Below are 57671 nucleotides of genomic sequence, written 5' to 3' on the forward strand. Positions count from 1 at the left end.
AAGAGCATTTTGAACTGTATTTGAAGGAATGTGAATGGCGTTTTAACCACAGTGAAATAAAAGTTCAATTTTCCATTTTAAAACAATTAGTAAAGCAGAATTTATTCTAGTTATCTAGTACAGCCCCAAAAAGTAATGAAAAGATAAGATTATCTTATGGAAACTATTCCTCTTTATATTTACCAGCAAGCAAGGCTCAGCCGGGATCCAAGATTCGATGGGAAGTTTTTCATTGCGGTAAAATCTACGGGCATTTTTTGTCGAACTATATGTCCAGTAAAACTGCCTCTAGAAAAAAATGTAAAATATTTTAATACTAGAGAAGAAGCGATTGAAGAAGGATTTCGTCCTTGCTTACGTTGTAAACCTGAATATTCACCAAAATACAATGATATTTCTAAACAATCAATAATAGTTAATAATATTATCTCAAAGATTCAAGCAGGAGAATTAATAACATCGCCTATCACTAAAATTGCAGCTAAGGTTTTTACCTCTCCGCGAAACCTAAATAAAATGTTTGTTAAATATTGTGGTATGTCATTAAAAAAATTCCAGAATATTAATAAAGCGATCTTTGCGCAAAAGCTACTGACCCAATCTAATCTATCAATTATTGAGATTTCTAATTTATGTGGTTATAGCTATATAACGGGATTATACGAGTTATTGTATAAACATACAAAAATTTCTCCAGGAAAAATAAAATCTATGAATGAAAAAAAGAAAGTAAACTTTCTTACAAAAGATAAGGAAGTGCACATCAGAATTCCATATTTTATGAATTATGATTGGAGCTATTTTTTATCATTTCAATCTAAAAGATTGATTGCTTCAGTAGAATCTATTGATGGAAATATGTATAGCAGAAATATCATATTTAATGGAATATATGGAAGATTTAGAATTTTTCCTGAGAATAAATCATTTAATATCTTCCTTTCAAATAACTTACTTCCCGTTTTACCAGAAATTCTAAGACATATTTCTGAGATGTTTGACTTAAATAGCAATATAGCTTTGATAGAAAGTAGTTTATCTTCTGCTTACCCAGAACTAACTATAAAACCTGGACTTCACATTCCAGGAGTATTTTGTCCGTTTGAGGCAGGTGTTAGAGCTATATGTGGACAACAAGTGTCAGTCGCAGCTGCAACTAACCTACTTAATCAATTTGTTACGATATTTTCAAGACTTGATAAGTATGGTAACACTTATTTCCCTTTACCATCAGATATTAAAAAAGACTTATTAAACAAACTTAATACAATGAGTTCAAAAAAGCAACATTTTATTCATTTTCTCAATGGTGTTTAAATCATAATATTGAAGAAGATATTGATGATTTAATATCAGTTAAGGGAATTGGAAAATGGACTATTAACTATATAAAGCTAAGAGCATTTAATCATTCTGATATATGGATGGGTAGCGATCTAGGGATTAAAAAAGCAACAAAGAAATTGGTATCATTTAATGAAGAAAAAGCAGCTCCGTGGAGAAGTTATCTCAGCATTCAATTATGGAGTAATTTATAATGTTATTTAGTGATCAACTTATATGTCCAGAATCATTTCCCTGGAAATTTGCTGATATTATATCTTCTGATACCTCTATTGTATCAATATTATTCTCGAATAAAAAACTAGATACTAATCCTAATGATATTACGCATGAGTGTAAATTACAATTATCTAAATATTTTAACAAAGAGTTAGTAGATTTTGAATTACCCCTCATTGAAGCAAAATCAAATTTTTTCAAGTCTGTTTATATTGAGTTGTTAAGAACTCCCTGTGGCATAACAACTACCTATAAAAAAATTGCAAAAAATCTTGGTTCAGCTAAAAAAGCAAGAGCTGTTGGACTCGCCTGTGCAAGTAACCAAATTTCAATAATTATTCCATACCACAGAGTGTTAAACTCGGCTAATCAATTGAATGGGTATGCGGGAGGTTTATCAGCAAAGGCATGGTTACTTGAACATGAAAAAAATTTTTAAATCTTTAGAAAGTATACAAAGCAATAGCAAGAAGTTTAAGGCTCTTGAGAACTTAAATTTATATATTGAAAATAACCTTAAACTAGTTGAGTACCCTAATTTTGCTAGAAAAAGGCTGCCAGTATATAAGTTTTGGTATGAAGTTTATTATGAAGAGATGAGAAGGAATATAACAGACCTTAATCATTCTAGAAGAATTATTTTTGACGATTTAGAGCCAAATTCCTTGTTATTTTGTTTTCTAGATAATGATAAAGTTGTTGGAAGTGTTCGTTTATCCACTATGAATGATGTTAGAAAATCTCATTACATAGATATGTTAAAAGATATTTTTAATAATGATTATGTTTTTCTAACTAAACTTATCGTGAGTAAAAATTATAGGAATGCTAGTCTTGGCAAAGAATTAATAAGAATAGCTGAGAATTTAGTTTACAAAAGTAATAAGCGTTATTTAATATTAGATTGTAATGATTATATGATACCTTACTTTGAAAATTCAGGATTTCAATTATTAACAAATTTTGCAGTAACAAGCCCACACTATGGAAACGTCTATTTAATGTTAAAGGAAATCTAAATATGACTATTTTATTACAAAGTCAAAAGCATGATGAAATTTACTCAAAGAGAGTAAATCGAACAATACCTTTTTTAGGAATTGATGAAGAGGAGCAACAAGAAGCCCAATATCGTTTATCTCAAGCAACTGTTGGTATTGCTGGGGCTGGAGGTATAGGAGGAGCAATGGCTGTTCGTTTAGCTCGGTTTGGTGTTAAAAAGATAAAAATAGCTGATCCTGATACATTTGACTATACAAATATTAATCGTCAATTAGGCGCTAATATTGAAAATGTAGGTAAAAATAAAGCCCATGTAGTTGGGGAGATGGCTTATAAGATAGCCAAAGATGTCGATGTTGAGATTTTTGATGAAGGAATTACACGGCAGACTGCAGGAGAGTTTGTTAGGGACTGTGATTTAATTCTTGATCAAGTCGACTTTTCACTAATAGATGAAAAATTTGCTTTACATCAAGCATTTAGAAATGAAGATAAATGTAAGATGATTTTAGCCTGCTCAGTTATTGGTTGGAGTGCGCATTTATATAAATTCCTTAAATCCAGTTTACCGATTGAAGAGTGGTATTCCTTTTCAGATACAGAATCCATAGTAAGTCTTGCCAATAGCAATAAGACACAGAGAGGATGCTAAAATTGTGGTCTCCACGTTTTCCTCTATTTCCCTCATTTAAAAAGATAATGGGATGGATTAAAAAAAATGATAGTCTCCCAATATTCGCAGGCTCTCCTCCTGTTGCAGAAGGATTGTTAACACAAAGAGCTATTTTATGCTTAATAGATAAAGAATACCCGCCCTATGCAACAACTTTACCACCAATTCCCTCAATTTATATTTATGATGCTGCACAATTACAAGGCGATATATATTTGTCTGATGGCGATATAAAAAATCAAATAGAGATTAATCGTTTTAATTCAATACTTGGAGGAAAATAACGTGGAAAATAATAAAACTCATGCAGATATTATAGAAAGTGCTAGCGTTACTTCACTAATGCGCTTTTTGCTTTCAGGTAAAAATGAAAAAGTTCCAAACCCAGACTCATACGGTCGGTATTTTGTTAATGGTAAATGGGCTAAATTTCTAGATAATATAGATAATTCAAAATTTGAAATGCAAAAAAATTGCCTGGATGCCTTTATTACCATTTAATTAGGACACTTAAGTTTGATGAATCCTTATACAAGTGGTTATACTCTCACAAAAATTCTCAGGTAATAATTCTTGGGGCTGGATTTGATTCTCGTTCTATGAGATTCGCCCAAACACTTAATGAAATGAATACTGTTTTATTTGAGGTTGATCTTAGTGCCATGTTAGATTTCAAACTAAAAATAATTACTAAATATAACCTAAAAACTAATAATGCCTATTATCAAGTACCGTGTAATTTTAATGATAGGCAGTTAATAAATTGTTTTAAAGAATATGATATATCCCCTCAAAAACCTACATTAATATTATGGGAGGGAGTTACTTATTTTTTACCTGAGTCAGTTATAAAAATGGTTTTAAAAGAACTTAGACATTATTTTTCTTCTGAATTACAGATAACTTTAGATTATGCCTATAGAGATTATGTGGAGGGTAACTTAAACTATTATGGTGCAAGGGAATTATATGATGTATTAGTAGAGATAAATGAGCCTCATTTTTTTGGGCTTAATTTTAATGAAAGTGAAAATTTTTTTGAACAACTTGGGTTTAATACAAAGGAGAATCTTTCTGCGATGATGCTTGAATCTAAATTTTTACGAGATAATTTTGGTCATTCTGTTGGGCTTCCTCATGTATTTAATGCTATGGCTGACATAGTTTCAGATAAATAGGGAAATAATACTATGTCAAAGGAAAAATTTAAATCATTACATGATAAAAATCATTTTTTATAATTAGGTAATTGCCAGAATTTTCCATCTTCCCTATTAACAAGGTAGAAACGGGCGATAGACGCTTGGATATTTTTGAGTTTATCGCCTATTGCAAAGGCTTAGGGCTTGATCCCATTCAACTGCTGCAGGAAATTGAGCGAAAATTTGGCAATTAAGCCGAAAACACGCGGTGAGATTTGTTCGATTTTTTGCAAAATCCGTTAGAATAGTCAGCGTAACGGAGGCACAATGAAAACCCTGATTCTTTATCTCACTCAAGACGGGCAAACCCGCAAAATCGCCGAAAAAATGGCACAGATTATCGGTAATACCACCCTTATTTCCCTCAGAGAACAACCTGATTTACCCGAAGCACATTTAAGTCAATTTGACCAAATTATCATCGGCGCATCTATCCGCTACGGGCATTTCGACCCGATATTAGAACGCTTTATTCAGCAGCATTATGCGTTGCTTAACGCAAAACGCTCCGCCTTTTTTAGCGTTAATCTTACCGCCCGTAAAGCCAACCGCAACACGCCGCAAACGAACACTTATACTCGAAAATTATTGGAACGCATTGCGTGGCAACCAACTTTTGTTGAAGTATTTGCCGGTGCATTATTGTACCCTCGCTATCGCTGGTTCGACCGTATGATGATCCGTTTTATTATGAAAATCACCCAAGGGGAGACGGATACCCGCCGAGAGTATGAGTACACCGACTGGCAACAGGTCGCCCAATTTGCGGAAAAACTGCGTAAAGTTGCTTAAAGAGAATACACAATATTAACAATTTCATTATAATTGCGCCCAAATTGCAGTCGGGCAATTGATGATTGGATAATTAGGAAAACTAAATGAGCATTTTAAAAGAGTTCCGTGAATTTGCGGTAAAAGGTAATGTAGTAGATTTGGCGGTCGGTGTGATCATCGGCGGCGCATTCGGTAAAATCGTGTCTTCTTTAGTCAGTGATGTCATTATGCCACCTATCGGCTGGTTAATCGGCGGCGTCGATTTCAAGGATTTGGCGATCGTATTGCAAGAAAAACAGGGCGAAACCGAAGCGGTAATGTTGAAGTACGGTGCATTTATCCAAAACGTTTTTGACTTCTTAATCATTGCAATGGCAGTATTCGCAATGGTGAAAGTGATTAATAAGTTGAAAAAAGCCCCAGCTCCGGAGCCGGAAAAAGCCCCTGAACCTACCGCAGAAGAAAAATTACTCACCGAAATTCGTGATTTATTAAAAAATAAATAACCGATTTTCTTTAAAATCCACCCGTTGCGGTGGATTTTTTGTTCCAGCTCAATTCACAGGGGATTAAACGAGATTTCCCCTTTATTTTACTCTCGGCAAGCGGTTAGAATACCGCTGTTTTTTGCAAATGACGGATCGCTTATGCTTGCCGAACTGGGCTATTTTTGTTTGATTTTCGTGGTGGGCATTGCTGCCTTACAGGTGTTGTTTTCAGTGGTGGGAGAAATAACACGCCGAGCGGATTTGCTCGGTCTTAATCCACTGTTAAGCGGCATTCAATCACTCCTCTGCCTCACTGCCTTTGCCTGCCTTGCCTACGGTTTTTTAACGGACGATTTTTCTCTCAGTTACGTTGCCGCCCACTCTAATTCGCAATTACCCGCTTTTTTTAAGTTCGCAGCAACTTGGGGCGGGCACGAGGGTTCAATGCTATTCTGGCTGACTGCGCTTGCCTTGTGGACAGGGGTATTTTGCCTATTTTCCGGAAAAATCGACCGCTTGTTTGCGCACCGCACCCTTGCGGTACTAGCGTTGATCATCTTTGGCTTTGCACTGTTTATTGTGTGGGTATCCAATCCGTTTGAGCGTCAATTTCCGCCGCCACCGCAAGGGCGGGATCTTAACCCAATGCTGCAAGATATAGGCCTGATTTTTCACCCGCCGTTGCTCTATCTCGGCTATGTCGGCTTTGCAGTCAGCTTTGCAATGACGGTGGCAATGTTGCTGGGCGGTGTATTTGATTATGCGATTGCCCGTTGGATTCGCCCGTGGACAATGATTGCGTGGGGTTTTCTCACCGCCGGCATTTTGTTGGGTGCGTGGTGGGCGTACTACGAACTGGGCTGGGGCGGTTGGTGGTTTTGGGATCCGGTTGAGAATGCCTCTTTAATGCCGTGGCTGCTCGGCACGGCGTTAATCCACAGTTTGATCGTGAGCGAACAGCGGGGCATTTTCAGCTATTGGACAATCCTGCTCGCTATTTTTGCCTTTGCCTTGAGCTTACTCGGCACATTTATTGTCCGCTCCGGTGTTTTAACCTCGGTGCACGCTTTTGCGGTCGATGCCGATCGGGGCATTGCACTGTTGGTTTTATTCTTCAGCCTCAGCTTTGTTGCGCTCTCGCTTTTTGCCCTTAAAGTAAATCTGTGGCAGGGAGAAGTGCGTTTCAAACTGCTATCCAAAGAGACGGCGTTGCTTACCCTCAACAGCTTATTTGCCTTGGCAACCGGCGTGGTGATCCTCGGCACATTTTACCCGATGATTTTCAGCGCAATGAACTGGGGGGCGATCTCGGTCGGTGCGCCCTATTTCAACAGTATCTTTACACCTTTAGCCCTCATATTGCTTGGCATAATGGGCTTTGCCACGATTTTACGCTGGAAAAGCCTGCCGAAAAAAAGGGTATGGCAGCGGTTGTCCTTGCTGCCGATTGCGGTTCTGCTTAGCCTTGGGTTGAGCTACCATACGGTTGCACAGCAATCCGCGCACATCGTTTCGCCCCTTGCGACCCTGTTTATCAGCCTAGCGATATGGGTTGGTCTGACGCACATTCCTTATCGGCAATTTATGTGGCAGATCCGACCGCTTGCAATGCGGCTTGCTCATATTGGCTTTGCGATTTGTGCGATTGGGGCAATGATGAACAGCTATTATGGCGATGAAATCGGGGTACGTTTGAAACCAAATGACACGGCAAGTTTAGCGGGATTTCACTTCCATTATGCCGAACACCGGTATGATGTCGGGCAAAATTACACTGCTGAAATTGCCGCCTTTACGATTAGCGATCGCCAACATCGACCGCTCGGCACGGTTTATCCTGAACGGCGTTACTACGATATTCGCACAATGACAATGGCGGAAGTCGGCTTGGCACACAAAGGGTTGGACGACATTTATATTGTGATGGGCGATAAGTTCGGCAATAAAGAGTATGCGTTCCGTTTGCACTATAAACCCTATGTCCGTGCCTTGTGGCTCGGCGGTATTTTGATGGTGTTTGCCGCATTGCTGGCAATGGTTGGCTATCGGCAGAAAAATCTGTTGTCTGTCAAATAACAAAAGTGTTCATTTGTAATAAACAATTTTATTTGTTAGTATTAAACAAATTTGTTTGATAGTGATAAACAGAGAGGGGAGACTATGATGAGAAAATCCGATCTGCTGGCAGCCATTGAAAATCAGCAGAGCAGGCTCGTATTGCAGAAAAGCTACCCGCGTAAAGCATTGAAAAACCTAAATTTATTGCCTGATTTTGCGCTGATAGTATCGGGTATTCGCCGCTGTGGAAAAAGCACATTACTGGCTCAGTTACTTTCAGAGCAGATTTTGCAGGTACTGTTTATCAATTTTGATACACCGACATTGTTTGATTTTCAGTTTAACGATTTTCAGCTGTTAGATGAAATTATTCAGGAAAAGCAGGCAAAAATACTGTTTTTTGATGAAATTCAAGCGGTTGAAAACTGGGAAATTTATGTAAGAGGTAAGCTCGATCAGGGCTATCAAGTGGTAGTAACAGGCTCAAACGCTTCACTATTAAGTCGTGAATTAGGCACAAAATTAACAGGGCGGCATATTACCGAAGAGCTATTTCCCTTTTCTTATATAGAGTTTTGTGAATATCTAAATAAACCGTTTGATGCAAGTTCTGTAAAAGACTATTTAACGCAAGGCGGTTTTCCGCAATATTTAACCTTGCAGAAAAATGAGATTTTAGAAATGTTAATTAACGATATTTTATATCGTGATATTATCGTGCGGTATAATATTCGTAATGAAACGGCGATTAAACAGTTACTGTTATTCTTAGCAGGGAATGTGGGTAATTTAATTTCTGCAACTAAATTAAAAGCCCTCATCAATATTACCAGCACGGCGACAGTACAGGAATATTTATCGCATTTAGAAAAAAGCTATTTAATTTTTCTGTTACCCAAATTTAGTTATTCTTATAAATCTCAATTAGTCAATCCGCGCAAAATCTACTTTATTGATAATGGGTTACAACAGGTTATCAAGCCTTCTTTCACTGATGATTGGGGTAGAAAATTAGAAAATGCTGTATTTTGGTCGTTACGTCAAAAAACACAAGAACTTTATTATTTTAATGAAAATAACAAAGAGTGCGATTTTATTTTTTGCCAGAACAATACACCAAAACAGGCAATTCAAGTATGCCTAACATTAAATGCAGAAAATAACCGTCGAGAGCAAGAAGGGCTATTAGACGCAATGCACTATTTTAATTTGGATAAAGGCTATATTATTACCCTCGATCAAACGGATAAAATACTTATTGGGAATAAAGTGATTGAAGTTCTACCATTTTATTCTGATTGGCTGTCATATTTGGAATAAACAATGAAAAAAGCGCTTCTCTTTTTACCCTTAATTTTATTACTGGCGGTGGTCTTTTTTTTAGTGGTTCAACTGAAAAATCCGGATAATCTTGCACCGAGCGAAGATTGGAGGGGCAAGCCGTTTCCGGAATTTAGCCTGCCACATTTGCAGGATATAAATGCGGTGCTTAGCAAAGAGAGCTTGCCGAAAGAGCCGTTTATTTTGAATGTGTGGGGCAGTTGGTGTACTTGGTGCATTAAAGAGTTTCCGATACTCTTGGCAATGAAAGACAAGGGCGTGCCGATTGTGGGGCTGACTTACGCCGATCGCCCTGACGATGCCCGCCAAGCTCTTAAAAAATGGGGAGATCCTTTTGTGTTCGTGATCGATGATTACGCTAAAGCAATGCTGATCGGCACTTTAAATATCAATTCCGCACCCACCAGCTATTTAATTGATAAACAAGGGGTGATCCGCTATCAGCAAAAAGGCTATAACCCTAATTTTGAGCAGGATTTTCTGCCCCGTTTAGAGCAACTAAGGCAGGAAAGCCGATGAAAACACACTTATTCGCACTGGGGCTTGGGCTAACTCTTTTTGCCCAAGCTGAAATGGTCGATACCTTTCAATTTCACTCCGATGCCGACAGAGTGCGGGGCGTGGCATTGGCAAAATCGCTCCGTTGCCCGCAATGTCAAAATCAGAATTTGGTGGAATCCAACGCCAGCCAAGCCTACAAACTGCGTTTGGAAGTATATGAAATGGTTAATCAAGGCAAAAGTGATGCGGAAATTATCCGACTGATGACCGAGCGTTTTGGGGATTTCGTCAATTATAAACCACCGCTCAATAAGCATACTTGGGCGCTATGGGGGCTACCTTTCGGCTTGCTTGCAGCAATATTAGCGGCGATTGCTTGGCGTGTTAAAAGGAGATCAAAATGCCATTAAGAGATCGGTTAAACCAAGCGCATTATCAGCAAGCGGTTCGATCCGCCCGCTTTTTTGAAAAAGACGAGCAGCAGGCGTGGCTGGCTGAAGTTGCCGATCGCCACGCATTTGAACAGGCACAGCAAGCGGCATCGGCTTTGCAACAAAATGCGTCAAAACGACCGCTTGCAAAACGTGCTGTGTGGGCGTTAGCCGGTGTGTTATTACTTTGCAGCGGTTATTATTGGCAGACAGGGCGTTTGCAGATTGTACAAGCGGGGCAGCAAGCCTTTAGCGATTTTCAACAGCAGACCCAAAACGAAGATAGCCAACAACGCAACGATCACTATATTGTCAGCCTACAAAATCAACTCCGCCAAGATGTGAATAACGGCGAGCTTTGGCTGGAACTGGGGCAAGCCTACTCGCTGAATAATGAGTTTGAATCGGCGTTGATCTGCTTTGATTATGCCCGACGGCTACTTGGGGCAAAGCCCGCTATTTTAGGCGCAATGGCGAGTGCCGATTACTATCAACACAAACAAACGCTCACCCCACAGGGTAAGAAATGGATTGAACAGGCGTTGTTGCGTGATCCGAAAGAGAGTACCAGCCTATTGCTCCTTGCCTCTAATGCCTTTTTGCACAATCAATTTAGTGAGGCAATCGGCTACTGGGAACAGGTGCTGGAGAGTGAAAATCCGGCGATCGATCGTCAGGCGATTATCAAAAGTATCAAAATGGCACAGCAACGGATTACGACATCAAAATAAATATAAATTCATTTTTATTGCATAATTATTCATTTTAGCTTGTCATTCGGATCAAATCTGCATACACTAGCTTGCAATTCATTTTGACAGGAGTTGCAATGGCACAATATCGCATTTTTGTGGACGGCGCAGTCGGCACAACGGGGTTGCGTATCCACGAACGCTTGAGCAATCAGGCGGACATTCGGCTTTTAACTCTCGCAGAGAACGAGCGGAAATGTTTAACCGCCCGCCTCGCTAAAATCCGTGAAGCCGATCTCACATTTCTTTGCTTGCCCGATGAAGCAGCACGCGAGATTATTGCTTTAGCCCCCGATACTGCCCGCATTTGCGATACGTCCACAGCCCACCGCACTCACGCCGATTGGGTTTACGGCTTAGCGGAATTAAGCGGTCAGCGGGAAAAAATTGCATCAGCAAAACGGGTTGCCGTGCCGGGCTGCCACGCCACCGGCTTTATCAGTCTGATCCGCCCGTTGATTGAGCGGCAAGCCTTGGCAGCGGATTATCCATTGAGCTGCCAATCGCTGACCGGCTATTCCGGTGGCGGTAAACCAATGATTGCAGACTATCAAGCCACCGATCGCCCCGCTGCTCTTAATGCGCCCCGTCTATACGGGCTCGGTTTACTGCACAAACATTTACCGGAAATGCAGCGGTTTACCGGTAGCCAAGCCGCCCCGATTTTCACACCGGTGGTCGCCGATTATCACAGCGGAATGCTGGTGAGCGTGCCGCTTCCCCTTGCGGCAATCAACGCACCGTTTCGTAGCGGTGAAACCGTTCAACAATTATTGGCAGATTATTACTGCCATACCAAATTGATTCGGGTACAGCCTCACGCTCAAATGGATACAGACGGTATGTTGGCGGCAAACGCATTAGCCGGCAAAGATCACCTTGAGATAAACGTCTTTAGCAACGAACATCAACTTTTGCTGACTGCACGATTCGATAATCTCGGCAAAGGGGCATCGGGGGCGGCAATTCAATGTATGAACTTAATGCTGGGTCGTAACGAAACGGCAGGCTTGGAATGGCACTAGGACAAAATATGCAGACCACACAACTTACTATTCAGCCTCAATCAACGCGACTTGCCCAATACACCGGCAAAACGATTGTGGTGAAATACGGCGGCAATGCGATGATTAACGATACGCTGAAACAGGCGGTAATGCAGGATTTACTTGCACTCAACCAACTTGGGATTAGGCTTGTCTTGGTTCACGGCGGCGGGCCGGAAATTTCACAGGGCTTGAAGCAGATCGGCAAGGAAAGTCAATTTATTCAGGGCTTACGGGTAACGGATCGAGATACGATCGAGATTGTGCTACAAATGTTAGCCGGCAAAGTGAATAAACAGTTGGTTGCCCTATTACAAGGAAAGGGCGTAGGGCTGTCCGGCATTGACGGGGCAATGTTGCAATGCCAAAAATGCACGGCTCACGGCGATCTTGGCTTTGTCGGCGAGATTGTAAACGTCGATCCGACCTTAGTGAAATTAGCACTAGAGAGCGGTTTTATTCCGGTGATCTCAACAGTCGGGGTGAGCAGCGAAGGGGAGATCTACAATATCAACGCTGACACGGCTGCCAGCCAAATAGCCATTGCACTCGGTGCAGCCAAATTGGTCAGTATGACGGATATTGCCGGCCTGTTGAGAGATCCGCAGGATCCGCACAGCCTGATGACGTCGGTGAGCTTAAATGACGTGCAGCAGCTAATAGATAATGGGGTTATTCAAGGCGGAATGATCCCCAAAATTCAAGGTTGTGTCGATTTTCTCACAAATGGCGGCGAGGAAGCCTCAATTATTGACGGGCGGATCGCTCATGCTATTTTCAATGAGTTACTCGGCGAAGAACGTTGCGGCACCACATTATATGGAGCGAATTGTCAATGATAAGCGAGCAGATCAAACAATTAGATAGCCACTATATTGCCCAAACTTACGGGCGGTTTGACTTAGTTTTGAGCCACGGTAACGGCTGCGAGGTATGGGACAGCGAGGGCAACAAATACCTTGATTTTACCAGCGGCATCGGCACGAACAGTTTGGGCTGGGGCGATACGCAGTGGGTCGCCGCAGTTGCACAGCAAGCCGCCAAATTGCAGCACTGTTCCAATCTTTTTTATAGCGAACCGGCTGCGCAATTAGCCGAAAAATTAGCCCAAGCAAGCGGTCTAAAACGGGCATTTTTTTGCAATAGCGGGGCGGAAGCAAATGAAGGGGCAATTAAAACGGCACGCAAATACAGTGCGGATAAATACGGCGCAAATCGCTCGACCATTATTACCCTAGAAAATTCCTTTCACGGTCGTACTCTTTCGACCCTAGCTGCGACCGGGCAGGCGGTGTTTCACCAACATTTTTCGCCGTTTACCGCAGGCTTTGAGCATCTTCCACCCAATGATCTTGCCGCTTTAACCGCTCGGCTTGCCGACAATGATGTTTGTGCGGTAATGCTTGAGATTGTACAGGGCGAGGGCGGTGTTAATTCACTGACACAAGCCTATTTACAAGGCGTACAAGCCCTTTGCCACCAGCAAGATGTGCTGCTGATTATTGACGAAGTGCAAACGGGCATTGGGCGTACCGGCTCACTGTTTGCGTACCAACAGTTTGATTTAACACCGGATATTGTTACCCTTGCCAAAGGGCTTGGCGGCGGCTTGCCTATCGGCGCATTTTTGTTGGGCGAAAAATGCCAAGACACATTGGGGAAAGGCGATCACGGTTCAACTTACGGCGGTAATCCGGTCTGCTGTGCGGCAGCCAATGTGGTATTAGACCGCCTTGATACCGCTTTTCTTAATGAGGTGCAACAAAAAAGCGCTTGGCTGCGAGCACGTTTAGCTGTTTTACCGAAGGTCAAATCCGTCAGCGGTTTAGGGCTAATGATCGGGGTTGAATTTGAGGCGGTCATTGATGCACAACAAATTGTCGCCGAAGGTATTCAGCACGGTTTATTGATGCTGACCGCAAAACAGAAATTGCGCCTGCTCCCGCCATTGACGATCAGCCAGTCAGCTCTTGAGCAGGGGATCGCCATTTTAACCAATATTTTAATATCAAAATCGTTTTAGCCCTTTAACAAGCGGTCGGTTTAGATGATGTTCTGACAAAAAATCATCAAAAAACCGACCACTTACATTTTGGGTATGCTCTCTGTTATACTCTTTCCATTGTGTAAAGTGATTTTAACGGGATATGATGGGACTCTTTGAATCTATTTTGATCATTATTTTATTGATTATCATCAGTGCGATTATTTCCTCAAGTGAAATTTCCCTTGCCGGTTCACGCAAGCTCAAATTGCAGCAATTAGCGGCAAACGGCAATAAAAAAGCCGAGCAAGTGATTGCGTTGCAAGCGCAGCCGGGGCAGTTTATTACGGTGGTGCAAATCGGGCTGAATATGGTTGCCGTCTTGGGCGGTATGATCGGGGAGGGTTCGCTCACCCCTTATGTGCATCAATTTTTAAGTCAGTATAGCCAAGCGGAATGGCTGGAAAGTGCGGCATCGTGGCTTTCATTTGCGATTGTTACGGTGTCTTTTATTATCTTTGCCGATTTAATGCCGAAGCGGTTGGCAATGGCAAATTCGGAAAATGTGGCGATCAAAATGGTCGGGATTATGTCGTTTTTTATCCTGATCTTTAAGCCGTTGGTGATTATTTTAGATGCAACGGCAAATATGCTTTTCCGACTATTACGGATTTCAACCGTCCGCCAAGATACGATGACGTCCGATGACATTATCGCAATGGTTGATGCTGGCGCAGAGGCGGGGGTGCTAAAAACCCAAGAGCAATATTTGATCGAGAATATTTTCGATATGCAGCAGCGCACGGTAACATCGACAATGACGACCCGTGAAAATATCGTCTATTTGGATAAGGGCCTTTCCCGCCAGCAGATATTGGATTCGCTGAGTGAAAATTCCCATTCCAAAGTGGTGATCTGCGACAGTAGCCTCGATAAAATTTTAGGCTATGTGGAATCCCACACTTTGCTGACGCTCTATTTGCGTGGGGAAGAAGTTTCCCTCACCGATAACCGTGTGCTACGCAAAGCACTTTATATTCCCGATACTCTCTCACTATTTGAGGTGCTGGAACTGTTTAAATCCTCGGGCGAAGATTTTGCGGTCATTATCAATGAATATGCGTTGGTTGTCGGTATTGTAACGCTGAATGACGTGATGAGCATTGTAATGGGCGAGCTTGTCTCCAATGAAGAAGAGCAAATTGTCCGCCGTGATGAAGATTCGTGGCTGATTGACGGCTCTACCCCTTTGGAAGATGTGATGCGGGCGTTGGAGATTACCCAATTTCCAAATGAAGAAAATTATGAAACGATTAGCGGATTTATGATGTATATGCTGCGTAAAATTCCGAAAAAGACCGATTTCGTGCTGTACGATAAGTATAAATTTGAAATTATTGATACGGAAAACCTGAAAATCGATCAGTTAATGGTTTCATTGCGTAAAGATTTAAAAAGCGAGGAATAGCCAATGATCACCCTCTATCATAACCCGAAATGCAGTAAATCCCGTGAAACGCTGGCGATTTTGCAGGCAGGCGACGTTGAAGTGCAGATTGTCGAATATCTCAAAACCCCTTTAACGGCACAGACGATTGAGCGGTTAATTCGGGAAAGCGGCATCAGTGTTCAGCAAGCAATGCGAACCGATGTGGCTGCCTATCAGCAATTTATTGCCGAAAAAACATTGAGTGATACACAGTTGATTACATTAATGGCGACCTATCCGGAATTGCTCAACCGCCCTTTTGCAAGCGGTGAGAAAGGCACAAGATTTTGCAGACCGCCTGCATTAGTCAATGAATTATTATAGGGAGGCGATAATGAAAAAGATTTTACTGCTTAACGGCCCAAACCTTAATATGCTCGGCAAACGAGAGCCTCATCTTTACGGGTCGCAAACGTTGTCAGATATTGAACAGCACTTGCAGCAAGCGGCAGCGCGCTACAATCTCGCATTGGATTATTTTCAGTCGAACAGCGAGCAAGCCTTGATAGAACGTATTCATCAGGCTTTTCAGCAGGTCAATTTTATTATTATCAATCCAGCGGCGTTTACCCATACTAGCGTGGCGTTGCGTGATGCGTTACTGGCAGTAGCAATCCCTTTTGTCGAGGTGCATCTCTCTAATGTTCACGCCCGTGAACCGTTTCGCCACCATTCCTATTTGAGCGATATTGCCAAAGGAGTGATCTGCGGCTTAGGTGCAAAAGGCTATGATTATGCGCTGGATTATGCCGCGCATTATTTACAGGCTCACTAAAACAAAAGGCACAGCGTTTAACTGTGCCTTTCTCATTCCTATTGATTAAGGTTTATAGATAATCTCGACACCTTCATCGTCTTCTTCCGTCCAACCGTCATCGTCCAGATCGTCCCAATCCTCTTCTGTAATCGGATTTTGCATCGCTTGTTGGTGGTAATCGTCCCACTTAAAGGCAACCACTTCCGTAGCCGGTTTTTCTTCGGCGTCAAGGCGAGGGTTAGCCTCGATAAAATCCATAATATCACGGGTAAGGGCTTGCACATTTTGACCGGTGGCGGCGGAAATAAGGTAATAATCGCCCTCCCAGCCGATTTGTTCGGCAATCTCTGCTGCTCTTTGTGCCGCTTCTTCTTCGCCGATCGTATCAATTTTATTAAAGACCAGCCATTGCGGTTTTTCGGCTAATTTTTCGCTATATTGATAGAGTTCCGATTCAATCACTGAAATATTTTGTGCCGGATCACTCTCGTCAATCGGCATAATATCTACCAAGTGAATCAGTACTCGGCAGCGTTCCAAGTGTTTTAAGAAACGGATACCCAGCCCTGCGCCGTCCGCCGCACCTTCAATTAACCCCGGAATATCAGCCACGACAAAACTGCGATCCGAGCCGACTCTCGCCACCCCAAGACTTGGTACAAGCGTGGTAAATGGATAATCGGCGACTTTCGGCTTCGCCGCAGATACCGCACGGATAAAGGTTGATTTGCCCGCATTGGGTAAACCCAGCATTCCGACATCAGCCAACAGCATCAATTCCAGTTGTAAATCCCGCTTTTCACCCGGAGTACCATTGGTTTTTTGGCGAGGCGCGCGGTTTACTGAGGATTTAAAGCGGGTATTGCCTAAACCGTGATAACCGCCTTTTGCCACCAGCATTTTCATACCGTGTCGGGTTAAATCGCCCAGCACTTCCTGTGTATCGTGGTCGATTGCGCGCGTCCCGACCGGCACTCGCAAGGTAATATCTTTGCCCCGATGCCCTGTACAACCGGCACTGCGCCCATTCTCACCACGCCCTGCGGCAAAGCGTTTTTCAAAGCGGTAGTCAATCAGCGTGTTTAAGTTTTCATCGGCAATTAGATAGACATCACCGCCATCACCGCCATCGCCGCCGTCCGGCCCGCCTTTGGGGATAAATTTCTCACGGCGGAAGCTGACACAGCCGTTCCCGCCATCACCTGCCTCAACGCGAATCAAGGCTTCATCAATAAATTTCATTTTAATGTCCTAAAATCTTCTAAAAATGGCGACATTTTAGCAGAGAATTGAAAATGTGGCTAAAGCTAGAGGGTATCACGCGTAAAAATGCACATTTTATTTCAGTACATTTGCTATATATTCAAGGTACTCTCTTTGCAAATTTTCCGCCAAAACGAAGCGCTTGCAATCAGCGTAAATGCAACTTTTTTACCAATACATTCAGCAGTACGCCATAAAGCGGTAAAAAGAGCAGTAGGCTGACGAACAGTTTGAATGCGTAATCCACAAGGCTGATGGTAAACCAATGCTCCGCCATATAAGCATCGCTGCTTTGGTGGAAAGCGACGGCAAAGAACACAAAAGTATCAATAAAGCTGCCGAGAATGGTCGAACACGCCGGTGCAAGCCACCAGGTTTTACCTTGACGCAGGCGGTTAAACACCAAAATATCCAGTAATTGTCCCACAACATAGCCGGCAAAGCTGGCTAGAGCAATCCGAAAGACGAAGAAATTAAACTCGGCTAAGGTACTCAATCCTTGAAATTGCCCTTCAAAGAAAATGACTGAAATAATATAGCTGACCAATAGGGCGGGGAACATCACGATAAAAATAATTTTACGGGCTAAATTTGCCCCGAATACCCGTACGGTTAAATCTGTCGCTAAGAAGATGAACGGGAAAGAAAACGTGCCCCAAGTGGTCGGAATTGCCATTTCGCTAAAGGGAACGGGAATTTCAAAGGCGATCTGCACTAAATAGTTGCTAAGCGTAATAATAAAGATGTGGAAAAACGCCAATAGGCAGAATGAACGGCGCTTTTGCCCGTCCGAGAGGTAATCGAAAAGTGTCATTTTGTTTCCTTTTTGAACAACATAAAATGGGGTGAGGGAACCCAGTTAAAAAGAGGGGCGAAATCATACCGTCCTATTCAAAAAATGCAAGGCGTTTTTTTATTCTTTCAACATGAGAAAGAATGATTCTATCTTAACCATTTTTATGGTCTATATAAAAGGGTAGGTCGCACACAATCTACAATGTGAGGCTTGATCCGAATGTGGAACAAGGTTAAGGGTCATCAACAGATGAAACTTCGGTAGTATCAATATACGGAAGATAAAAAAACAAAGATTGAGCTAGATAATTATCGCAGCTACTAGCTGTAAGTGATTTAATTCTTAAACGGTGAAACATTGCACAGTAGTGATCTGCTTTGACAATTCAAACTCTCACCGACGTCGAGTTCTTATTTTTAATTTAGTCTAAACACAAGCGGTGGGATTTTTGCAAAAATATGCAATGATCACACCGCTTGTATGTTCTACTTAGTCAGTAGATCCAACGCTTCTTGGTATTTTGCCACTGTTTTTTCGATCACATCGGCAGGCACTTTCGGGGCGGGGGCTTGTTTATTCCAGCCACTATTTTCCAACCAATCCCGTACAAATTGTTTATCGAAAGAGGGTGGGTTTGTGCCTTCTTGGTAGGTCTCTACCGACCAAAAACGGCTGGAATCCGGCGTTAACACTTCGTCCATTAAGGTTAATGTGCCGTGTTCGTCTAAGCCAAACTCAAATTTGGTATCGCAGATAATAATGCCTTTCGTGAGTGCATAGTTTGCCGCTTCGGTGTAAAGCGCTAAGGCGGCGTTTTTGACTTGTTGAGCTAACTCTGCGCCGATTTGGCGTTCACATTCGGCATAACTGATATTGATATCGTGATCGCCCACTTCCGCTTTGCTGGACGGCGTAAAAATCGGTTCGGGCAATTTGCTTGCTTCCATTAAGCCGGCGGGTAAAGCCAAACCGCAAATCGTACCGGTTTGTTGATAATCCTTTAATCCGCTGCCGGTTAAATAGCCGCGCACAATGGATTCAATTTTTACCGGCGTTAAGCGTTTGCAAACGACGGCCCGGTATTGCACCGCTTCCGCTTCGGCTTTCGGCAGCACGTCAAAAACGGAGTCGCCGGTGAAGTGGTTCGGCATAATGTGAGCGAGTTTGTTGAACCAAAAATTTGAAATTTGGGTCAAGATTTCCCCTTTGCGTGGGATAGGATCATCTAAAATCACATCAAAGGCGGATAGACGATCGGTGGCGACCATTAACATTCGCTTGTCGTCGATCTCGTAAAGATCCCGCACTTTACCGGAATAGATTTTTTTTAAACTGATTTGCATAGCTCAAGCCTTCTTAGAAATAAAAACAGATGAATTATAACAAGTTACGCAATCGTTTGCTATTTTTTCATTTTTTCTCAAAAAAAGTATTGCATACGCCCAAATTTTTGCGTATAGTCGAAAGCATTCAATTTTGGAGTAAGTTATGACCTTTATTCGTATGAAACATCATCACCATCATTTTCCTGAATAATCTTTCGGGCATTTGGTGTGTTCGGAAGATAACTTCCGAGTACGAATGAAGCACAACACAATTCAACCCCTCGGAAGCGATTTCGAGGGGTTTTTCTTTATCAAAAATAACAGGAACACAATATGACAACCAACAGACTTCGCATTGCAATGCAAAAATCTGGACGGCTTAGCAGCGACTGCCAAACTCTTTTAAAACAGTGTGGTGTGAAAATTAACTGGAACGAACAGCGCCTTATCGCCTATTCCGAAAACCTGCCGATTGATATTTTACGGGTGCGAGATGACGATATTCCGGGGCTAATTTTTGACGGCGTGGTCGATCTCGGTATTATCGGCGAAAATGTGCTGGAGGAAGTGGCGTTAGGGCGGCTCGCCGGCGGTGAAAATGCCGATTACAAACTGCTCAAACGCCTTGATTTTGGCGGTTGCCGTCTTTCCCTCGCATTGCCGAGAGATGCCGTTTATCGCAATATCGCCGATTTAACCGATGCTCGCATTGCGACCTCCTACCCCAATCTGCTCAAACGCTATATGCAGCAACAGAATATCCCGTTTAAAAACTGTCTACTGACCGGTTCGGTGGAAGTAGCCCCAACCGCCGGTTTAGCCAACGCCATTTGCGATTTGGTGTCGTCCGGTGCGACTTTGGAAGCAAACGGCTTACGAGAAGTCGAAGTGATTTACCATTCTACTGCTTGTTTGGTACAGCGTGCGGCTGTGCTCGATTGCAAAAAACAGGCGCTTATCGACCGCTTGCTTACCCGTATTCAAGGGGTGCAACAGGCGGCAGAATCGAAGTACATAATGCTCCACGCCCCAAAAGATCGGCTGGCGGACATTACCGCCCTTTTACCGGGGGTGGAAAATCCGACAATTCTCCCACTTGCCCACGATACTAATCAAGTTGCGATGCACGTCGTCAGCCAAGAAAATCTGTTTTGGGAAACAATGGAAAAACTGAAAGAGATTGGCGCAAGCTCAATTTTGGTGTTACCGATTGAGAAGATGATGAAATAGCACCTGATTTCTTATTATTTAAAATAAAAGGAATACAAATGGCATTATCCCTACTGGTTTATTTCATCCTCTCCAGCCTGCTGATCGCCGCGCTCCCCGGGCCGGCAATGATGCTCACGATTCAAGGCAGCATTGAACGAGGTTGGCGGCAGGGTATGGCAATTACACTGGGTATTTTATTGGGCGATATTGTTCTTCTTATTGCCGTCATTGCTGGGATCGGTGAGCTATTAAGCCAATCCCCGACCGCATTAAGCATAATGGGGATTGCTGTCAACGGCTACTTAATTTACCTCGGTATCATCACGCTTTGGGCGTTGCGTTCACTGCATTTGGCACAAGAAAATCAAGCCAGCCAAACCGATTGGAAAACCGGTTTTTTCATTACTGTGATTAACCCGAAAACCATCGTGTTTTTACTGGCATATTTTCCGCAATTTATGGATGCCGATAGCGATTGGAGCACCACCCGGCAACTGCTGCTATTAGCCGGCTTATTTTTAATTGCCGTGGCAATCGTAATGGGCGGTTACGCCTTGAGCGCCCATTTTGCCAAACGGTTTCTCAACCAACTTTACGTCCGCAAAATAATGACCGCACTTTTCGGCACATTATTGATTTATCTCGGCATCAGCGGTTTTTTAAATTAATACGACAAGGAATTGATTATGCAAACACTTATTTGGAATAACCTCTCCGACACCGAACGGCAGCAAGCCTTAACCCGTCCGGCAATTTCGGCTTCCGATGAAATTAAACAAGCGGTCGGAAATATCCTCGATCTTGTAAAATCACAGGGCGATCGGGCGTTATTTGAGCTGACTGAAAAATTTGATAAGGTCAAATTAGAGAGCCTCACCGTGTCGCAAACCGCTATTCAGCAGGCAGGGGAACGCCTTTCGAGTGAGTTAAAACAGGCAATCCAAACGGCGAAACAGAACATAGCCACCTTCCACCAAGCTCAGCAGCCGCAGGCGGTAGATCTTGAAACCCAAAGTGGCGTGCGTTGCCAAGTACTGACCCGTCCGATTGAACGGGTGGGATTATATATCCCCGGCGGTTCAGCCCCCCTGTTTTCTACCGTGCTAATGCTTGCCGTGCCGGCGCAGATTGCCGGTTGCAAAAAAATTGTGCTTTGCACGCCGCCGCCGATTGCTGATGAAATTCTTTATACTGCTGAGTTGTGCGGTATTGAAACGGTCTATGCCGTTGGCGGTGCACAGGCGATTGCGGCGATGGCGTTTGGAACGGAAAGCGTGGCGAAGGTCGATAAAATCTTTGGGCCGGGCAACGCGTTTGTAACAGAGGCGAAACGCCAAGTGAGCCAACGGCTTGACGGTGCAGCGATTGATATGCCGGCAGGTCCGTCCGAAGTATTGGTGATTGCCGATGAATTTGCCGATCCCGATTTTGTCGCCAGCGATCTGCTCTCACAAGCTGAACACGGGGCGGATAGCCAAGTGATTTTAGTTACAAACAGTGAAACTGTGGCAAAATCGACCGCACTTTCGATTGAAAAACAACTTGCAAATTTGCCACGAAAACAGACCGCTTTCCAGGCCCTTGCTCACAGCCGCATATTTCTTGCCGAGGATTTAGCCCAATGTATTGCGATTAGCAATGCCTATGCACCGGAGCATTTGGTCGTACAAACCGCACACCCGAGAGCCTTGCTCGACCGACTCGATAACGGCGGTTCTATTTTCTTAGGCGCATACAGCCCGGAAAGTATGGGCGACTACGCTAGCGGCACGAACCACGTTCTCCCGACTTACGGCTACACCAAAACCTACTCAAGCCTCGGTTTAGCGGATTTCAGCAAACGAATGACGGTGCAAGAACTCAGCCCGCAAGGTTTTAAAGCCCTCGCCTCAACAGTCATCGCAATGGCCGCCGCTGAGCAGTTGGAAGCTCACAGACAAGCGGTAGAAGTGCGGTTGGCAAAGTTGAATGTTTAATTGCCGAATTAAATTAAGGGCTGATTTTTTATAAATGGAGAACCCAATGCAAAATCCGATTGAAATCTACCAAACTCAAGATGGGCAAACCCAAGTTGAAGTGCGGTTTGACAACGATACTGTGTGGCTTTCACAGGCACAGATGGCAGAACTTTTCGGTAAAGATGTTCGGACTATCAATGAACACATTCAAAATGTATTTGATGATCAGGAACTGCAGAAAGATTCAACTATCCGGAAATCCCAGATAGTTCGTCAAGAAGGGAAAAGGCAAGTTAATCGAGATATTGATCATTATGATTTAGATATGATTATCTCTATTGGCTACCGAGTAAAATCTCCGCAAGGCGTCGCATTTCGCCGTTGGGCGACCGCTCGCTTGAAAGATTATCTTGTTAAAGGCTATGCCTTAAACCAAAAACGCTTGCAACAAAATGCGGTGGAATTGGAGCAGGCGTTAGCACTCATTCAAAAAACGGCACAATCATCTGAATTAACCCTAGCCAGTGGACGTGGTTTGGTAGATATTGTTAGCCGTTATGCACAGACATTTTTATGGTTGCAACAATATGATGAGGGGTTATTGAGCGAACCTAAAACTCAGCAAGGCGGCGTATTACCAAGCCTGAATGAAGCACGTTCTACACTGGCTGACTTTAAACGCCAATTAGTCGAACGGGGCGAAGCGTCCGATTTATTTGGGCGTGAGCGTGATGAGGGATTGGCTGCGATTTTAGGCAATTTAGATCAGACCGTTTTTGGCGAACCCGCCTATCCAAGTATTGAGGCTAAAGCGGCGCATTTTTATTTGTTGATTTTTTATATAGAAATAACCGTTTATTTAACACAGAACATCATCCTGTAATAAATGATACTGGGCTGGCAGCCTTAACATTATTAGTCGCAGAATCTGATCCCAAACAAAAAGAAACACTGATTCGGCTGATTATGCATATGTTAAAAAATTAAACACAATAATAAAACGAGAAATAGACTAAATATGAAAAGACGTATTATTTTGATTAGACATTGCACACCGAATATCCCTAATGCCGTATGTTCGGCTAAGCAGGCTAGTCATTATTTAGAAGAATACGATAAGACGGAAAATATTTGCTTTGATGAGATTACAGCTTTTTCTTCTCCTGCAATACTAGATGAAATTAAGCAGTGCGAGTATGTATATAGTTCTCCTTTACCTCGTGCATATCTCACAGCGAGCCATTTATTTGAAAAGCATAAAATAATCGTCTGCGATGCGCTTAAAGAATTTAATTTACATATTGCAAATATTCCCTTTATTTTGTTATCTGTACAGCATTGGTTTGTAATTTCTCGTTTACTTTGGCTAATTGGGTTAAATCGAGCGACTAAAACAGCGAAACAAGAAAAATCAAGGGTAAAGCATTTTATACAGCAGCTGCCGGCAGAACAACGTTGTGTGATTGTTGCACACGGTTTTGTGATTCGAGAAATAAAAAACACACTATTAAAACAAGGCTTTTCTTGTATTTTTCTTGAAAAACACGGGTGTTTTAGTGTAACTATTTTAGAGTATAGTAGTGATTAGATAAAATATTACCTCTTTAGGGTGATAAAAAATAAAAGAAGACAATAAAATGACAGAATTAAAATATCATTATCCTAAATTACAGATTTTTGTAAAAAGTCTTTTTTACACTCAAATAATAATGATATTAACGATTTTTATCTCTTATTGGTTAGCAAGAGAATATGATAATCCGCTTGAAAACATCAATGCGGTAGTTAATAAGCTATTTTTTATTTCTACAGTACCTACTATTTTAAGTCTGTTATGGATTATTTATAAACAATATACACAACAAAATGAGGCTAAAGTATTTGCAGCTATTGTAATTGTATGGTTTATCAATATAGGTCTTTTAATCAGTTTTAATATACCTTTTTATAATAAAATCAATAAATTTTCAGGTGGCAGTTTAGCTATCGTTATTCCATTATTGATTATCCCGAAATTATTACCTAAAACATAAAAACAGGAAGCTACTATGACAATTTCACAACTTTCCAGAAAAAATATTCAAGCACTTACGCCCTATCAATCCGCTCGCCGTTTAGGCGGCAAGGGGGATGTGTGGTTAAATGCCAACGAATACCCGACTTCGCCCAATTTTGATTTAACCAACCGCACGTTTAACCGCTACCCTGAACCGCAACCGCAGGCAGTGGTGGAAGGGTATGCACGCTATGCCGGTGTTCGACCGGAAAATGTATTAGTCAGCCGTGGCGGTGATGAAAGCATTGAGTTGATTATCCGTGCATTCTGTGAAGCAGATGATACTGTTTTATACTGCCCGCCGACCTACGGAATGTATGCCGTAAGTGCGGAAACCTGTGGCATTGCGTGTAAAACTGTGCCGCTGACCGTTGATTTCCAGCTTAATTTGGTGGAAATTGAACGGCAATTAGACGGCGTGAAAGTGGTGTTCGTGTGCAGCCCGAATAACCCGACCGGCAACCTGCTCAAGCGGTCGGATTTGCTCGAACTTTTGCAAATGACCGCAGGACGTGCGATTGTGGTAGTGGACGAAGCCTATATTGAATTTTGCCCCGAAGCGACAATGGCAACGGCGTTGGCAGACTATCCGCATTTAGCCATTATCCGTACGCTCTCCAAAGCCTTTGGTTTAGCCGGGTTACGCTGCGGTTTTACCTTGGCAAATGCCGAGCTGATCCAAATTTTACAAAAGGTGATCGCCCCTTATCCTTTGCCGATTCCCGTTGCAGATATTGCCGTCCAAGCCTTACAGCCGAACGGGATTACCCAAATGCAACGCCAAGTGGCAGAGATACTGGCAAATCGTACTGATTTACAAAAAAATCTGGCTAACTCACCGCTTGTTGAATATATTTTCCCAAGCGAAGCCAATTATATTTTGGTGAAATTTAAAGAGGGGCAGCCGCTATTTAACGCTCTGTGGGATCAAGGTATTATTCTACGCAATCAACATAACGCCCTCGGCTTGCAAAATTGCATTCGGATTACGATTGGCACAGCAGCGGAAAATGCGAAAGTCATTCAAGCTATTTTAAATATTTAATGACTCTATTTGCCTAAATTGATTAAAGGCACTATTTTACACTCTGCATTGATATTATATTAACCCCTATTGAACAGGATAAACAAAGAGGACAACAAGATGCAACCCACTCTATTTATCGACCGAGACGGCACACTGATTGACGAACCGAAAACCGATTTTCAAATTGATAGTCTGGAAAAACTGAAATTTGAGCCGAACGTTATCCCTGCTTTGCTGACATTGCAAAAACGTTACCGTTTGGTAATGGTGAGCAACCAAGACGGCTTAGGCACAAAATCCTTTCCGCAAGCGGACTTTGACAAACCGCATAATGCGATGATGCAACTCTTTTCATCACAAGGCATTCATTTTGACGAGGTGCTGATCTGCCCGCATAAGCCTGAAGATCGCTGCGATTGCCGTAAGCCGAAAACGAAATTATTACAAAAATATCTTGATGAGAAACGCTTTGATCCCAGCCAAAGTTTTGTTATCGGCGATCGGGAAACGGACGTCCGGCTTGCCGAAAATCTGGGAATTCGAGCCTTGCAATATCACCCTGAAAAGTTGAGTTGGGATCTGATTGTTGAAAAATTATCAATGCAACCGACCGCTTGTATTGAGCGTCCCCCACGCTATGCCGAAGTGGTGCGTAAAACCAAAGAAACCGACATCAAGGTGCAAGTTTGGTTGGACGAAACGGGAATGAATGAAATCCGCACCGGCGTGGGTTTTTTCGACCATATGCTCGATCAAATTGCGACACATGGCGGGTTCAGAATGAACGTGTCTTGCAAAGGGGATTTATGGATTGATGAACATCACACTGTCGAGGATACTGCCCTTGCATTTGGCACAGCAATCAAACAAGCCCTTGGCGATAAAAGAGGCATTGCCCGTTTCGGCTTTGTGCTGCCAATGGACGAATGCAAAGCAGAATGTACCCTCGACTTATCCGGTCGCTCCTATTTCAAATTCAAAGCGAAGTTTAAACGGGATAAAGTCGGCGATTTCAGCACCGAAATGACCGAGCATTTCTTCCAATCCCTCGCCTATACCCTAATGGCGACCTTACACCTAAAAACCAAAGGCGACAACGACCACCACAAAATCGAAAGCCTGTTTAAAGTATTCGGCAGAACCTTAAGACAGGCAATTAAGGTGGAAGGGAGTGAGTTGCCGAGTTCGAAGGGGGTATTATAATTTTCCACAAAACGGAAATACTGTGATCAGTAGGGACGCCACGCTGGCGTCTATTATGAAAACGGAGCGTGATTTAAAACGGACGCCAGCGTGGCGTCCCTACAATGATTAGCTTGAAAGTGCGGTGGAATTTTGCAAAGTTTTTGGGATATTTGACCGCTTGTATAAGGAGAAAACCAGTGAGGTACAATCAATTTAATCAACCGATAGGTAAAGCTCTGCCCGATTTTTCTAACGGCGAGTTGCCGAGTATTGCGTTATTACAGGGGCAATATTGCCGTTTGGAGAAATTATCCGCTGCCAAACATAGTGATGATTTATTTGAAGTCTATTCTTCACCACAGCATTATTGGACTTATTTGGCTTTAGAGCCTTTTCAGCAAAAAGAGGCGTTAATGGCTTATTTAAGCCAGATTGAAACCTCACAAGATCCTTATTATTTTGTGATTATTGATGAATCGACTCAACAGGCTATCGGGACATTTGCGTTAATGCGGATTGATCAGCGTAATCGAGTGATTGAAGTGGGTTGGGTGATCTATTCTCCCAAATTACAGCAAACCAGAATAGCGACAGAAGCCCAATTTTTACTTGCTGAATATGTGTTTGAAACATTGAAATATCGCCGTTATGAATGGAAATGTGATAGTTTAAACGAACCTTCTCGCAAAGCTGCGTTACGTCTAGGTTTTATTTATGAAGGCACTTTTAGACAAGCACAAGTTTATAAGGGAAGAAATAGAGATACGGCTTGGTTTTCTATGCTAGACAGTGAATGGGAGAAAAATAAAGCCCGTTTTCAACGTTGGCTAGCGAATGACAATTTTGATGAAAACGGCAAGCAAATATTATCTCTTTCTAAGATTTGAAAATAATGATTAAGGACATTATGTGAACATTACCATCATCGACACAGGCTGTGCAAACCTGTCATCTGTCAAATTTGCCTTTGATCGCCTGAATATTCAGGCGGAAGTTAGCCGTGATTTAGCCAAAATCAAATCCGCAGACAAATTGTTGCTCCCCGGCGTGGGAACAGCACAGGCTGCGATGCAAATTTTAAAAGATCGCAATTTGATTGACACAATCCAAAATGCGACCCAGCCAATGCTTGGCATTTGCTTGGGAATGCAGTTAATGACCGAATTTTCTGCCGAAGGCAATGTCGCAACATTAAACGTAATGCAAGGTAAAACGAGCCTGTTACCAAATTGCGATTTACCCTTGCCGCATATGGGTTGGAATAAGGTCGGTTATGAGCCGGATCACCCGCTTTTTGCCGGGATTGAGCAAAATAGCCACTTTTACTTTGTGCATAGCTATGCAGTATTGCCAAATCAACATACGATAGCAACGGCTAATTATGGCGTACAGTTTTCCGCTGCGATTCAACGGGATAATTTCTATGGGGTACAGTTCCACCCAGAGCGGTCGGGGAAAAATGGGGCAAAATTGTTGAAAAATTTTGTTAAAAATATTTAAGTGCAATTAAATTTATTTTTAGGAGTCATTAGTAATGAAAAATAATGTTAGAGAAAAACTTATTGAAGAGTATAATTCACTATTAAATAAAAATAAAAGCACATCAATAAAATATTATTTTTTACTTAATAATGTCAATGTTAATTTATATTTTGATGCATATGATAGTAACTCCCCTTTACTTTCAATGATATTGTCTAGTGAGAAAAAATACTATTATACATCTCTTAATGTAAATAATGATAATATTAGAGTAGAATATTTAGAGAAAATTCCAATGATTATTCTGGAGAAAATCTTAGATAAGGATAATACATTAACTGCATTCTTTAGAAGAATAAATGAACATATAATGAATAATAATGGAAATGTTATTAATTATAACAAAGATGTTTATTTTATGAATACAATTAAGTTTGCTAATAAATCTCGAAAAGATCTGCCTTTTTTTCATCATTTAAGAAAAACACCAATGAGTGATAGCTCTTTAGAACTACTATATCAAACTATGGGAATAACTAGAGACATATTACGTAAAATACAGAGTTCTGGGTATACGATAGTAAGAACGGGAGACATATCAAAAAGAGCAGTATTAACTACTGCGTTAAAACGAGAATTAGGCGTATAACTGTTAAGTCAAAGGTAAAAATAATGAAAAAAACACAAATTATCCCCGCCCTTGATTTAATTGACGGCAAAGTCGTACGGTTACATCAAGGGGATTATGCCAAGCAAACGACTTACAGCGATGACCCTATTGCCCAATTTGCCGAATATATTCGTCAAGGGGCGAAGCAGTTGCATTTGGTTGATCTGACAGGGGCGAAAGATCCTGCTAAAAGACAGACTGCGCTTATCGGCAAGATTATTGAAGCGACAAATTGTAAAATTCAGGTGGGCGGTGGTATCCGTACCGAGCAAGATGTGGCGGATCTACTGGCAGTCGGCGCAAATCGTGTCGTGATTGGTTCAACGGCAGTGAAAGATCGTGCAAAGGTAAAAGGCTGGTTTGAGCAATATGGGGCAGACAAATTTGTCCTTGCCTTAGATGTCAACATTGATGCAAGCGGTCAGAAAATCATTGCGATTAGCGGTTGGCAAGAGGCAAGCGGGGTATCCCTTGAAGAGTTGATCGAAGAATACCAAGCGGTCGGTTTACAACACGTGTTATGTACCGATATTTCACGAGACGGCACGCTTGCCGGTTCAAACGTTTCCCTTTACCGTGAAATTTTTGCGGCTTTCCCTGAAGTTCAATTTCAATCTTCAGGCGGTATCGGTTCACTTGCTGATATTGCAGCACTCAAAGGCACGGGCGTAGCAGGCGTGATTGTCGGGCGAGCCTTGTTGGAAGGTAAATTTAATGTCGAGGAGGCGATTAAATGTTGGCAAAACGGATAATTCCTTGCTTAGATGTGAAAGACGGGCAAGTGGTTAAAGGGGTGCAATTCCGCAACCACGAGATTATCGGCGACATCGTACCGCTTGCACAACGCTATGCCCAAGAGGGCGCAGATGAGCTGGTGTTTTATGACATCACCGCCTCATCGGACGGTCGAACTGTGGATAAAAGCTGGGTGGAGCGAGTGGCTAAGGTGATCGATATTCCGTTTTGCGTGGCAGGCGGTATCAAGACGGTAGCAGATGCTGAAAAACTGTTTGCTTTTGGAGCGGATAAAATTTCGATCAACTCACCGGCGTTAGCCGATCCCTCTCTGATTTCCAGATTGGCGGATCGCTTTGGCGTGCAGGCGATCGTGGTGGGGATCGACAGTTGGTTTGAAGCGGAAAGCGGTAGATATTGGGTCAATCAATACACCGGCGATGAAAAACGCACCCGTCAAACCCAATGGCAGTTATTAGATTGGGTAAAGGAAGTGCAACAGCGTGGTGCAGGGGAAATCGTACTAAATATGATGAACCAAGACGGTGTTCGCAACGGCTATGATTTAGCACAACTAAAAAAAGTGCGGGCAGTGTGTAATGTCCCGTTAATTGCTTCGGGTGGCGCAGGAGAAATGGTGCATTTTCGTGATGCGTTTATTGAAGCGAACGTAGACGGTACATTGGCGGCGAGTGTGTTTCATAAACAGATTATTCAGATTGGGGAGTTAAAATCTTACCTCAAACAAGAAGCTGTGAACGTTCGTACATAGTTAACAGTAGTAAAATCCTAAAACAATTAGAAGAGCATTGAGGAATAATATGCAAATCAATCTAACCGAAATCAACTGGCAAAAAGTCGATAATCTTCTTCCGGTTATCGTGCAAAATGCAAAAACCTGTGAGGTGCTGATGCTGGGCTATATGAACCCAGAGGCATTAGAAAAAACACTATCCGAAAAGAGAGTAACCTTTTATTCCCGCACCAAACAACGCTTATGGACAAAAGGCGAAACCTCAGGGCATTTTCTTAATGTGGTGGATATGAGCCTAGATTGCGATAATGACAGCCTGTTAATTCTAGCCGATCCGATAGGCGAAACGTGTCATACGGGAGCGGAAAGTTGTTTTTATCAATTTGAGCAGAGCGAGCCGGATTGGATCTTTTTCAGCAAATTGGAGCGGTTAATTGCCAGCCGTAAAGGGGCAGATCCGCAAAGTTCTTACACTGCTCAACTCTATGCTAAAGGCACAAAACGGATCGCCCAAAAAGTCGGCGAGGAAGGAGTGGAAACCGCCCTTGCTGCCACAGTGAAAGATCGTGAGGAAACAATTTGTGAAGCCGCCGATTTAGCCTACCACCTCACCGTCTTATTGCAAGATGCCGGCTTGTCTTGGGGTGATGTGATTGGTAAATTAAAACAACGTTCCGGCAAATAATCGTATTTTATGCCTCGTTGTATAAAATAAGGGACACAGTGTCCCTTATTTTATAGCGCATTTGCAAAAAAACGAGCCAAACCTACCGCTTGTTATGGTACGGCTAATTTTGCCGTATAGTCGGTTTCATATTGCTGCAAAATATCGGCGATAAGTTCATCTTTCGCTAACGGCTGAATTGCGTAGGATTTATCATTGGTGTAAACCGTTAATTTATATTCATTTTGTGCGGATTTCTCCATTATCAGGGTGTAGTGAAACGGCTGATTTTCTTGGTTCTCAATCCATAGTGTGATTTTCGGTATATCCGCATCGAAATCCGTTTCTAAATGGCTGCTTAACTCGTAAATACCAATCAGTTCTTGACGTAACTCCCGCATTGCAATTTGCGCCGTGCGTTTGAGATAAGTCAATATATCCTGTTGCTGATAAGGGGTTAATAGGTTTTCGAGTTGCGTTCGCCAATCCTTTTCCGACCAAGATTGCGTATGGTATGTGTTATGGTGGTAGTGATAATCCAAACGTAGTCCTTTTAGTAGGCTTACTGCCATCATTAACATCAATAGAGCAAAGGGCAAAGAGAAGATCAGCATTGTGCCTTGTAGTGCTTCAATGCCACCCGATTGAAACAGAATAAAGGTGGTAATGCTCATCAACCCGCCCCAAAAGATGATTTGCCAACGGGGTGATAGCTGACTTTTATCCCGCGATGAAATGTGATTGAGAATATAAACGCCAAAATCAATGGTCGTCATAAATAGCACTAAAATCAAACTTAATGTGGCAAGGTTTAATATTGAAGCAAAGGGTAAATAATCTAAAAACGCAAATAATAATTTTCCGCTTTGGCCGATCATTTCCGCTAATTGCCCATCGGCAAAATAGGTATTTACCCAAATTGCCCCGTTACCAAAAATAGAGAACCATAGAATAAAAAACAAGCTGGGGACAATTAACACCCCCAAAATAAATTCCCGAACCGTTCTGCCTTTTGAAATGCGAGCGATAAACAGCCCGAACGCCGGCGCCCACGAAAACCACCAAGCCCAGTATAAAATCGTCCATTGATTAAACCATTGTTGGTGTTGCTGTTCGTAAATATAGGTTTTAAAGCTGACACTAACCAAACTACTCAAGTAGTAGCCGATATTTTCGGTAAAACTGGCAAGTAAATGGGCGGTCGGGCCGGCAAGCAACACGAACAGCATTAAGCAAAGAGAGAGGGCAAGGCTTAATTCACTGATTATCCGTAACCCTTTGGTGATCTTTTGGGTTGAAATGGCAATTGCAATGAGAAAAACCGCCCCGATAATCAATTGAATGGTTACGCTAAATTCTTCGCTCAAGGCAGCATTAAGGCGAATGGCACTATACGCCAGTGTGGTAATCAAACCGAAAATGGTCGCACATAGCCCCAAAATATCGATCATATCACCTAATTTGCCGTTAATCCGTTGCTTGAGCAGCGGATAGAAGCAGGAACGCAGTGAAAGCGGTAATTTATAGCGAAAGCCGAAATAAGCAATCGCCAGTGCGATTAAACCATAAATCGCCCACGCATTGATACTCCAATGGAAAATACTTTGAAACACCGCTTTTTGTTCAATGCTCTGTTGAGAAAGAGGAAACAGGGCGTGGGAAAGGGGTTCGGCAACGCCAAGGAAAATAATCCCAATCCCCATTCCGGCGGTAAAAAGCAGAGCAAACCAACTTGTGAGACTGAGTTCCGGCTCGCTTTCATCATCACCCAATTTGGTATCACCGTAGCGGCTGAGTACCAAAAAGCCGAGAAAGAAGATGAAAAAAGCACTGGTGAGAATATAGACCCAGCCGAAATGGTGAAAAATCTGCTCTCTTGCCGCCAAGATCAGCGTAATTGCCGTTTCACGATCAAGCAGTACAACGCCGATGATGGCACTGCAAAACAGCAAGCTAATCAGTACAACCGGCTTATTAAAGGTGGTGGCAAAAGGTACTCGCATTCAATTTCTCTCAATTTCGGCAGGCAAGCGGTGAGAATAGCCCCTCTTTTTGCAAACTCTTGCCCTAAACTCACCGCTTGTTTTTACTCTGCCAGCTCGGTTTGTTCGTGAGCCATCAATTCCTGACCGACATCATCTAATAAGCTGAGATAGCGTTCATACTGTTTGAGAATATCGGCAATCAGCTCGTTGCGGGTCATATACTGTACATCGTAACCGCTGCGTCCGTCAAAGAAGTAGGTTATCGGCTGATAGGTCATTGAATGTTGCAAGTGCGGCAGATTTTCATCATCTAATAACTGCTCCGACACTTCGTGTCCGACCGATTTGATGCCGTACATAAAATCCCGCATTGATTCTTTACGGATAATCAATTCGACCGAAGGCTCTTCATTTTCAAAGGCTTGTACAATCTCAACATTCAGATTATGCACCCCGATTAACTCTTGACGTAGCTCCCGCATTGCAGGTAACGCCGTTTGTTTTAAGAATTTCACAATGTCTTTTTCTTGGGTTTGATTGAGCATTTGCCCTAGGCGCTCTTTCCATTTCTCGCCTGTCCAGAAAATGCTGGTTGGCGTAACTTTCGCGTCAAAATATTTTTTATCCACGTTCAGCCCTTTCCATAGGCTCAAGCACATTACCAACATTAACATTGCAAACGGCAGTGCGACAATCAGTGTCATCGTTTGGAGCGTGCTTAATCCGCCAGCCCCCAACAGCACAATCGCCACAACTGCCATTAACACGCCCCACATTACCGCTTGCCAGCGGGGAGAAGCCAAACTTTTATCCCGTGAGGCAATATTATTCAGCACATAGATGCCTGAATCGGCGGAGGTTATAAAAAACAGTGCGATAACGATCAATGTTACGACACCGGTAACCATCGGTAGCGGTAAGTAGTCTAAAAAGGTGAACAGCAGTTTTTCCGGTGCATTGATTAACTCGTGTAATGCGCCGTTAGCCACGTTGAGATCGAACCAAATCGCACTATTACCGAAAACGGTGAACCATAAAACGCAGAATAGGCTTGGTACGGCGAGCACGCCGAAAATAAATTCACGCACGGTGCGTCCGCGAGAGATACGGGCGATAAACAGTCCGACAAACGGTGCCCAAGAGCACCACCACGCCCAGTAAAGCACCGTCCAGCCGGTAAACCATTCGGTATTTTCCGTTTCGTAGGCATAGGTTTTAAAACTCAGCTCAACAATGTGGCTTAAATAGAAGCCTAAATTATCGCTAAATGCAGAAAGCAAGTAGAGTGTCGGGCCGGCAATTAACACAAATAACATCAGTAAAAAAGCCAAACCCAAATTGATTTCACTGAGCATTTTGACTCCTTTACCGACACCGGAGATCGCCGAAAATACAGCAAGCCCCATTACTACCACAATAATCGCAATTTGGACGGCAAAGTTACTTTCCGATAGCCAGCCAAGCTGTTCAAGTCCCGCCCCCAGTTGCGATGCGCCAAAACCGAGAGTAGTGATGATCCCGAACAGGGTAGCAATTAACGCCATAATATCAATACCATCGCCGATCTTACCGTTGATTCGCTCTTTTAATAACGGGTAGAAGCAGGAACGCAGTGCCAAAGGGAGCTTATAGCGGAAAGCAAAATAGGCAAGGGCAAGTGCCATTACGGCATACACTGCCCAAGCGTGAATTCCCCAGTGGAAAACCGTGTGCAACAGTGCCTGCTGCTGACGTTGTTCCAAACTGCCGTGGGTAATATTGGAAAAGTAGTGAGTGAGCGGTTCGGCAACCCCGAAGAACATCAATCCCACCCCCATTCCGGCGGCAAACAGCATCGCCAGCCAAGATAAAAATGAAAACTCGGGCGTTTCTTCGTTTGCGCCGAGTTTGATATTGCCTAGGCTACTCACGGATAAGATGAGCAAGAAGCCGAGAAATATTGAAAAAGTTAAGACATAAAACCAACTAAAATTGGCAAAAATAGCGGCTTTTGCCCAGTTGAGTACGGATTGACTCTGCTCGGGCAAGATTAAGGTTGCTAAGATCAGTAGCACCACCAACAATAAGGTCATTGAAACTACAAACAGATTAAATGATGAGTTATTTTGGATCTTTTTTAAAATCGTCAAAACATACACTCCTATTTTTAAATTAAGGTGATAGATCACAGTGTGAAATATCAATCGAACTGCCCGCCAAACGAGCGGGCAAACGGCGCATATACTGCGAGCGGAAGGGTGAATAAATACCCAAAAATAAGATGAAAATCAGTGATATTATGTTACTAATTTCTATAATTCCTTGAAAGTATAGCACATTATCCGTTTTTACGCAAAAACACCGTATTTTGTGCTTTTTTAGGTGAGATTAAAGGGAGAAATAACCGTGAAGCCTGCGGTAAGCAAGCGGTTAATTAAACAGCATTTTTTGCAAAATATATGCTCTGTCGAAGTGATGAGAACTTAAACTTGGGTAATTTTAGGGACATTACGTTTATTAACATAATTTCTTTATATACCGGCTAGATAGGGGCAGAAATAGATGATCTAGCCGGCTAAATATGAGAGAGCTATTGTGATTGTACTAATGGCGGTGTCTGTTGCTCGGATAGGGTGTTTTCTACCGCTTTCGGATCCGGTCCGTATCGGTTGGTAAAACGTTGACCGTCTTTCAACAACAAAATACAGTGGAACACAAAGATAAACAGCAAGGAACATAAAATAATCAAATTAGCATAGGCGATTGTACTGCCGATTTCTCGCATTTGAGTTTCATCTATATGGGCGAGATTTGGTGGGACTAGCTCAAGGTATGATGTTATAAAGATAGAACCGGCAATGCTAATCAATAGGGGCGGCAGATAAGCGGCAAGCTGCCACCAGCCCGACCACCCTAAATCGTGTAGGCGGCGGGTATTGAGGCTGAACGTTGCCAGCGATATTACAATGACGTAGGCGAACAGCGCAATGCCAATCAATGCCATAATTACCCACATACCGATAAAACTCGTTTCAGACAAATTTGGCCATGTCGAAAAGAGATTAAGGGAAAAGAGGGCAGCGATAAGCATAAACACAAATTGGAAGCCGAACTGCAATAGGATATTCGTCAGGATAAACCAACCGTATTCCGCCCGTCTTGCCCGCCCTTGATAGTTAAAAGTATTTTTTAATGCGTGAATAAACCATTTCATCGTCAAACCTCACAAAGAAAACATATTGCAAAAAAGTAGGGTCATTTGACCGCTTATCAATCAGGGGCTATTTAGCCCCTGCGATATCACATTTTTTCTACCGTCTTAATACCGAGTAAGTCCAAGCCTTGTTTTAAGGTTTTGGCGGTTAAATATGCGAGTTGTAAGCGGCTTTGTTTTACGCTTTCTTCGGCATTGAGGATCGGGCAAGCCTCGTAGAAGCTGGAGAATACGCCTGCCAATTCATAGAGGTATTGGCATAAAACGTGCGGTGTCCCCTCTTTTGCCACTACTGTGATCGCCTCTTCAAATTGCAGTAATTTTAGGGCGAGGCTACGTTCTTTGTCTTCGCTAAGGTGAATTTCGCCGCTAAGTTGGGTTGGATCAATGCCCGCCCGGCTGAAGATCGAACGAATACGGGTATAGGCATACTGCATATAAGGGGCAGTATTGCCCTCGAAGCTCAGCATATTATCCCAATCAAAGACGTAATCGGTCGTGCGGTTTTTGGAGAGATCGGAATATTTCACCGCCCCGATTGCCACCGCTTCAACCACGGCTTGTCGCTCGCAAGCGGTCAGATCCGGATTTTTTTCTGCAATCAATTTTGCCGCACGTTCTTCGGCTTCGTTCAGTAAATCGACCAAACGTACCGTGCCGCCGCTGCGGGTTTTAAACGGTTTGCCGTCTTTGCCGAGCATCATTCCGAAGTTGTGATGTTCAAGGCTGAAACTGTCCGGCACATAACCGGCTTTACGGGTAATCATCCACGCCTGCTGCATATGCTGGCTTTGGCGAGAGTCGGAAAAGACCAAAGCACGATCGGCTTTGAGGGTATGGCAACGGTATTTTGCCGCTGCAATATCGGTGGTGGTATAGAGGAAACCGCCATCTTTTTTCTGCACAATCACGCCCATCGGCTCGCCGTCTTTATTTTTAAATTCATCAAGGAAAACCACCAATGCGTCGTCATCTTCCACTGCCAAGCCTTGCGCTTTGAGATCTGCCACGATATCCGGCAGCATAGGGTTATACAGGCTTTCGCCCATTACGTCTTTTTCGGTCAGCGTAACATTTAAGCGTTCATAGTTACTCTGATTTTGCTGCATCGTAATATCGACTAATTTTTTCCACATTGTGCGGCAATACTCATCACCGCTTTGCAATTTCACCACATAATGACGGGCTTTTTCGGCAAAGGCTTCGTCGTTATCATAGTGCGCTTTAGCGGCACGGTAAAAGGCTTCCAAATCCCCTAGTTCCATTTCACTGGCGTGTTCGTTTTCCATTTTTTCCAAGTAGGCGATCAGCATACCGAACTGTGTGCCCCAGTCGCCGACGTGGTTTGCCCGAATGACCTTATTGCCCAAAAATTCCAGCACCCGCACTACGCTGTCGCCGATAATGGTTGAACGTAAATGCCCAACGTGCATCTCTTTTGCCACGTTTGGCGAGGAGTAATCCGCCACCACCGTTTGTGTGTGGTTTAAATGAACGCCGAGTTTGTCATCGGCTAAGGCGTGCTGAACATTATTTGCCAGCCAAGTGGGATTGAGAAAAATATTGATGAACCCCGGCCCGGCAATCTCTAATTTGTCGGCAATGCCGTTCAAATCCAGCTGATCCAACACGTTTTGGGCAAATTCACGCGGGTTTTTCCCCAATTTTTTGGCAGCACCCATAATACCGTTTGCTTGGTAATCACCGAATTGCACCTTGCCTGATTGACGCACAAGCGGTTCAACATTGTTGTCTGCCCCCGCCTTAATCATTGCGTGCTTGATTTTTTCCGATAGAATGTGTTGAATATTCACGATAATTCCTATTGATGATACGTTACAAAAATGGCTGTAATGATACTAAAAAACCCCGCTAAAAACTCGCCTTTTGCAAATTTTTTCGTAAAACTGACCGCTTGTTTCGGTGAGTTAGCCGAGTTTGAACGGAAAATCCGGCAAATTAGCGACATCGCCCGCCTGCCCCTCTCACAGTTTGAGATCGATCATTTGGCGGTGAGAATGAATAATATTGAGACGGCACATCAATGGCGAACGCTGTTAGGGGAAGGAGCGACATTGCTGAAAGAGAGTGAAGTCAACGGGCGACCAATCAGCTTGTTTCGCCTTCATCAGCCCCTCGACTTTCTCGGTCAACGGGTGTCGGTGATTGAATTGCCGTTTCCGAAGGGCAAAGTCTATGCTGAACAAGGTTGGGAACATATTGAGGCGGTTGTGCCGCTGTTGCCGGCAGAAACGATCGAGCAGTGGATTACAAGGGTATGCACACAATTTCAGTTAGCGGAAAATCCGGCGTTAATATTGAAAATCAGCCAGCCGCACGTGAGCGGTGAAAGATTAGCCAATCCGACCATTGCGATCCGATTACGAGATGCAACTTATTACAATCCTACTTGTCTGAAGCTGCACCCTTATTCGATTGATGACGTTGTACGTTCGGAATCTAGAGATTAACCTTTAATTTTTTGGAGCATAAAATGAAAAAAATCGGTTTAACCGGTGCGTTAATGGCAAGCTTTGCATTGGTAGGTTGTTCAAATACGGATATTTACAGTGGTAGCGTATATAGCGGTAGCCAAGCGAAAGAAGCGCGGGCAATCAGCTACGGCACGATCGTTTCGGTACGTGAAGTGAAAATTCAAGCTGAAAATAACGGTGTGTTAGGCACAGTCGGCGGCGGCGTATTGGGCGGTATTGCCGGTTCAACCGTGGGAGGTGGCCGTGGGCAAGCGATTGCGACCACTGTGGGCGCAATTGCCGGTGCGATGATCGGCAGTACCGTTGAAGAAAAAGTGAGCCAAGTTTCCTCCTTGGAAATGGTGATCCGTAGAGATAACGGGCAAGAAATTGTCGTTGTGCAGAAAAAAGAAGCTGGTTTTGTGCCGGGCAAACGTGTTAGAATCGTTGGGTCTAGTTCAGATCTTAATGTTTCTCTACTGTAATCATTATCCTTAAGGAACTTAAAATGAAAAAACTTTCTCTTGTTTTATTGATGAGTGCTATTGTAAGTGCTTGTACCGCCGATGTTTATGCAGACAAAGGTAACGCCACTATTTTAAGTAGCAAAGACCTTTCTGAAAATGTAGTTGAATTAGTGGTACAAAAAGACAACGGCGAATTAGTTACAATGACCCGTGAATACGATGCACACGCAGCGGTTGGTGCACGTGTGAATGTTACAGAAAATTACAACCACGAAGATCCGGATTTAAAAACAATCACTCGCTACGAGTTTAAATAATCCGTCAAAAACCTCGACACGTTCGAGGTTTTTTTCCGGCTGAAATTCGCCTAAAATGGCAAAAAATCGCTGAAAACAGACCGCTTGTATGAACACCTTGCTCAAAAAGCTCTCTTTCGATTGGCTGAATGCGAATATTGTCGGCACATTACCCATTTTCTTTGCAACCAACCTTGCCGCCCTTAGCATTTGGCAGCTCAATATTTCCGAACACACAATGCCGTTGATGCTGGGGATTATTGCCGCCGGCTTGTCTGATTTGGATAACCGCCTAACCGGCAGGCTTAAAAATCTCTTTTTTACCTTGGTCGCCTTTGCGATCTCTTCACTGTCTGCGCAACTTGCACTGAGCCACGGTTGGCTGTTTATTCCACTGATTACCCTGATCACTTTCGTGGTGATTATGCTCGGTGCAATTGGACAACGTTACAGTACTATCGCTTTCGGCACTTTGCTGGTCGCCCTTTATACTACATTGAGCTACAACCCGATTGTGCCTTGGTATAGCAATACATTGCTGATTTTATTCGGCACGCTGATCTATGGTTTTGTCGCAGTGATTGTCTATCTCTGTTTCCCGCACCGTGCGGTACAGGAAAATATGGCGCAATATTTTGAGGCACTGAGCCGATATTTGCAGATCAAAGCCGATTTTTTTGACCCTGACGATACCGATTGCCTCCCCGCCAAGCAATTCGCCCTCGCTCAAGCCAATATTGCGGTAATGAGCGCATTTGATAAAACACGGGTGGCGTTGTTTTATCGCCTGCGGGGGCAGCACCGCCATTTACGCACCCAAAAGATGCTGCGTTACTACTTCATCGGGCAGGATATTTGGGAACGGGCAAGCTCCAGCCACTCGCAGTATGATACGCTGTTTGAGCAACTTAAAAACACCGATCTGATTTTCCGCTTTCAACGGATTTTGGAACTGCAAGCCATTGCCTGCCAACAGGTAGCGACAGCTTTACGACATAATCAGCCTTATCAGCACAATATGCGTGGTGAAAAAGTATTGGCGGGCTTGATTCAATCCCTCCGCTATCATCAGCAACAGGGTGTGTTACAACGGCACAAACTGCAATCTATTGCGGATAATCTGCGCAATATTGAGGGGCAATTGGCACAACTTGGGGAAGATAAGGGGAATATCGATCTTCGCAAAAAATCGCCGCCAACCGCCCGCTTGATCGCCGAAAACGTGTCCGGATTTCGCAATATGGTGCAGGCAATCCGCAGCCAGTGCCATTTGGGGTCGCAACTGTTTCGCCACGCCGTACGGCTTTCGATTGTGGTATTTTTGTCCAGTTTAATGGTAGAACTGTTTGCGATTGAACAGGGCTATTGGATTTTGTTGACCGCCGTGTTGGTGTGCCAGCCGAACTATTCCGCCACCAAAAAACGCCTGACACAACGTGTAATCGGCACTGTGCTGGGGGTGATAGTCGGGCTGTCTTTCCGCTATCTTTCCCCAACCCTTGAAGCGCAGCTCGGCATATTAGTTGCGTCCAGTAGCCTGTTCTTTTTCTTTCGCTCCAACAATTACAGTTTTTCCACCTTTTTCATCACGATTCAAGTGTTGGTCAGTTTTGATGTGGTCGGGTTAGATCCGAACGGCGCAATGTTGCCGCGGATTTTTGACACACTGATCGGCGTAGGCATTGCGTGGTTTGGGGTCGCTTATCTGTGGCCGGATTGGCGGTTTGTCAATTTGCATAACAGCTTGCGGGAAACCTTAAAAGCCAGCGCTCACTATTTACGTCATATTGTTGCCCAGTTACAGTTCGGCTATCGGGATCAGTTTTCCTATCGAGTGGCACGGCGGGCGGCACAAAATGCCGTTACCGGATTAAGTACGGCGGTATCGAATATGGCGGGCGAGCCGAAAAAATACCGCCAGCCCCTTGAGTTTGCCCCTACTTTGCTCGGTTTGAGCTATACCTTGCTCAGTTATATTTCCGCCTTAGGTTCACAGCGTACTCAAAGCGAGAGTCTTAATCATCATATTGATTTTGCCGCAGTTTTCTTCAAACAGGGCAAACAAATCGCCAAATTATTGGACAATATGGCAAAAGGTGTTGATTGCAACGAACAAAAGATTTTGGCGATAGATACGCAGCTACAAACGTTTGAGGCACAATATCAGCACTGTATTGACGAACAGAGCTTGGTACTGTTGCAGCAGCTACGCCTAATTGTGCAGATGCTGCCGCAACTTTGGCATTTTGTGGAGCAGGAAAAGCATTATAATCACCACAAAAAGCAACTCACACCTGCCTAATTCACCTTATTTGAGGTGGGAGAGATAGACATCAAAGCGATGATTTTTGGTGGTCTGACTGAAATCAGGCGTTTGTCCGGCGAGAAACGGCGCATAGTCGGGGCGTTTAACCACCACGCGTTTACGGGCAAGCCGTTTTGCCGGTGCAAAAAACGCATCGCTGTCTAAATCCGCGCCGACTAAATGTTGAAAGACCCGAATCTCTTTTTTGACTAACGCACTTTTTTGCTTATGCGGGTACATTGGGTCAAGGTACACCACATCGGCAAACTCGGTATCGGGCGACAATGCTTCGATGGTGCGGGCGTCCGCCAAGACCATTCGTTGTTGCATAAAGCCCCCGATTTCCGCATCTTGATAGGCACGTTGCAAACCGTCTTCCAGCAACGCGCAGACGATCGGCTGGCGTTCAACCAGCACCACTTTGCAGCCGACACACGCCAGCACAAAGGCATCTCGCCCCAGTCCTGCGGTGGCATCGATCACGGTCGGCAAATAATCCCCTTTAATCCCGACCGCTTTAGCAACCGCTTCCCCCCGTCCGCCGCCGAATTTGCGCCGATGTGCCATTACGCCATCGACAAAATTGACCGCAATCGCCCCCAATTTCGGCTCGTCCAATTTGCGCAGCTCCAATCGCTCATTTGTTTGTACCAACGCCAAGATTGCATCGGGGGTATGCGTGAGCTGCCATTTTTCGCAAACGGCTTGAAAGCGTTCACGAAAATCACTTTGGTTAATCAACTGGATCATAAAATAAACCGTTCAAAAATCTCATCAAGGTGGGCAAGCAAACAGGCTTTGCCGGCAATCTCTTCACCCTGCCACGCCGTTTGCAATATTTCGGCAGTAAACGAGCGCTCGTACTGCTCGGCAAGGGGAAAATAGCTGATATGCCACGGCTCTTGCCCGATATGTTTGTCCGTTTGCTCTAAAAACGGAAAGTAAAAGCCAAAGGTTTCGCTATTGACGAGCAGCCAGTTGGTGAGTTGTTGAAAATAGCCGCCTGTCTGATACTCCCAAGGTTCAAGCTGCAAAGGCTGATCCGGCGGCAGTAAATCGGGGTCGAAAATATCAATTTCTGTCCCCCAATGATGGCGGCTCGCCCCCGGCATTGCCGACCAACGCAAAATCGCTTGGCTTTTTTGCCAATCGGACAGCCTGCGAAATTCAATGGCGCAACCGTGATCATCGTGGACTTTTCGCTCACCGTTAAATTTAGCGTTCCAAATCATTTTTTGCCGCTCAAAGTCCCGATAGGTGCTGGCAGGCTGAAGATTAAAGCCCGCTTGTTTCGCCGCCTGTTGTAACGCAAGAAAGGCAGTAACCGCCTCAGGTTGCAAGGCGTGTTTATCGGATAACGGGTTCGGTAAACCGGCTAAATGCTCACGGCTTTTACCGGTCAGAACCGCGTTGAAATTTGCAAAATTAGGCATTCATCTCACCGCTTGTATGGGTTTATCACCGTGCTAATTATAAGAGAAAACCACAAAATCAAAAAATATTTGCCGCCGAAATCGTTCTTAAGTTTTTCTTCATCTTTTCTTGTTTAAATTGCTGCCGTATTCACACAACACTTAAAATGAGGTCTTTATGAAATCTTTAGCAAAAATGAGTTTAACTGCTCTGTGCCTTGCTACTCTTACCGCTTGTTCCAGCGGCGGCAAAGGCGATGACGATTCCAAAGCGGTTTCGCCAAGCAGTGTCGGTACACCGACTGCGGTGCAAGCGAACGGTAATACACAGGCTCAATCCGGTAATGCGTCGTCAAATCAAGCCGCTAGCCAAAATGCAGCGGTGGCTTCAACGGGCATTCAACAAGGCACACTTTCGCCGACCACATTAGTGGTGGACGGCACAAGCTATAATCTTGCACCGGTTGGCGCTTCTGCAAGAGAAATCCACTCGTTCGGGGCGAATGTCGAATTAGTGCGTGAAGTGGAAGACAACGGGCAGTATTTCGGCTTTACCTCAAAAGGTACAGGCACACAACGTTACGCTTATGCCGGCAGTTTAGTGCCGGAAACACAAAATATGCCGACACAAGGCATCGCACGCTACGAGGGTGATGTTGTGTATAGCTACGGCGGCCCGATGAGAGACGGCGATGCGGAACTGATGGCAAATTTCGGGACGAAAACCCTATCCGGCGTCTTTGAAAACAGCCACTACGGTAATGTTGCCGTGAATGCCACAATTAACGGCTCGGCATTTAACGGTCAGGCGGTGGCACAGGGTGTTGCCCCAGCCACCCTTTCCGGTAAATTCTACGGTGTAAATGCCAACGGGATTGCCGGCGTATTCGGCAATGCGGATAACACCTTAGGCGGCGCATTTGGGGCGGATAGAGAATAATTTCCCCAATACTCATTAAACGGGAACGCCGGTTTTCCCGATAAAATCGGCGTTCCCATCATAGCTTAATATACCCGTTTACCCGCCTGTTCAATCAAGGACTTGAGATAGGGAATGTCATCGTGGCTTAACATATCAATTAAGCCGGCACGAAGCCATTCGATAATCTCACTTTCGGCATCATAGCCATATTTTGCATTGTAGGCTTGGGTGGGGCTAATACCGTCTTTGGACTCGTGCAGATACAAGCGGACGGATAGCCCCGCTTTTTTGTAAGCCTCTAAATCATCTCTATGTACATAGTGATATTCCACACAGACGCTGTCGGCATTAGATGCCAGCACCGCAGCAAGCTGATTTTGGTAACGCGCTAGGGTAACATGAGTTTAACTGCTCTGTGCCTTGCTACTCTTACCGCTTGTTCCAGCGGCGGCAAAGGCGATGACGATTCCAAAGCGGTTTCGCCAAGCAGTGTCGGTACACCGACTGCGGTGCAAGCGAACGGTAATACACAGGCTCAATCCGGTAATGCGTCGTCAAATCAAGCCGCTAGCCAAAATGCAGCGGTGGCTTCAACGGGCATTCAACAAGGCACACTTTCGCCGACCACATTAGTGGTGGACGGCACAAGCTATAATCTTGCACCGGTTGGCGCTTCTGCAAGAGAAATCCACTCGTTCGGGGCGAATGTCGAATTAGTGCGTGAAGTGGAAGACAACGGGCAGTATTTCGGCTTTACCTCAAAAGGTACAGGCACACAACGTTACGCTTATGCCGGCAGTTTAGTGCCGGAAACACAAAATATGCCGACACAAGGCATCGCACGCTACGAGGGTGATGTTGTGTATAGCTACGGCGGCCCGATGAGAGACGGCGATGCGGAACTGATGGCAAATTTCGGGACGAAAACCCTATCCGGCGTCTTTGAAAACAGCCACTACGGTAATGTTGCCGTGAATGCCACAATTAACGGCTCGGCATTTAACGGTCAGGCGGTGGCACAGGGTGTTGCCCCAGCCACCCTTTCCGGTAAATTCTACGGTGTAAATGCCAACGGGATTGCCGGCGTATTCGGCAATGCGGATAACACCTTAGGCGGCGCATTTGGGGCGGATAGAGAATAATTTCCCCAATACTCATTAAACGGGAACGCCGGTTTTCCCGATAAAATCGGCGTTCCCATCATAGCTTAATATACCCGTTTACCCGCCTGTTCAATCAAGGACTTGAGATAGGGAATGTCATCGTGGCTTAACATATCAATTAAGCCGGCACGAAGCCATTCGATAATCTCACTTTCGGCATCATAGCCATATTTTGCATTGTAGGCTTGGGTGGGGCTAATACCGTCTTTGGACTCGTGCAGATACAAGCGGACGGATAGCCCCGCTTTTTTGTAAGCCTCTAAATCATCTCTATGTACATAGTGATATTCCACACAGACGCTGTCGGCATTAGATGCCAGCACCGCAGCAAGCTGATTTTGGTAACGCGCTAGGGTAACGACTTGTAATTTGACTTCGGGATAAAGTGATTTAACCTGATTGATCAACCTGTGGTCGAATGCCAATAATAAAATGTGATTCACCGCCCCGGTTTCTCTAATAAGATCTGCCAAGACTTCTGCAAATCGTTGATGATTCCGCCGCTGCTTCGCTTCAACGACTAAGCCCAAATTATGTTTCACCGCCCAGATTAGCACCTCTTTTAGTTCTGGAATTTCCGTACCGACAAACACCGAGCTAAATTTTGCTCCGTAATCATATTGGCGTAACTGGGCAAGAGTCATTTGTTCGACATACCCCTCACCATTAGATACCCGCTCAATCGAAAAATCGTGAATAACAACGATTTTTTCATCTTTGGTCATCGCAATATCCAATTCGACACTGTGTGTACCCGCTTGATACGCACCGACAAAGGCAGCCATTGTATTTTCCGGATAAGCGGCACTGTAACCACGATGGCTATTTGCCAACACAGTATTGTGCCGGCTCACGTTAAATTGAAAGCCCATTAGAGACTCCTTTTGAGTTAAAAAAATAAATCAAATTGTATGATAAAGTCATTTTATACGCAATTATTTATACGGTGTAGTCATCATATTGTCATAAAAGTCCGCTATTTTTAGCACAAGTTTGTGAACTTTATCACAAAATGCAAATAAATAGAGTTTATATATTAAATTCTATTGAGGTGTCGTATATAGTTTAAACATTTCAATCAATATGCCATTTAACGTCGAGGAGGTTCGCAATGGCAAAACTGGAAATCAAAAATGTTACCAAGAAATTTGGCGATTTTTATGCGGCAAAAAATATCTCGTTTACGGCAGAAGAGGGAGAATTTGTTACCTTGCTTGGGCCAAGTGGTTGTGGCAAAACCTCGTTGCTTAAATTGATAGCCGGTTTTTATCAGGCGGATGAAGGCGAGGTATTGATCGGAGATAAAAATGTTAATTTTGTTCCGCCTGAAAAGCGCAATACTGCAATGTGCTTTCAATCTTATGCACTTTTTCCGCATTTGAATGTTTCGCACAATATCTGTTATGGGTTACAACAAAAGAAAATTGAAAAAGCCGAACAAGCGGGACGTTTGAATACCGCATTAAAGCAGATGGATTTGGAAAACCATAAACTGAAAATGCCGAATCAGCTTTCCGGCGGTCAGCAACAACGGGTCGCTCTAGCCAGAGCAATGGTTACACGGCTGGATGTCATTTTATTTGATGAGCCGCTTTCCAACCTTGATGCAAAATTGCGTGAAAGTGTCCGCTTTGAAATCAAGCAATTATCTCATCAATATAATTTAACCAGCATCTATGTAACGCACGATCAAGCGGAAGCCCTAGCTATGTCCGATAAAATTATTGTGCTCAATAAAGGCAGTATTGAGCAGATCGGCACACCCCAACAAATCTACCACCAACCGATCAACCGCTTTGTTGCCGATTTTATCGGCATCGCCAATATTTTCGAAGCGCAGGTTAAGCCGATCGGTGAAAGGATCTACCAAGTACGTTCTTTATTAGGTGAGTTTCACGTTGAATCGCCACGCCCGCCGTTAGCAGAACGTATTTATGTCTGTTTCCGCCCCGAAGATGCACTACTTGCACAAGCGCATACAGACGAAAACACATTTACGGTGGAAGTGAAGCAAACAGCGTTTATGGGGAGCTTAACCGAAATCCAAGCGGTTATCCCTCAATACCCTGAGAAAATACTGCGTTTGCAACTGACGAAATTCCCCGAACTCCCAACAGATAACCTTTACCCTTGCCCGCAATGCCATTCACTTTTTGGAGGCAGTATGAAAAACGTTCGCCTGGATCTCAAAGCGTGGCTCTTGTTAATACCTGGTTTAGGCACAATTTTGCTGCTAATGGGCTCGACTTTTTATATCGTTGTCCTACAAAGTGTCGGATTGTATAACATCTTTGGTGATGAAAACGCTTTTACTTTACACCATTGGCAAGCGGTGCTTTCCGATGACATTTTTCAAAAATCGCTCGGCTATTCCGTGAAAGTGGCCTTGCTCGGTGCGATATTGTCTATTATTGTCGCCTATCCGATAGCAATGTGGTTGCGTAAACCGATTCCCGCGAAAGTCGCAGTTATTACGATTTTGCGCGCACCAATGCTTGTCCCCGGCTTAGTCGCTGCGTTCTTATTAGTCAATATCATCTCCTACCACGGTATCCTCAATGAATTATTCGTCTTTTTAGGTATTTGGAAGCAACCCCATACGTTACAGAATGATGATTTTGGCTGGGGCGTGATTGTGTTGCAAATGTGGAAAAATATTCCCTTCGCACTGATTTTAATTGGCGGTGCGGTCAATTCCCTAAAGTCCGATCTGTTTGATGCCGCCGCTAATCTCGGCTCAACCCCGTGGCAACGTTTCCGTTATGTGGTATTTCCTTTAAGTCTGGGCGCTGTTCAAGTCTCCTTTATTCTGATTTTTATCGGCGCACTGGGGGATTTTGCGTTTTACAGTATTGCCGGCCCAAGAGATACCTATTCTCTCGCCCGCTTAATGCAGATGACGGCATATCAATTTGAGGAATGGAATCAAAGTGCGGTAATGGCAATGATGATTATGCTGACATCCGCTTGCTTTACCGTGTTAATTTCGGTGCTGATCCGACCGCTTGCAACGAAAAGAGGAGAGATACAATGAATACAACCATCGCCACCAAAAACGGTCGGCTTATCGGCAAAATTGCGATCATCTTTTTTCTTATCGCCAATACGATTTGGCTATTTATTCCTTTTCTAATGGCTGGACTATGGTCGTTTGTTGATCCGAAAGCACCTTGGAGTTACCCCGATATGCTGCCGCCTTCGCTCTCCCTTGAGCGTTGGGTCAATGTATGGCAACAAACCTCTTTGCCGGAAGCGATGCTCAATAGTTATACCATTGCACCGGTGGTTGCATTGATTGCCATTTTATTGGCCATTCCCACCGCTTATGCGTTCGGCAGAATGCAATTTAGAGGGAAAAAAGTGGCAGAGCTACTTACTCTCATTCCCCTTGTTATTCCGGGAATGATTATTGCCCTGTTTTTTAGCCAAATGCTGTTATCGCTGAATATTACAACGCCTTTTATCGGCATTGTGATTGGGCATACGGTAATGGCGCTACCTTATGCTATCCGGATTTTATCCGCCGGATTTAGTGCGGTTCCCCAAGATTTAATTGATGCCAGCCGTGATCTCGGTGCGTCCAAACTCACCACCTTCAAAGATGTGTATTTACCGATGTTAAAACCTAGCTTTTTGGCTGCCATTATTTTTTGTTTAGTCAAAAGTTTGGAGGAATTTGCGATCGCCTTTGTCATCGGATCACCGGATTTTATTACTGTTCCGACGATCTTATATTCTTTCTTGGGCTATTCCTTCATTCGCCCAAACGCTGCCGTTGTTTCACTGATTTTGATGATTCCTAACATTATTTTAATGATGATTATCGAAAAATTACTGAAAGGTAATTATCTCTCTCAATCCACAGGCAAAGCCTAATGACTTATAGGAGCATATTATGCGTAAACTTAATACCCTCATCGGATTTAGCACCGCTTGCGCAACGGTATTTTTTACCGGTAGCGTACAAGCAAACGACTTGAGTCAAAAAGCGTGGGCAGATATTGAAGCCCAAGCAAAGCAAGAAGGGCAAGTGGTCGTCAGCATTTGGTATTTGCAACCGCAATTCCGTACTTTCGTTAAAACCTTTGAGCAACAGTACGGAATTAGCGTTAAAATTCCGGAAGGGACATCGGAAGGTAATATTAACAAATTGCTTGCCGAGAAAACGTTAGAGAAAGGGAAAATGGATGTTATCGCCATTGGTGCAGATGCTTACCCGACCGTACAAAAAAGCGATGTATTAGCCGATTTAAGCCGGTTACCAAATTTCTCAACCGCAAACCACTTTTTACAAGGCGTTGAGTTAGGCACACAAGCGGTCGGGTTTTGGGGAAATCAAACCGGTTTTGCATACGATCCGCTACGCTTAACAGAGGAACAACTGCCACAAAGTTGGCAGGAAATGCAAGCCTACCTTGAAAAACAGCCTCGCAAATTCGGCTATGCTGATCCAAACGGCGGTGCATCCGGTAAAGCCTTTATTGAACGGGCATTGATTTATATCAGCGGAGATTATGATTATCAGCACCAAGAATTTAATCAAGCACAAACCGAAAAATGGCAAGCCACTTGGGACTGGTTCGCACAGCACAAAGAGAAGATGACCCGAACATCTTCCAACGCAGACAGTTTAACCCGTTTAAATGACGGAGAGTTAGATTTAGTGTCTGCGTGGCAAGATCACCTGTTTAGTTTGCAAAAACAAGGTGCAATTACCCCTCGTCTCAAATTTTATATACCGAAATTCGGTATGCCTGGCGGTGGAAATGTATTAGGTATTGCAAAAAATAGTCGTCATCCGGCCGCTTCCTTGCTGTTTGTGAATTGGATTGTCTCACATCAGGTGCAACAAAATCTGCATCAAGCCTTCGGCGTACGTCCGCTAGACAACCAAGTCGGAAAGGCTGACGTACTATTTTTCCCTGCCCATTGGGGCAAAAATGCAATGGCAACGTTTACTAAAGAGGTTGTTGCAAAATAATCGGTTGATCAAATAGGGCAATAAAGGCTACGATAAGTAGCCTTTATTTTCCCAATATGATTATGTCATCAAATAACCCGATTTTATCCTTAAATGCCAGTGAACGCCTACTGCTACGCCTTATTCGTCAGCATTCTCCTTCTCGAGCCATATTAAGCCAGCTATCAGGGCTGACACCGGGGGCAATCACTCAATATTGCCGAAAATTGCTGTTTTTAGGACTGATTAAAGAAAATGAAAAAGCGGTTAAAAAGCGGGGGCAGACCTCCTATCATTTAACCTTAAACCCAACCGCTTGTTGTTCTATCGGCGTTACCTTTCTAAGCGAAGCATTTCACCTTTCCTTAGTCGATTTTTGTGGTAATAAACTTGCGAGTGAATGCCATACCTATCAAACAAAAACGGATTTAGATCGCTTATTTAGTCAAATCAAAAGTGCAATCAAGCGGTTACTTGAGAAGAAATTCTTGCAAGAAGCCCGTATTCTTGGTATTGGATTTTCCGTTTCCGGTTACTTATTATCGGATAGTTCCCGCTCATCGCCTTGGTTTCCTTTGTTGCAAAATCAACCCCATTTGGCGGATAAATTGACCCAGTATTTAGGGTATCCGTGCAGGATTGAAAATAATATCAATACCATTGCTATCGGCGAGTATTATTCGGGTGCGTGGCGGGAAAACGATGATCTTATCGTCATCAGCCTTGATTTTGGGATTGGTGCAGGTGTCATTTCACAAGGTAAGTTCATTCAAGGCGGCTTTGGCAATGCTGGTGAAGTGGGAATGTTATTCAGTTACGAGCAACCCCGTCCAAGTTGGAATGATTTAGTCAAAAGCCTCGGTAAAGAGAATATAACCGAGGCGGACATTTTAGCACGATTTGACGAGCAAGATCCGATGCTCCATCATTGGCTGGATCGTGCAAAACCGCAGGTGCTTTCATTAGTCATTTCGGCAATCGCTTGGCTTGATCCAAAAGTGATCGTTATTACCGGAATGCTGCCTAGACCCCTTATTGATCATATTGCGACATATATCCGGCATTCCTCGTATTTCAGCCAAACGGAACGACCCCTTGCACAGTTGGATACCACCCAAATCGGCATTGAAAATATTGCCTTGGGGGCGGCGATCTTACCAATTTACTTTTTATTGAATGAATAGTGATGATGGGGCGAAAATCGCCCCTTTTCTATAACAATTTAGTCAGAATACGGTGGTAAATGTCGCCGCATTTGGCTAGATCGTGAATATCAACACATTCATTGACTTTATGAATGGTGCGGTTTAGCGGGCCGAACTCGACCACTTCTGCGCCCATTTGCGCAATAAAACGCCCGTCCGATGTGCCGCCGCCGGTTTCTAATGCTGGGGTAATCGACGTAATCTCTTGTACGGCAGCAACGGCGGCTTCCACCAATTTACCTTGTGCGGTGAGAAACGGTTTGCCCGATAACTGCCAGTGAATACGGTAACGTAAACCGTGCTGTTCAAGCAGTTCCGCTACTGTTGCTTGAATGATTTGGTCGTCCACTTCGGTAGAATAACGCAGGTTAAACTGCACATAAAGCTCGCCGGGGATCACGTTATTTGAGCCTGTTCCCGCCTGAATGTTGGCAATTTGCAGGCTGGTCGGTGGGAAATAGGCGTTGCCTTGATCCCACTGATAAGCGGTGAGCGCCTGTAAAAATGGCAAGGCTCTATGTACCGGATTATCCGCCAAATGCGGATAAGCAACGTGCCCTTGTACCCCTTCAATATAGAGTGTCGCCGTGATAGACCCCCGCCGCCCGTTTTTAATCACATCACCGAGCTGCCGGGTGCTGGAAGGCTCGCCGACCACGCAATAATCAATTCTTTCGCCCCGTGCCATTAGGGTTTCAACCACTTTGACTGTGCCGTCTTTTGCTGCGGCTTCTTCGTCTGAGGTAATCAGCAAGCCGATTTTGCCGTGATGATCGGGGTTTTGGCGGACAAAGTGTTCGGCAGCCACCACCATTGCGGCAAGCGAACCTTTCATATCCGCCGTCCCCCGTCCGTAGAGATGCTCGCCGTCAAGGTGTGCGGCAAACGGTGGGTATTGCCACTGGCTTTCATCGCCAGCGGGTACAACATCGGTATGACCGGCAAAGGCAATGCAAGGGCTGCCCGTGCCGTGGGTTGCCCATAAATTCAGGGTGTCGTCAAACGGCAGCCACTCCAGTTGAAAACCAAGAGTTTGTAACCGCTCGGCAATAATGTGTTGGCAGCCTTGATCATCAGGACTAATAGACGGTCGTTGAATCAGCTGCCGTGCCAATTCGATAATCTGTATTTGCATTTTTCCCTCAACAAGCGGTGGGTTCGCCGTGATTTTTTGTAAAATCATGCATAGGTGGATTTTGCAAAAAACAAGCCGAAACCGACCGCTTGGCAAAACGATTTCCAAGATAAAAATGCCGATTTACTCGTCATTTCCGATTAGTAAAGTACCCGTGCTTTGATTGTGCCGTCAATCTCTTTCAAGCGAGCGAGGGCTTCGTTGGTATTTTCAAGTTCGACATCAATCACCACATAGCCGATAGTCGGATCGGTTTGCAAGAATTGTGCGGCAATATTCACGTTGAGATCCACAAACACTTGGTTGATTTTGTTCAGAATCCCCGGACGATTTTCGTGAATATGCAATAAACGTGTCGCACCGGCGTGTTCCGGCAGCGATACTTCAGGGAAATTCACTGCCGATAACGTTGAGCCGTTGTCAGAATATTTGACAAATTTGCTCGACACTTCCGTGCCGATATTCGCTTGTGCTTCGGAGGTTGAACCGCCGATATGTGGGGTTAAAATCACATTATCAAATTTGCGCAATGGCGATTCAAACGGATCGCTGGCGGAGGCGGGCTCTTCAGGGAACACATCTAACGCTGCCCCCCGTAATTTGCCGGCATCTAACGCCGCCGCTAGTGCGTCAATATCCACCACAGTACCGCGTGCAGCGTTAATCAATACGGCATCGTCTTTTAATTGGGCAATGCGTTCGGCATTGATGAGGTTTTTCGTTGAAGCATTTTCCGGCACGTGCAGGGAAATCGCATCGCAACTGCCGAGGAGTTCCTCAAGGCTGGCAACTTGTTGAGCATTGCCGAGCGGCAGTTTATTTTCAATATCATAAAAATAGACCTGCATACCAATGGATTCGGCAATAATGCTCAACTGCGAACCGATATGCCCGTAGCCGATAATGCCTAATTTTTTGCCGCGCACCTCGTTTGAGCCGGCGGCGGATTTATTCCAGATACCGCGATGCACTTCGGCATTGGCTTTCGGCACTTGACGCATCAACAGAATAATTTCCGCCAGCACCAATTCCGCAACGGAGCGGGTGTTGGAGAACGGGGCGTTAAACACCGGAATCCCACGCCGTTTTGCCGCCTCTAAATTCACCTGATTTGTGCCGATACAGAAGCAGCCAATCGCCACCAGTTTAGACGCTTTTGCAATCACCTCTTCGGTTAAGAAGGTACGGGAGCGGATCCCGACAAAATGCGCATCTTTGATAGCGTTAATTAAATCTTCACCGTCCAAGGCTTTTTTGTGATATTCAATATTGGTGTAGCCGGCGGCTTTCAGCACCTCGATCGCATTTTGATGCACGCCTTCCAAAAGGAGAAATTTAATTTTAGATTTATCGAGAGAAATTTTTGCTGTCATATCAAATCCTGTTGTGTTTGAGAGAAAAAACAAGCGGGCGGATTGTCAGCATTTTTTGCAAAAAAATCGCAGAATCTCGCCGCTTGCGTTATTGTTATTCGAGAATTTTCGCCCCTTCTGGCGTGCCGACAATCGTTACATTGGCATAACGTTGGGCAAAGATACCGTTCGTTACCACCCCGGCAATATTGTTAATGGTATGCTCGATTTTGAGCGGCTCAAGGATTTTAAAGTTATACACATCTAAAATCACATTGCCGTTATCGGTAACCACATTTTCACGATATTCCGGCGAACCGCCTAACGCCACTAATTGACGGGCGACATAAGAACGTGCCATCGGGATCACTTCAACAGGCAGGGCAAAGGTTGAACCTAGCACGTCCACTTGCTTGGAGCTATCCACAATACAGATGAATTTTTTCGCCAGCGAGCTGACAATTTTTTCACGGGTGAGTGCAGCACCGCCGCCTTTAATCATATAACCTTGCGGGGTGATTTCGTCCGCACCGTCAATATACACATCAAGGCTCGACACCTCGTTGGCGTTAAACACCTCAATGCCTTGTTTTCTCAACAATTCTTCCGAATGTTTTGAGGCTGCCACCGCCCCTTTGATCTGATCCCGCATTGAGCCTAATGCTTCAATAAAGCAGTTTACCGTTGAACCGCTTCCCACCCCGACAATCGTATCGGGTTGCACAAATTTCAGCGCCGCTTGAGCGGCAATTTTTTTCATTTCGAGTTGAGTCATAATTTCCCCTTGAGCAAACGATTGCGTAAAATTCTAAAGGATTTTTGAATAAAAACAAGCGGCGGGATTCTTGTCAATTTTGACAGCAATCCCACCGCTTGATCGATTAGCCCGCAGCTTCTTCGTTTTCTTTTGGCGTATAAAAGCGGGACACCAGCAGACCGATTTCAAATAACAGACACATCGGCACGGCAAGCAGCGTTTGTGAGAAGATGTCCGGCGGTGTGAGCAACATTCCAATCACAAAGGCGGCAACAATAATGTAGGGGCGTTTTGCCCGCAAATCCGCAGGGGTTGTGATCCCAGACCAGCAGAGCAGTATAATCGCAACCGGCACTTCAAAACAGATACCGAATGCGAGAAAAATGGTCAGAATAAAATCAAGATAGCTGTTGATGTCGGTTGCCATTACCACGCCTTCCGGTGCGGTACTGGTTAAAAAGCCGAAAATCAGCGGGAATACCACGTAATAGGCAAAAGCAACCCCGATATAAAATAAGACGGTGCTTGACACTAATAACGGATAAACCAACCGCTTTTCGTGCTTATATAATGCGGGAGCGACAAACGCCCAAATCTGATACAGAATAAAGGGGACGGATAAAAATACTGCAACCACGGCAGTGAGTTTAATCGGGGTAAAAAACGGTGTAACCACATTGGTCGCAATCATTGTTGCCCCTGCCGGCAATCTTTCCGTCAGCGGATTAGCCAACAACGTATAAATATCATTTGCCCAATATACCAACGCACAAAAGACAACTAAAACGCAAATAACTGCTTTCAATAAACGGTTACGCAGTTCGACTAAATGGGTAATTAGAGGTTGAGATGTATCCACAGACATTATGCGTTATCCTGTTTTGTCGGCGGGGATTGAGCCAAATCGTCATCGGGCGGATAGTAGGCACTGAGATTCTCTTCATCGGCTTCTGCTTGCTCTGCGATTTCCGCCGGCGAAAGCTGGGTATCCGCAAGCGGTAACTTATGCTCTTCGGTTTGCAAAGTTGCCTCCGCTTGCAACGTTTGGCTCTCTTGCTCAATATTACGTTGAATTTCCATAACCCGATCATCGGTCAGCGCTTGAATTTCACCTTTAGCATCGGCTAAATCCTCCTGCATTTTTTGAGCAGATTCTTTTAACTCTGCAACGGTTTTACTCAATTCCGGCGAGAGCTGGCTTAAATTCAACTCTTCGGCTTTTTTGATACTCTCTTGCAGTTCCTGCAACTTCAGCTCTTGTGCCAACTCATTTTGTACATTTGCCGCCAAGCCCCGAATAGTACGAACCCAGCCCATTACGGTTCGGATCGCTACCGGCAAACGTTGCGGACCAAGCACCACCAAGCCCACAATAAATACCAAAACCAGCTCGGAAAAACCTATATCAAACACGAATTATGCCTGCTCTTTCTCTTTGGTTTTTTGCTCTGTTGTATCGGTTTGTTTTTGCTCAACTTTTTCAAATTCAGCATCTTTGGCTTTGTCATCGCTCATCGCCTTTTTAAAGCCTTTGACCGACTCGCCTAAATCCGCCCCTAAGGTACGTAATTTTTTCGTTCCGAAAAGTAAAACAATAATTGCAACCACAATCAAAAGTTGCCAAATGCTGATACCGCCCATAATGCGTCCTCTCTATTAAAATAAAAATTGCCTAAATTATACGAGTTTTCATCATCGAAAACACTACATTTGCACCAATAATTTCACAATTTAGCCGAATAGAAAAGAAGTTATTCTCCAAATTGTGTTTGAGATCACAAAAATTGCTCCAGTTTGGGTATAAATTCAGTGTTTTTTATCTCTATAAGCGAGAGAATATTGAAAAAATAAAAGGGCTGATGTTTTAAAAGCCCAAAGTAGCCCTTTTATATGTGGAATGGATTTCGATGAGAGAAAAGTAAGATATAAGTTCTCTTTTATGCTAAATTTTTCTCAGATACTGAAAGACGAGCCGCAGCCACAGGTTGAGCTGGCATTCGGGTTATTGACAATAAAGCGAGAGCCTTCAAGCCCTTCGATGTAATCGACTGTGCCGCCGATCAAATATTGTAAACTCATCGGATCGACCACTAAGCCGACGTTTTGGTTTTCAATGGTTAAATCGCCTTCATTCACTTGATCGTCAAAGGTAAAACCGTATTGGAAGCCGCTGCAACCACCACCGGTGATATATACCCGCAAACGCAGATTCGGGTTATCTTCCCCTTCAATGAGGCTTTTGACTTTATTTGCCGCCGCATCGGTAAAAATTAAAGGGATATTCATTTCACTCATTTCTTGTCCCATATCAAACTTTTTAAAAATGTCGGTATTATCTACTAATTGTTTTGTTTGGGCAATGGGGAAAAATCTAGGTTGAGGGGCTACTTTCCAGCATTGCTTTCGATTAAAATAATTCACTCCATTTGTAGCGTTGGAGCAACAATGAAAAAGCAAGTTATTTTTATCGGCGCAGGCGGCTATGCAAAATCGGTGTTGGATTCGTTAGATCCCGAGCAATTTGAGTTTTGCGGGTTTATTGATAATTTTAAGCCGGTCGGGACATTGCATTTGGGGTTTCCGATTTTAGCGGATACGATCGAGCACTTTAATGAGCGGGCGCATTACCACTATTTTATTAGTATCGGTAATAATACGCATCGGTTGGATAAATTTTTAACCCTGCAAAAATACGGTTGTTCGCTCATCAATGTGATCGATAGTAGTGCGGTGGTATCCCGTTTTGCTTCGCTCGGTACGGGCGTTTTTGTCGGGAAAATGGCGATTATCAATAGTGGCGTTACGGTCGGAGATAATGTGATTGTGAATACCAAAGCCTTGATTGAGCACGGTTGCC

General features: G+C 44.0%; 63 protein-coding genes, 3 pseudogenes and 1 other annotated feature (1 of these 67 running past the window's edge). Of the genes and pseudogenes, 48 read left to right on the forward strand and 18 right to left on the reverse strand.

The features are described from left to right. From E4T80_RS07705 to aroQ, 22 genes and pseudogenes are all read left to right on the forward strand, one after another. A pseudogene (locus E4T80_RS07705) lies at nt 1-110 on the forward strand (IS1595 family transposase); the annotation flags it as partial. A 46-nt stretch (nt 111-156) separates the two neighbouring features. Then, entirely contained in the window at nt 157-1317 is a 1161-nt protein-coding gene (locus tag E4T80_RS07710; protein WP_135056920.1) for an Ada metal-binding domain-containing protein, read from the forward strand. A gap of 220 nt (nt 1318-1537) precedes the next feature. Beyond that, entirely contained in the window at nt 1538-2002 is a 465-nt protein-coding gene (locus tag E4T80_RS07715; RefSeq protein ID WP_135056923.1) for a methylated-DNA--[protein]-cysteine S-methyltransferase, read from the forward strand. Next, entirely contained in the window at nt 1986-2582 is a 597-nt protein-coding gene (locus E4T80_RS07720) for a GNAT family N-acetyltransferase (RefSeq protein WP_167740707.1), read from the forward strand. Before E4T80_RS07715 ends, E4T80_RS07720 begins: the two co-directional genes overlap by 17 nt. A gap of 2 nt (nt 2583-2584) precedes the next feature. Further along, entirely contained in the window at nt 2585-3217 is a 633-nt protein-coding gene (locus tag E4T80_RS07725) for a ThiF family adenylyltransferase (protein ID WP_135056929.1), read from the forward strand. Nucleotides 3218-3264: 47 nt separating this feature from the next. Then, complete coding sequence (locus E4T80_RS07730; RefSeq protein WP_135056932.1) at nt 3265-3522, forward strand: hypothetical protein; 258 nt, start codon at nt 3265-3267, stop codon at nt 3520-3522. Nucleotide 3523: 1 nt separating this feature from the next. Next, on the forward strand, nt 3524-3739 hold the full coding sequence (locus E4T80_RS07735; RefSeq protein WP_135056935.1) for a hypothetical protein: 216 nt from the start codon (nt 3524-3526) through the stop codon (nt 3737-3739). Next, a complete protein-coding gene (locus E4T80_RS07740; RefSeq protein WP_135056938.1) occupies nt 3712-4416 on the forward strand; it encodes a class I SAM-dependent methyltransferase in 705 nt (234 codons plus the stop codon). Before E4T80_RS07735 ends, E4T80_RS07740 begins: the two co-directional genes overlap by 28 nt. Nucleotides 4417-4487: 71 nt before the next feature. Then, entirely contained in the window at nt 4488-4634 is a 147-nt protein-coding gene (locus E4T80_RS07745; protein ID WP_135056941.1) for an XRE family transcriptional regulator, read from the forward strand. 73 nt (nt 4635-4707) lie between these two features. Continuing rightward, on the forward strand, nt 4708-5232 hold the full coding sequence (hemG, locus tag E4T80_RS07750; protein WP_135056944.1) for a menaquinone-dependent protoporphyrinogen IX dehydrogenase: 525 nt from the start codon (nt 4708-4710) through the stop codon (nt 5230-5232). Nucleotides 5233-5318: 86 nt separating this feature from the next. Then, nucleotides 5319-5720: a large-conductance mechanosensitive channel protein MscL gene (mscL, locus tag E4T80_RS07755; protein WP_047976133.1), complete on the forward strand. Its 402-nt coding sequence runs from the start codon at nt 5319-5321 to the stop codon at nt 5718-5720. A gap of 141 nt (nt 5721-5861) precedes the next feature. Next, complete coding sequence (nrfE, locus tag E4T80_RS07760; protein ID WP_135056947.1) at nt 5862-7778, forward strand: heme lyase NrfEFG subunit NrfE; 1917 nt, start codon at nt 5862-5864, stop codon at nt 7776-7778. An 84-nt stretch (nt 7779-7862) separates the two neighbouring features. Then, a complete protein-coding gene (locus E4T80_RS07765) occupies nt 7863-9080 on the forward strand; it encodes an ATP-binding protein (protein WP_135056950.1) in 1218 nt (405 codons plus the stop codon). Between the two features lie 3 nt (nt 9081-9083). Then, the gene (locus E4T80_RS07770; protein ID WP_047976130.1) at nt 9084-9620 is read left to right on the forward strand and encodes a redoxin family protein; all 537 of its coding nucleotides are present in this window, start codon (nt 9084-9086) and stop codon (nt 9618-9620) included. Next, nucleotides 9617-10012 (forward strand): heme lyase NrfEFG subunit NrfF, encoded by a 396-nt coding sequence (nrfF, locus tag E4T80_RS07775; RefSeq protein WP_135056953.1) that lies wholly within the window; start codon nt 9617-9619, stop codon nt 10010-10012. Before E4T80_RS07770 ends, nrfF begins: the two co-directional genes overlap by 4 nt. Further along, entirely contained in the window at nt 10003-10764 is a 762-nt protein-coding gene (locus E4T80_RS07780; protein WP_135056956.1) for a TPR domain-containing protein, read from the forward strand. Before nrfF ends, E4T80_RS07780 begins: the two co-directional genes overlap by 10 nt. Before the next feature lie 98 nt (nt 10765-10862). Beyond that, complete coding sequence (gene argC / locus E4T80_RS07785; RefSeq protein ID WP_135056959.1) at nt 10863-11810, forward strand: N-acetyl-gamma-glutamyl-phosphate reductase; 948 nt, start codon at nt 10863-10865, stop codon at nt 11808-11810. An 8-nt stretch (nt 11811-11818) separates the two neighbouring features. After that, nucleotides 11819-12670, forward strand: coding sequence for an acetylglutamate kinase (gene argB, locus E4T80_RS07790; protein WP_135057089.1), 852 nt, complete (start codon nt 11819-11821; stop codon nt 12668-12670). Then, entirely contained in the window at nt 12667-13854 is a 1188-nt protein-coding gene (locus E4T80_RS07795; RefSeq protein ID WP_135057092.1) for an aspartate aminotransferase family protein, read from the forward strand. The genes argB and E4T80_RS07795 overlap by 4 nt, the downstream gene beginning before the upstream one ends. A gap of 127 nt (nt 13855-13981) precedes the next feature. Further along, a complete protein-coding gene (locus E4T80_RS07800; RefSeq protein WP_135057095.1) occupies nt 13982-15283 on the forward strand; it encodes a hemolysin family protein in 1302 nt (433 codons plus the stop codon). Between the two features lie 3 nt (nt 15284-15286). Then, entirely contained in the window at nt 15287-15628 is a 342-nt protein-coding gene (locus E4T80_RS07805; protein ID WP_135056962.1) for an arsenate reductase family protein, read from the forward strand. Nucleotides 15629-15638: 10 nt separating this feature from the next. Continuing rightward, nucleotides 15639-16079 (forward strand): type II 3-dehydroquinate dehydratase, encoded by a 441-nt coding sequence (gene aroQ, locus E4T80_RS07810; protein WP_135056965.1) that lies wholly within the window; start codon nt 15639-15641, stop codon nt 16077-16079. Nucleotides 16080-16124: 45 nt separating this feature from the next. On the opposite strand, the gene cgtA is transcribed toward aroQ, so the two are convergent. The 3 genes from cgtA to E4T80_RS07825 all read right to left on the reverse strand — a co-directional run bounded on the left by cgtA (nt 16125) and on the right by E4T80_RS07825 (nt 19463). Continuing rightward, the gene (gene cgtA / locus E4T80_RS07815) at nt 16125-17303 is read right to left on the reverse strand and encodes an Obg family GTPase CgtA (RefSeq protein ID WP_135056968.1); all 1179 of its coding nucleotides are present in this window, start codon (nt 17301-17303) and stop codon (nt 16125-16127) included. 169 nt (nt 17304-17472) lie between these two features. Further along, nucleotides 17473-18138, reverse strand: a complete 666-nt coding sequence (locus E4T80_RS07820) for a 7-cyano-7-deazaguanine/7-aminomethyl-7-deazaguanine transporter (RefSeq protein ID WP_135056971.1) — start codon at nt 18136-18138, stop codon at nt 17473-17475. 467 nt (nt 18139-18605) lie between these two features. Continuing rightward, nucleotides 18606-19463: a phosphoribosylaminoimidazolesuccinocarboxamide synthase gene (locus E4T80_RS07825; RefSeq protein WP_135056974.1), complete on the reverse strand. Its 858-nt coding sequence runs from the start codon at nt 19461-19463 to the stop codon at nt 18606-18608. Between the two features lie 168 nt (nt 19464-19631). After that, nucleotides 19632-19754 (forward strand) — a sequence feature (His leader region). 24 nt (nt 19755-19778) lie between these two features. On the opposite strand from E4T80_RS07825, the gene hisG reads away from it, so the two are divergent. The 14 genes and pseudogenes from hisG (at nt 19779) to hisIE (ending at nt 31209) form a co-directional block, all read left to right on the forward strand. Continuing rightward, the gene (gene hisG / locus E4T80_RS07830) at nt 19779-20675 is read left to right on the forward strand and encodes an ATP phosphoribosyltransferase (RefSeq protein WP_135056977.1); all 897 of its coding nucleotides are present in this window, start codon (nt 19779-19781) and stop codon (nt 20673-20675) included. A gap of 38 nt (nt 20676-20713) precedes the next feature. Continuing rightward, the gene (locus tag E4T80_RS07835; RefSeq protein WP_135056980.1) at nt 20714-21325 is read left to right on the forward strand and encodes a LysE family translocator; all 612 of its coding nucleotides are present in this window, start codon (nt 20714-20716) and stop codon (nt 21323-21325) included. Between the two features lie 18 nt (nt 21326-21343). Then, complete coding sequence (gene hisD, locus E4T80_RS07840; protein WP_135056983.1) at nt 21344-22633, forward strand: histidinol dehydrogenase; 1290 nt, start codon at nt 21344-21346, stop codon at nt 22631-22633. A 46-nt stretch (nt 22634-22679) separates the two neighbouring features. Continuing rightward, nucleotides 22680-23602 (forward strand): annotated as a pseudogene (rhuM, locus tag E4T80_RS07845) (RhuM family protein). A 31-nt stretch (nt 23603-23633) separates the two neighbouring features. Further along, nucleotides 23634-24203 carry a histidine phosphatase family protein gene (locus tag E4T80_RS07850; RefSeq protein WP_135056986.1) on the forward strand — a complete coding sequence of 190 codons (570 nt, stop codon included), beginning with the start codon at nt 23634-23636 and terminating at the stop codon, nt 24201-24203. Between the two features lie 49 nt (nt 24204-24252). Continuing rightward, nucleotides 24253-24648: a hypothetical protein gene (locus tag E4T80_RS07855; protein ID WP_135056989.1), complete on the forward strand. Its 396-nt coding sequence runs from the start codon at nt 24253-24255 to the stop codon at nt 24646-24648. A 15-nt stretch (nt 24649-24663) separates the two neighbouring features. Continuing rightward, nucleotides 24664-25716, forward strand: coding sequence for a histidinol-phosphate transaminase (gene hisC / locus E4T80_RS07860; RefSeq protein WP_059368709.1), 1053 nt, complete (start codon nt 24664-24666; stop codon nt 25714-25716). A 99-nt stretch (nt 25717-25815) separates the two neighbouring features. Beyond that, complete coding sequence (gene hisB / locus E4T80_RS07865) at nt 25816-26901, forward strand: bifunctional histidinol-phosphatase/imidazoleglycerol-phosphate dehydratase HisB (RefSeq protein WP_135056992.1); 1086 nt, start codon at nt 25816-25818, stop codon at nt 26899-26901. A gap of 179 nt (nt 26902-27080) precedes the next feature. Next, nucleotides 27081-27770 (forward strand): GNAT family N-acetyltransferase, encoded by a 690-nt coding sequence (locus E4T80_RS07870; RefSeq protein ID WP_135056994.1) that lies wholly within the window; start codon nt 27081-27083, stop codon nt 27768-27770. A 22-nt stretch (nt 27771-27792) separates the two neighbouring features. Then, nucleotides 27793-28383: an imidazole glycerol phosphate synthase subunit HisH gene (gene hisH, locus E4T80_RS07875; RefSeq protein ID WP_135056997.1), complete on the forward strand. Its 591-nt coding sequence runs from the start codon at nt 27793-27795 to the stop codon at nt 28381-28383. A gap of 34 nt (nt 28384-28417) precedes the next feature. Next, the gene (locus E4T80_RS07880) at nt 28418-29014 is read left to right on the forward strand and encodes a hypothetical protein (RefSeq protein ID WP_135057000.1); all 597 of its coding nucleotides are present in this window, start codon (nt 28418-28420) and stop codon (nt 29012-29014) included. Nucleotides 29015-29037: 23 nt separating this feature from the next. Then, nucleotides 29038-29787 (forward strand): 1-(5-phosphoribosyl)-5-[(5-phosphoribosylamino)methylideneamino]imidazole-4-carboxamide isomerase, encoded by a 750-nt coding sequence (gene hisA, locus E4T80_RS07885; RefSeq protein WP_135057003.1) that lies wholly within the window; start codon nt 29038-29040, stop codon nt 29785-29787. Continuing rightward, entirely contained in the window at nt 29769-30542 is a 774-nt protein-coding gene (hisF, locus tag E4T80_RS07890; protein ID WP_135057006.1) for an imidazole glycerol phosphate synthase subunit HisF, read from the forward strand. Before hisA ends, hisF begins: the two co-directional genes overlap by 19 nt. Before the next feature lie 49 nt (nt 30543-30591). Continuing rightward, nucleotides 30592-31209 (forward strand): bifunctional phosphoribosyl-AMP cyclohydrolase/phosphoribosyl-ATP diphosphatase HisIE, encoded by a 618-nt coding sequence (gene hisIE, locus E4T80_RS07895; protein ID WP_135057009.1) that lies wholly within the window; start codon nt 30592-30594, stop codon nt 31207-31209. 92 nt (nt 31210-31301) lie between these two features. On the opposite strand, the gene E4T80_RS07900 is transcribed toward hisIE, so the two are convergent. From E4T80_RS07900 to argS, 4 genes are all read right to left on the reverse strand, one after another. After that, nucleotides 31302-33191 carry a BCCT family transporter gene (locus tag E4T80_RS07900; RefSeq protein WP_167740709.1) on the reverse strand — a complete coding sequence of 630 codons (1890 nt, stop codon included), beginning with the start codon at nt 33189-33191 and terminating at the stop codon, nt 31302-31304. Between the two features lie 83 nt (nt 33192-33274). Next, the gene (locus E4T80_RS07905) at nt 33275-35245 is read right to left on the reverse strand and encodes a BCCT family transporter (RefSeq protein ID WP_407662373.1); all 1971 of its coding nucleotides are present in this window, start codon (nt 35243-35245) and stop codon (nt 33275-33277) included. Nucleotides 35246-35742: 497 nt separating this feature from the next. Beyond that, nucleotides 35743-36366: a DUF805 domain-containing protein gene (locus E4T80_RS07910; RefSeq protein ID WP_135057015.1), complete on the reverse strand. Its 624-nt coding sequence runs from the start codon at nt 36364-36366 to the stop codon at nt 35743-35745. Between the two features lie 86 nt (nt 36367-36452). Further along, nucleotides 36453-38180, reverse strand: coding sequence for an arginine--tRNA ligase (gene argS / locus E4T80_RS07915; protein ID WP_135057018.1), 1728 nt, complete (start codon nt 38178-38180; stop codon nt 36453-36455). A 39-nt stretch (nt 38181-38219) separates the two neighbouring features. Between argS and E4T80_RS07920 the strand changes: the two genes are divergently transcribed. From E4T80_RS07920 to yccS, 4 genes are all read left to right on the forward strand, one after another. Next, nucleotides 38220-38837, forward strand: coding sequence for a VOC family protein (locus E4T80_RS07920; protein ID WP_135057100.1), 618 nt, complete (start codon nt 38220-38222; stop codon nt 38835-38837). 23 nt (nt 38838-38860) lie between these two features. Beyond that, nucleotides 38861-39325: an outer membrane lipoprotein gene (locus tag E4T80_RS07925; protein ID WP_135057021.1), complete on the forward strand. Its 465-nt coding sequence runs from the start codon at nt 38861-38863 to the stop codon at nt 39323-39325. A 23-nt stretch (nt 39326-39348) separates the two neighbouring features. Then, nucleotides 39349-39624, forward strand: coding sequence for a deoxyribose-phosphate aldolase (locus tag E4T80_RS07930; RefSeq protein WP_135057024.1), 276 nt, complete (start codon nt 39349-39351; stop codon nt 39622-39624). 88 nt (nt 39625-39712) lie between these two features. Further along, nucleotides 39713-41905 carry a YccS family putative transporter gene (gene yccS / locus E4T80_RS07935; protein ID WP_135057027.1) on the forward strand — a complete coding sequence of 731 codons (2193 nt, stop codon included), beginning with the start codon at nt 39713-39715 and terminating at the stop codon, nt 41903-41905. Between the two features lie 6 nt (nt 41906-41911). On the opposite strand, the gene E4T80_RS07940 is transcribed toward yccS, so the two are convergent. Together E4T80_RS07940 and E4T80_RS07945 are read right to left on the reverse strand one after the other, a co-directional pair. Beyond that, nucleotides 41912-42658: a class I SAM-dependent methyltransferase gene (locus E4T80_RS07940; protein WP_135057030.1), complete on the reverse strand. Its 747-nt coding sequence runs from the start codon at nt 42656-42658 to the stop codon at nt 41912-41914. Further along, nucleotides 42655-43341 (reverse strand): M15 family metallopeptidase, encoded by a 687-nt coding sequence (locus tag E4T80_RS07945; RefSeq protein ID WP_135057033.1) that lies wholly within the window; start codon nt 43339-43341, stop codon nt 42655-42657. Before E4T80_RS07945 ends, E4T80_RS07940 begins: the two co-directional genes overlap by 4 nt. Before the next feature lie 157 nt (nt 43342-43498). Here E4T80_RS07945 and E4T80_RS07950 point away from each other — a divergent pair, with 157 nt between their 5' ends. Next, nucleotides 43499-44260 carry a Slam-dependent surface lipoprotein gene (locus E4T80_RS07950; RefSeq protein WP_135057035.1) on the forward strand — a complete coding sequence of 254 codons (762 nt, stop codon included), beginning with the start codon at nt 43499-43501 and terminating at the stop codon, nt 44258-44260. Nucleotides 44261-44325: 65 nt separating this feature from the next. On the opposite strand, the gene E4T80_RS07955 is transcribed toward E4T80_RS07950, so the two are convergent. Beyond that, on the reverse strand, nt 44326-44604 hold the full coding sequence (locus tag E4T80_RS07955; protein ID WP_228074259.1) for a hypothetical protein: 279 nt from the start codon (nt 44602-44604) through the stop codon (nt 44326-44328). Nucleotides 44605-44640: 36 nt separating this feature from the next. On the opposite strand from E4T80_RS07955, the gene E4T80_RS07960 reads away from it, so the two are divergent. Next, a complete protein-coding gene (locus E4T80_RS07960; protein ID WP_135057038.1) occupies nt 44641-45384 on the forward strand; it encodes a Slam-dependent surface lipoprotein in 744 nt (247 codons plus the stop codon). 65 nt (nt 45385-45449) lie between these two features. Here E4T80_RS07960 and E4T80_RS07965 read toward each other — a convergent pair whose 3' ends face one another. After that, a complete protein-coding gene (locus tag E4T80_RS07965; RefSeq protein ID WP_135057041.1) occupies nt 45450-46277 on the reverse strand; it encodes a glycerophosphodiester phosphodiesterase in 828 nt (275 codons plus the stop codon). Nucleotides 46278-46516: 239 nt separating this feature from the next. Here E4T80_RS07965 and E4T80_RS07970 point away from each other — a divergent pair. The 5 genes and pseudogenes from E4T80_RS07970 to E4T80_RS07990 all read left to right on the forward strand — a co-directional run bounded on the left by E4T80_RS07970 (nt 46517) and on the right by E4T80_RS07990 (nt 51549). Then, nucleotides 46517-47573: pseudogene (locus tag E4T80_RS07970) on the forward strand (ABC transporter ATP-binding protein). Further along, nucleotides 47570-48439: an ABC transporter permease gene (locus E4T80_RS07975; protein ID WP_135057044.1), complete on the forward strand. Its 870-nt coding sequence runs from the start codon at nt 47570-47572 to the stop codon at nt 48437-48439. Before E4T80_RS07970 ends, E4T80_RS07975 begins: the two are co-directional and overlap by 4 nt. Then, nucleotides 48436-49281: an ABC transporter permease gene (locus E4T80_RS07980; RefSeq protein ID WP_135057047.1), complete on the forward strand. Its 846-nt coding sequence runs from the start codon at nt 48436-48438 to the stop codon at nt 49279-49281. Before E4T80_RS07975 ends, E4T80_RS07980 begins: the two co-directional genes overlap by 4 nt. 19 nt (nt 49282-49300) lie before the next feature. Then, nucleotides 49301-50386 carry an ABC transporter substrate-binding protein gene (locus tag E4T80_RS07985; RefSeq protein WP_135057050.1) on the forward strand — a complete coding sequence of 362 codons (1086 nt, stop codon included), beginning with the start codon at nt 49301-49303 and terminating at the stop codon, nt 50384-50386. A 62-nt stretch (nt 50387-50448) separates the two neighbouring features. Then, nucleotides 50449-51549, forward strand: a complete 1101-nt coding sequence (locus E4T80_RS07990) for an ROK family protein (protein ID WP_135057052.1) — start codon at nt 50449-50451, stop codon at nt 51547-51549. 28 nt (nt 51550-51577) lie between these two features. Here the strand turns inward: E4T80_RS07990 and dapE are convergent, their stop codons facing one another. The 7 genes from dapE to erpA form a co-directional block, all read right to left on the reverse strand. Next, nucleotides 51578-52705 carry a succinyl-diaminopimelate desuccinylase gene (dapE, locus tag E4T80_RS07995; RefSeq protein WP_135057103.1) on the reverse strand — a complete coding sequence of 376 codons (1128 nt, stop codon included), beginning with the start codon at nt 52703-52705 and terminating at the stop codon, nt 51578-51580. A gap of 140 nt (nt 52706-52845) precedes the next feature. Next, nucleotides 52846-54078, reverse strand: a complete 1233-nt coding sequence (gene serA, locus E4T80_RS08000) for a phosphoglycerate dehydrogenase (RefSeq protein ID WP_135057054.1) — start codon at nt 54076-54078, stop codon at nt 52846-52848. Between the two features lie 94 nt (nt 54079-54172). Further along, the gene (gene rpiA / locus E4T80_RS08005; RefSeq protein WP_135057056.1) at nt 54173-54832 is read right to left on the reverse strand and encodes a ribose-5-phosphate isomerase RpiA; all 660 of its coding nucleotides are present in this window, start codon (nt 54830-54832) and stop codon (nt 54173-54175) included. A 106-nt stretch (nt 54833-54938) separates the two neighbouring features. After that, complete coding sequence (gene tatC, locus E4T80_RS08010; protein WP_135057058.1) at nt 54939-55679, reverse strand: twin-arginine translocase subunit TatC; 741 nt, start codon at nt 55677-55679, stop codon at nt 54939-54941. Beyond that, nucleotides 55679-56227, reverse strand: coding sequence for a Sec-independent protein translocase protein TatB (gene tatB / locus E4T80_RS08015; protein ID WP_135057060.1), 549 nt, complete (start codon nt 56225-56227; stop codon nt 55679-55681). The genes tatC and tatB overlap by 1 nt, the downstream gene beginning before the upstream one ends. Nucleotides 56228-56230: 3 nt before the next feature. Beyond that, nucleotides 56231-56455: a Sec-independent protein translocase subunit TatA gene (tatA, locus tag E4T80_RS08020; RefSeq protein WP_135057062.1), complete on the reverse strand. Its 225-nt coding sequence runs from the start codon at nt 56453-56455 to the stop codon at nt 56231-56233. 312 nt (nt 56456-56767) lie between these two features. Further along, a complete protein-coding gene (erpA, locus tag E4T80_RS08025; RefSeq protein ID WP_135057106.1) occupies nt 56768-57109 on the reverse strand; it encodes an iron-sulfur cluster insertion protein ErpA in 342 nt (113 codons plus the stop codon). Nucleotides 57110-57259: 150 nt separating this feature from the next. Between erpA and E4T80_RS08030 the strand changes: the two genes are divergently transcribed. Further along, a protein-coding gene (locus E4T80_RS08030) for an acetyltransferase (RefSeq protein ID WP_135057064.1) crosses the window boundary here: on the forward strand, nt 57260-57671 show its 5' portion. The gene runs 218 nt beyond the window's last position; only the first 412 of its 630 coding nucleotides appear in the window; the start codon lies at nt 57260-57262; its stop codon lies off the right edge, out of view.

The organism is Muribacter muris, assembly GCF_004569585.1.
GTDB lineage: Bacteria > Pseudomonadota > Gammaproteobacteria > Enterobacterales > Pasteurellaceae > Muribacter > Muribacter muris.

Coding starts and splice junctions, on each gene's coding strand:
- E4T80_RS07710 (WP_135056920.1), top strand. CDS start 157: ATGGAAACTATTCCTCTTTATATTTACCAGCAAGCAAGGCTCAGCCGG.
- E4T80_RS07715 (WP_135056923.1), top strand. CDS start 1,538: ATGTTATTTAGTGATCAACTTATATGTCCAGAATCATTTCCCTGGAAA.
- E4T80_RS07720 (WP_167740707.1), top strand. CDS start 1,986: ATGAAAAAAATTTTTAAATCTTTAGAAAGTATACAAAGCAATAGCAAG.
- E4T80_RS07725 (WP_135056929.1), top strand. CDS start 2,585: ATGACTATTTTATTACAAAGTCAAAAGCATGATGAAATTTACTCAAAG.
- E4T80_RS07730 (WP_135056932.1), top strand. CDS start 3,265: ATGGGATGGATTAAAAAAAATGATAGTCTCCCAATATTCGCAGGCTCT.
- hemG (WP_135056944.1), top strand. CDS start 4,708: ATGAAAACCCTGATTCTTTATCTCACTCAAGACGGGCAAACCCGCAAA.
- mscL (WP_047976133.1), top strand. CDS start 5,319: ATGAGCATTTTAAAAGAGTTCCGTGAATTTGCGGTAAAAGGTAATGTA.
- nrfE (WP_135056947.1), top strand. CDS start 5,862: ATGCTTGCCGAACTGGGCTATTTTTGTTTGATTTTCGTGGTGGGCATT.
- E4T80_RS07765 (WP_135056950.1), top strand. CDS start 7,863: ATGATGAGAAAATCCGATCTGCTGGCAGCCATTGAAAATCAGCAGAGC.
- E4T80_RS07770 (WP_047976130.1), top strand. CDS start 9,084: ATGAAAAAAGCGCTTCTCTTTTTACCCTTAATTTTATTACTGGCGGTG.
- nrfF (WP_135056953.1), top strand. CDS start 9,617: ATGAAAACACACTTATTCGCACTGGGGCTTGGGCTAACTCTTTTTGCC.
- E4T80_RS07780 (WP_135056956.1), top strand. CDS start 10,003: ATGCCATTAAGAGATCGGTTAAACCAAGCGCATTATCAGCAAGCGGTT.
- argC (WP_135056959.1), top strand. CDS start 10,863: ATGGCACAATATCGCATTTTTGTGGACGGCGCAGTCGGCACAACGGGG.
- argB (WP_135057089.1), top strand. CDS start 11,819: ATGCAGACCACACAACTTACTATTCAGCCTCAATCAACGCGACTTGCC.
- E4T80_RS07795 (WP_135057092.1), top strand. CDS start 12,667: ATGATAAGCGAGCAGATCAAACAATTAGATAGCCACTATATTGCCCAA.
- E4T80_RS07800 (WP_135057095.1), top strand. CDS start 13,982: ATGGGACTCTTTGAATCTATTTTGATCATTATTTTATTGATTATCATC.
- E4T80_RS07805 (WP_135056962.1), top strand. CDS start 15,287: ATGATCACCCTCTATCATAACCCGAAATGCAGTAAATCCCGTGAAACG.
- aroQ (WP_135056965.1), top strand. CDS start 15,639: ATGAAAAAGATTTTACTGCTTAACGGCCCAAACCTTAATATGCTCGGC.
- cgtA (WP_135056968.1), bottom strand. CDS start 17,303: ATGAAATTTATTGATGAAGCCTTGATTCGCGTTGAGGCAGGTGATGGC.
- E4T80_RS07820 (WP_135056971.1), bottom strand. CDS start 18,138: ATGACACTTTTCGATTACCTCTCGGACGGGCAAAAGCGCCGTTCATTC.
- E4T80_RS07825 (WP_135056974.1), bottom strand. CDS start 19,463: ATGCAAATCAGTTTAAAAAAAATCTATTCCGGTAAAGTGCGGGATCTT.
- hisG (WP_135056977.1), top strand. CDS start 19,779: ATGACAACCAACAGACTTCGCATTGCAATGCAAAAATCTGGACGGCTT.
- E4T80_RS07835 (WP_135056980.1), top strand. CDS start 20,714: ATGGCATTATCCCTACTGGTTTATTTCATCCTCTCCAGCCTGCTGATC.
- hisD (WP_135056983.1), top strand. CDS start 21,344: ATGCAAACACTTATTTGGAATAACCTCTCCGACACCGAACGGCAGCAA.
- E4T80_RS07850 (WP_135056986.1), top strand. CDS start 23,634: ATGAAAAGACGTATTATTTTGATTAGACATTGCACACCGAATATCCCT.
- E4T80_RS07855 (WP_135056989.1), top strand. CDS start 24,253: ATGACAGAATTAAAATATCATTATCCTAAATTACAGATTTTTGTAAAA.
- hisC (WP_059368709.1), top strand. CDS start 24,664: ATGACAATTTCACAACTTTCCAGAAAAAATATTCAAGCACTTACGCCC.
- hisB (WP_135056992.1), top strand. CDS start 25,816: ATGCAACCCACTCTATTTATCGACCGAGACGGCACACTGATTGACGAA.
- E4T80_RS07880 (WP_135057000.1), top strand. CDS start 28,418: ATGAAAAATAATGTTAGAGAAAAACTTATTGAAGAGTATAATTCACTA.
- hisA (WP_135057003.1), top strand. CDS start 29,038: ATGAAAAAAACACAAATTATCCCCGCCCTTGATTTAATTGACGGCAAA.
- hisF (WP_135057006.1), top strand. CDS start 29,769: ATGTTGGCAAAACGGATAATTCCTTGCTTAGATGTGAAAGACGGGCAA.
- hisIE (WP_135057009.1), top strand. CDS start 30,592: ATGCAAATCAATCTAACCGAAATCAACTGGCAAAAAGTCGATAATCTT.
- E4T80_RS07900 (WP_167740709.1), bottom strand. CDS start 33,191: ATGCGAGTACCTTTTGCCACCACCTTTAATAAGCCGGTTGTACTGATT.
- E4T80_RS07905 (WP_407662373.1), bottom strand. CDS start 35,245: ATGACCTTATTGTTGGTGGTGCTACTGATCTTAGCAACCTTAATCTTG.
- E4T80_RS07910 (WP_135057015.1), bottom strand. CDS start 36,366: ATGAAATGGTTTATTCACGCATTAAAAAATACTTTTAACTATCAAGGG.
- E4T80_RS07920 (WP_135057100.1), top strand. CDS start 38,220: ATGATACTAAAAAACCCCGCTAAAAACTCGCCTTTTGCAAATTTTTTC.
- E4T80_RS07925 (WP_135057021.1), top strand. CDS start 38,861: ATGAAAAAAATCGGTTTAACCGGTGCGTTAATGGCAAGCTTTGCATTG.
- E4T80_RS07930 (WP_135057024.1), top strand. CDS start 39,349: ATGAAAAAACTTTCTCTTGTTTTATTGATGAGTGCTATTGTAAGTGCT.
- yccS (WP_135057027.1), top strand. CDS start 39,713: ATGAACACCTTGCTCAAAAAGCTCTCTTTCGATTGGCTGAATGCGAAT.
- E4T80_RS07940 (WP_135057030.1), bottom strand. CDS start 42,658: ATGATCCAGTTGATTAACCAAAGTGATTTTCGTGAACGCTTTCAAGCC.
- E4T80_RS07945 (WP_135057033.1), bottom strand. CDS start 43,341: ATGCCTAATTTTGCAAATTTCAACGCGGTTCTGACCGGTAAAAGCCGT.
- E4T80_RS07950 (WP_135057035.1), top strand. CDS start 43,499: ATGAAATCTTTAGCAAAAATGAGTTTAACTGCTCTGTGCCTTGCTACT.
- E4T80_RS07960 (WP_135057038.1), top strand. CDS start 44,641: ATGAGTTTAACTGCTCTGTGCCTTGCTACTCTTACCGCTTGTTCCAGC.
- E4T80_RS07965 (WP_135057041.1), bottom strand. CDS start 46,277: ATGGGCTTTCAATTTAACGTGAGCCGGCACAATACTGTGTTGGCAAAT.
- E4T80_RS07975 (WP_135057044.1), top strand. CDS start 47,570: ATGAAAAACGTTCGCCTGGATCTCAAAGCGTGGCTCTTGTTAATACCT.
- E4T80_RS07980 (WP_135057047.1), top strand. CDS start 48,436: ATGAATACAACCATCGCCACCAAAAACGGTCGGCTTATCGGCAAAATT.
- E4T80_RS07985 (WP_135057050.1), top strand. CDS start 49,301: ATGCGTAAACTTAATACCCTCATCGGATTTAGCACCGCTTGCGCAACG.
- E4T80_RS07990 (WP_135057052.1), top strand. CDS start 50,449: ATGTCATCAAATAACCCGATTTTATCCTTAAATGCCAGTGAACGCCTA.
- dapE (WP_135057103.1), bottom strand. CDS start 52,705: ATGCAAATACAGATTATCGAATTGGCACGGCAGCTGATTCAACGACCG.
- serA (WP_135057054.1), bottom strand. CDS start 54,078: ATGACAGCAAAAATTTCTCTCGATAAATCTAAAATTAAATTTCTCCTT.
- rpiA (WP_135057056.1), bottom strand. CDS start 54,832: ATGACTCAACTCGAAATGAAAAAAATTGCCGCTCAAGCGGCGCTGAAA.
- tatC (WP_135057058.1), bottom strand. CDS start 55,679: ATGTCTGTGGATACATCTCAACCTCTAATTACCCATTTAGTCGAACTG.
- tatA (WP_135057062.1), bottom strand. CDS start 56,455: ATGGGCGGTATCAGCATTTGGCAACTTTTGATTGTGGTTGCAATTATT.
- erpA (WP_135057106.1), bottom strand. CDS start 57,109: ATGAGTGAAATGAATATCCCTTTAATTTTTACCGATGCGGCGGCAAAT.